At 73.6% G+C, this 44,166-nt stretch carries 39 protein-coding genes; 12 read left to right on the top strand and 27 right to left on the bottom strand.

Annotated features, from left to right (window positions below):
* Window positions 1-137 precede the first annotated feature (137 nt).
* On the bottom strand, window positions 138-7,457 hold the full coding sequence (locus Q1K26_RS08995) for a right-handed parallel beta-helix repeat-containing protein (RefSeq protein WP_300009130.1): 7,320 nt from the start codon (window positions 7,455-7,457) through the stop codon (window positions 138-140).
* A 251-nt stretch (window positions 7,458-7,708) separates the two neighbouring features.
* On the opposite strand from Q1K26_RS08995, the gene Q1K26_RS08990 reads away from it, so the two are divergent.
* Both Q1K26_RS08990 and Q1K26_RS08985 read left to right on the top strand, forming a co-directional pair.
* Window positions 7,709-8,434, top strand: a complete 726-nt coding sequence (locus Q1K26_RS08990; protein ID WP_300009129.1) for a response regulator transcription factor — start codon at window positions 7,709-7,711, stop codon at window positions 8,432-8,434.
* 3 nt (window positions 8,435-8,437) lie between these two features.
* Window positions 8,438-9,940, top strand: a complete 1,503-nt coding sequence (locus Q1K26_RS08985) for a HAMP domain-containing sensor histidine kinase (RefSeq protein WP_300009128.1) — start codon at window positions 8,438-8,440, stop codon at window positions 9,938-9,940.
* On the opposite strand, the gene Q1K26_RS08980 is transcribed toward Q1K26_RS08985, so the two are convergent.
* The 3 genes from Q1K26_RS08980 to Q1K26_RS08970 all read right to left on the bottom strand — a co-directional run bounded on the left by Q1K26_RS08980 (window position 9,862) and on the right by Q1K26_RS08970 (window position 13,121).
* Entirely contained in the window at window positions 9,862-10,269 is a 408-nt protein-coding gene (locus tag Q1K26_RS08980; protein WP_300009127.1) for a response regulator, read from the bottom strand. The genes Q1K26_RS08985 and Q1K26_RS08980 overlap by 79 nt on opposite strands.
* 81 nt (window positions 10,270-10,350) lie before the next feature.
* Window positions 10,351-10,959 carry a hypothetical protein gene (locus Q1K26_RS08975; RefSeq protein WP_300009131.1) on the bottom strand — a complete coding sequence of 203 codons (609 nt, stop codon included), beginning with the start codon at window positions 10,957-10,959 and terminating at the stop codon, window positions 10,351-10,353.
* A gap of 152 nt (window positions 10,960-11,111) precedes the next feature.
* The gene (locus Q1K26_RS08970; protein ID WP_300009126.1) at window positions 11,112-13,121 is read right to left on the bottom strand and encodes a thioredoxin domain-containing protein; all 2,010 of its coding nucleotides are present in this window, start codon (window positions 13,119-13,121) and stop codon (window positions 11,112-11,114) included.
* A 98-nt stretch (window positions 13,122-13,219) separates the two neighbouring features.
* Between Q1K26_RS08970 and Q1K26_RS08965 the strand changes: the two genes are divergently transcribed.
* The gene (locus tag Q1K26_RS08965; protein WP_300009125.1) at window positions 13,220-14,989 is read left to right on the top strand and encodes a thiamine pyrophosphate-binding protein; all 1,770 of its coding nucleotides are present in this window, start codon (window positions 13,220-13,222) and stop codon (window positions 14,987-14,989) included.
* Window positions 14,990-15,024: 35 nt separating this feature from the next.
* Here Q1K26_RS08965 and Q1K26_RS08960 read toward each other — a convergent pair whose 3' ends face one another.
* Complete coding sequence (locus tag Q1K26_RS08960) at window positions 15,025-15,291, bottom strand: hypothetical protein (RefSeq protein WP_300009124.1); 267 nt, start codon at window positions 15,289-15,291, stop codon at window positions 15,025-15,027.
* Window positions 15,292-15,315: 24 nt separating this feature from the next.
* On the bottom strand, window positions 15,316-16,215 hold the full coding sequence (mca, locus tag Q1K26_RS08955; protein ID WP_300009123.1) for a mycothiol conjugate amidase Mca: 900 nt from the start codon (window positions 16,213-16,215) through the stop codon (window positions 15,316-15,318).
* A 555-nt stretch (window positions 16,216-16,770) separates the two neighbouring features.
* On the opposite strand from mca, the gene greA reads away from it, so the two are divergent.
* The gene (gene greA / locus Q1K26_RS08950) at window positions 16,771-17,265 is read left to right on the top strand and encodes a transcription elongation factor GreA (RefSeq protein WP_300009122.1); all 495 of its coding nucleotides are present in this window, start codon (window positions 16,771-16,773) and stop codon (window positions 17,263-17,265) included.
* An 84-nt stretch (window positions 17,266-17,349) separates the two neighbouring features.
* Here greA and ilvA read toward each other — a convergent pair whose 3' ends face one another.
* A complete protein-coding gene (gene ilvA / locus Q1K26_RS08945; RefSeq protein WP_300009121.1) occupies window positions 17,350-18,600 on the bottom strand; it encodes a threonine ammonia-lyase in 1,251 nt (416 codons plus the stop codon).
* Between the two features lie 167 nt (window positions 18,601-18,767).
* On the opposite strand from ilvA, the gene Q1K26_RS08940 reads away from it, so the two are divergent.
* A complete protein-coding gene (locus tag Q1K26_RS08940; protein ID WP_300009120.1) occupies window positions 18,768-19,793 on the top strand; it encodes a sigma-70 family RNA polymerase sigma factor in 1,026 nt (341 codons plus the stop codon).
* 168 nt (window positions 19,794-19,961) lie between these two features.
* Window positions 19,962-20,183: a hypothetical protein gene (locus Q1K26_RS08935; protein ID WP_300009119.1), complete on the top strand. Its 222-nt coding sequence runs from the start codon at window positions 19,962-19,964 to the stop codon at window positions 20,181-20,183.
* Window positions 20,184-20,244: 61 nt separating this feature from the next.
* Here the strand turns inward: Q1K26_RS08935 and Q1K26_RS08930 are convergent, their stop codons facing one another.
* From Q1K26_RS08930 to Q1K26_RS08910, 5 genes are all read right to left on the bottom strand, one after another.
* Window positions 20,245-20,751, bottom strand: a complete 507-nt coding sequence (locus tag Q1K26_RS08930; RefSeq protein ID WP_300009118.1) for a hypothetical protein — start codon at window positions 20,749-20,751, stop codon at window positions 20,245-20,247.
* A gap of 8 nt (window positions 20,752-20,759) precedes the next feature.
* Window positions 20,760-21,905, bottom strand: a complete 1,146-nt coding sequence (locus Q1K26_RS08925; RefSeq protein ID WP_300009117.1) for a cystathionine gamma-synthase — start codon at window positions 21,903-21,905, stop codon at window positions 20,760-20,762.
* 10 nt (window positions 21,906-21,915) lie between these two features.
* Entirely contained in the window at window positions 21,916-23,622 is a 1,707-nt protein-coding gene (locus Q1K26_RS08920) for an SDR family oxidoreductase (protein ID WP_300009116.1), read from the bottom strand.
* A 10-nt stretch (window positions 23,623-23,632) separates the two neighbouring features.
* Entirely contained in the window at window positions 23,633-23,989 is a 357-nt protein-coding gene (locus Q1K26_RS08915) for a 2Fe-2S iron-sulfur cluster-binding protein (RefSeq protein ID WP_300009115.1), read from the bottom strand.
* 198 nt (window positions 23,990-24,187) lie between these two features.
* Window positions 24,188-25,558 (bottom strand): cystathionine beta-synthase, encoded by a 1,371-nt coding sequence (locus Q1K26_RS08910; protein WP_300009114.1) that lies wholly within the window; start codon window positions 25,556-25,558, stop codon window positions 24,188-24,190.
* Between the two features lie 328 nt (window positions 25,559-25,886).
* Between Q1K26_RS08910 and Q1K26_RS08905 the strand changes: the two genes are divergently transcribed.
* Window positions 25,887-26,492 carry a sigma-70 family RNA polymerase sigma factor gene (locus Q1K26_RS08905; RefSeq protein ID WP_300009113.1) on the top strand — a complete coding sequence of 202 codons (606 nt, stop codon included), beginning with the start codon at window positions 25,887-25,889 and terminating at the stop codon, window positions 26,490-26,492.
* A gap of 8 nt (window positions 26,493-26,500) precedes the next feature.
* Here the strand turns inward: Q1K26_RS08905 and Q1K26_RS08900 are convergent, their stop codons facing one another.
* The 10 genes from Q1K26_RS08900 to Q1K26_RS08855 form a co-directional block, all read right to left on the bottom strand.
* On the bottom strand, window positions 26,501-27,817 hold the full coding sequence (locus Q1K26_RS08900) for an RNA polymerase sigma factor (RefSeq protein ID WP_300009112.1): 1,317 nt from the start codon (window positions 27,815-27,817) through the stop codon (window positions 26,501-26,503).
* Window positions 27,814-28,170 (bottom strand): YciI family protein, encoded by a 357-nt coding sequence (locus Q1K26_RS08895; protein WP_300009111.1) that lies wholly within the window; start codon window positions 28,168-28,170, stop codon window positions 27,814-27,816. Before Q1K26_RS08895 ends, Q1K26_RS08900 begins: the two co-directional genes overlap by 4 nt.
* 116 nt (window positions 28,171-28,286) lie before the next feature.
* Window positions 28,287-28,745, bottom strand: coding sequence for a GNAT family N-acetyltransferase (locus Q1K26_RS08890; protein WP_300009110.1), 459 nt, complete (start codon window positions 28,743-28,745; stop codon window positions 28,287-28,289).
* 204 nt (window positions 28,746-28,949) lie between these two features.
* A complete protein-coding gene (locus tag Q1K26_RS08885) occupies window positions 28,950-29,825 on the bottom strand; it encodes a MurR/RpiR family transcriptional regulator (protein WP_300009109.1) in 876 nt (291 codons plus the stop codon).
* 10 nt (window positions 29,826-29,835) lie between these two features.
* The gene (phnE, locus tag Q1K26_RS08880; RefSeq protein ID WP_300009108.1) at window positions 29,836-30,678 is read right to left on the bottom strand and encodes a phosphonate ABC transporter, permease protein PhnE; all 843 of its coding nucleotides are present in this window, start codon (window positions 30,676-30,678) and stop codon (window positions 29,836-29,838) included.
* Entirely contained in the window at window positions 30,675-31,475 is an 801-nt protein-coding gene (gene phnE, locus Q1K26_RS08875; RefSeq protein WP_300009107.1) for a phosphonate ABC transporter, permease protein PhnE, read from the bottom strand. Before phnE (Q1K26_RS08875) ends, phnE (Q1K26_RS08880) begins: the two co-directional genes overlap by 4 nt.
* Window positions 31,472-32,236 (bottom strand): phosphonate ABC transporter ATP-binding protein, encoded by a 765-nt coding sequence (gene phnC, locus Q1K26_RS08870; RefSeq protein ID WP_300009106.1) that lies wholly within the window; start codon window positions 32,234-32,236, stop codon window positions 31,472-31,474. The genes phnE (Q1K26_RS08875) and phnC overlap by 4 nt, the downstream gene beginning before the upstream one ends.
* Before the next feature lie 12 nt (window positions 32,237-32,248).
* On the bottom strand, window positions 32,249-33,238 hold the full coding sequence (gene phnD, locus Q1K26_RS08865; RefSeq protein ID WP_300009105.1) for a phosphate/phosphite/phosphonate ABC transporter substrate-binding protein: 990 nt from the start codon (window positions 33,236-33,238) through the stop codon (window positions 32,249-32,251).
* 132 nt (window positions 33,239-33,370) lie between these two features.
* Window positions 33,371-34,075 carry an HAD family hydrolase gene (locus Q1K26_RS08860; RefSeq protein ID WP_300009104.1) on the bottom strand — a complete coding sequence of 235 codons (705 nt, stop codon included), beginning with the start codon at window positions 34,073-34,075 and terminating at the stop codon, window positions 33,371-33,373.
* Between the two features lie 286 nt (window positions 34,076-34,361).
* Window positions 34,362-34,817, bottom strand: a complete 456-nt coding sequence (locus Q1K26_RS08855; RefSeq protein ID WP_300009103.1) for a pyridoxamine 5'-phosphate oxidase family protein — start codon at window positions 34,815-34,817, stop codon at window positions 34,362-34,364.
* A gap of 62 nt (window positions 34,818-34,879) precedes the next feature.
* Here Q1K26_RS08855 and Q1K26_RS08850 point away from each other — a divergent pair, with 62 nt between their 5' ends.
* Together Q1K26_RS08850 and Q1K26_RS08845 are read left to right on the top strand one after the other, a co-directional pair.
* Window positions 34,880-35,785, top strand: coding sequence for an HNH endonuclease (locus Q1K26_RS08850; protein WP_300009102.1), 906 nt, complete (start codon window positions 34,880-34,882; stop codon window positions 35,783-35,785).
* 82 nt (window positions 35,786-35,867) lie between these two features.
* Window positions 35,868-37,088 (top strand): acetyl-CoA C-acetyltransferase, encoded by a 1,221-nt coding sequence (locus tag Q1K26_RS08845; RefSeq protein WP_300009101.1) that lies wholly within the window; start codon window positions 35,868-35,870, stop codon window positions 37,086-37,088.
* Between the two features lie 67 nt (window positions 37,089-37,155).
* Here Q1K26_RS08845 and Q1K26_RS08840 read toward each other — a convergent pair whose 3' ends face one another.
* Window positions 37,156-37,962 (bottom strand): Bax inhibitor-1/YccA family protein, encoded by an 807-nt coding sequence (locus Q1K26_RS08840; RefSeq protein ID WP_300009100.1) that lies wholly within the window; start codon window positions 37,960-37,962, stop codon window positions 37,156-37,158.
* 83 nt (window positions 37,963-38,045) lie between these two features.
* Window positions 38,046-38,468, bottom strand: coding sequence for a hypothetical protein (locus tag Q1K26_RS08835; RefSeq protein WP_300009099.1), 423 nt, complete (start codon window positions 38,466-38,468; stop codon window positions 38,046-38,048).
* Window positions 38,469-38,627: 159 nt separating this feature from the next.
* On the opposite strand from Q1K26_RS08835, the gene Q1K26_RS08830 reads away from it, so the two are divergent.
* From Q1K26_RS08830 to Q1K26_RS08820, 3 genes are read left to right on the top strand one after another with little or no spacing between them, the layout of a single operon-like run.
* The gene (locus Q1K26_RS08830; RefSeq protein ID WP_300009098.1) at window positions 38,628-38,882 is read left to right on the top strand and encodes a hypothetical protein; all 255 of its coding nucleotides are present in this window, start codon (window positions 38,628-38,630) and stop codon (window positions 38,880-38,882) included.
* Between the two features lie 2 nt (window positions 38,883-38,884).
* Window positions 38,885-39,580, top strand: coding sequence for an alpha/beta hydrolase (locus tag Q1K26_RS08825; RefSeq protein WP_300009097.1), 696 nt, complete (start codon window positions 38,885-38,887; stop codon window positions 39,578-39,580).
* 51 nt (window positions 39,581-39,631) lie between these two features.
* Window positions 39,632-40,546 (top strand): hypothetical protein, encoded by a 915-nt coding sequence (locus tag Q1K26_RS08820; RefSeq protein ID WP_300009096.1) that lies wholly within the window; start codon window positions 39,632-39,634, stop codon window positions 40,544-40,546.
* Between the two features lie 50 nt (window positions 40,547-40,596).
* Here the strand turns inward: Q1K26_RS08820 and pyrE are convergent, their stop codons facing one another.
* The 3 genes from pyrE to Q1K26_RS08805 all read right to left on the bottom strand — a co-directional run bounded on the left by pyrE (window position 40,597) and on the right by Q1K26_RS08805 (window position 43,886).
* Window positions 40,597-41,163: an orotate phosphoribosyltransferase gene (gene pyrE / locus Q1K26_RS08815; RefSeq protein ID WP_300009095.1), complete on the bottom strand. Its 567-nt coding sequence runs from the start codon at window positions 41,161-41,163 to the stop codon at window positions 40,597-40,599.
* Window positions 41,160-41,921 (bottom strand): SDR family oxidoreductase, encoded by a 762-nt coding sequence (locus Q1K26_RS08810; RefSeq protein ID WP_300009094.1) that lies wholly within the window; start codon window positions 41,919-41,921, stop codon window positions 41,160-41,162. Before Q1K26_RS08810 ends, pyrE begins: the two co-directional genes overlap by 4 nt.
* Window positions 41,922-42,242: 321 nt before the next feature.
* Complete coding sequence (locus tag Q1K26_RS08805) at window positions 42,243-43,886, bottom strand: molybdopterin-dependent oxidoreductase (RefSeq protein WP_300009093.1); 1,644 nt, start codon at window positions 43,884-43,886, stop codon at window positions 42,243-42,245.
* Between the last annotated feature and the right edge of the window lie 280 nt (window positions 43,887-44,166).

Raw genomic sequence — 44,166 nt, 5'->3', positions numbered from 1 at the left:
TATGAGGTCACACCGCGCGTCTGGTGAGTGCAGAACGAGCCCCGCAGCGGACCGACCGACAGATCCCGTTAAAGGCACGCAGCCAGTCAGACGTTGGGTCAGGACGACCGCTGCGGGGCTCCCCTACATACTCACTGTCAGTCGAGCAGGTCGTTCAGCAGCCGGGTGCTCACCGTGAGCGTCTGGCCACAGCTGACCGTCGCCGCGACCGGCGGCGGGCCGACCGTCCAGGTGAACGTCGCGGGCGAGGCCTCGACGTTGCCCTGCGGGTCGGTGCCGATCACCTCGAACACGTGGGTGCCCACCGACAGGCCGGAGTAGCCGGTCGGGCTGGTGCACGCCGTCAGGGCCCCGCCGTCGAGGCGGCACTGGAACGTGACGCCCTCCTCGTCGGCGGCGAAGGTGAACGTCGCGGCGGTGGAGACCGTCGTGATGTCCGGGGTACCCGTGATGGACGTGACCGGCGGGGTGAACGGGTCGGGTGCCTCGATCGTCCAGGTGTGGACGACGGGGCTGGAGTCCGCGTTGCCGGAGAAGTCGACCGCACGGATCGTCACCGAGTGCTCCCCGACCGCCAGGCCGGAGTAGGTGACCGGGCTGGTGCAGGGCGCGAACTCGCCTGCGTCCAGGCGGCACTGGAACGTCACCGAGCTGGCGTTGTCGCTACCGGTGAAGGTCAGCATCGCCGTGGTGAACGTGGTCGGGTCCGGCGGCCCCTCGATCAGGACCGTCTCCGGCGCGACCGGGTCGGTCGCCAGCGGCGCCCCGCCGTCGCAGCGGATGTTGTAGCACTGCTCGGAGGTCTGGGTGACCGGGTCGAACAGGCCGCCGCCGGTGTTGCCGAGCGCCCGGTTGCCGCCACCGTCGACGTTGACGCCCGCGACGGAGCCCTCGGCCGCGTAGATGCCCCAGCCGCCGTTGTCGTCCGCGGAGTTGCCGCGGATCATGTGGCTGACCGCGCCGATGTAGATGCCATCGGCACTGTTGCCCGACGCGGTGTTGTTCTCGATCAGGTTGCCCGAGCCCGCCGGCGCCTCGCCGCCGACCGAGATGCCCTCGGAGTCGTTGGCGCCGGCGGTGTTGCCGACGATCGCGAACCGGAAGGTGCCGTCGCCCAGGGCGATGCCCTGGCCGCCCTCACTGGCGTCGTTGCCCTCGATCCGGCCGTCGGCCGACCCGGAGACCTCCACGCCACCGCCGTTGAACCGCAGGTCGTTGCCCACGACGAGCGCACCGTTGGCGACCTCCAGGGAGATGCCGTTGTCACTGGAACCGTTGAGCACGTTGTCGCGCAGCTCGACGTCGTTCGACTCGGCGACGTTGATGCCGGCCTCGCTCTCCAGGACCGTGTTGCCCTGCGCGAGCGTGCCGTGCGACCCGGCCTCGACCACGATGGCCGCGTCCGAGTTGCCGTTGGCGGAGTTGCCGGCGAGCACCGTGTTCGGCGAGCCCTCGACGACGAAGCCGGCGTCGCTGGAGCCGGACACGTCGTTGTCCTCGACGCGGTTGCCCGCGGACCCGAGCACCGACACGCCGGGTCCGGCGCTGCCCGCGATGATGTTGCCGCTGATCGTCGAGCCCTGCGAGCCCGACTGCAGCAGCACCCCGGAGCCGTTGCCGGCGAAGGTGGACGTCCGGACGGTGTTGCCGGAGACGCCGTCGTCGGCGTTGGTCAGGGTGACGCCCGCCTGCTCGGCGAGCTGCACCGTGAGGTCGGAGACGATGTTGCGGGTGGTGCCCGGGTTGAGCGCCACGCCGTCGACGAACTCCTGCACGAAACCGTTCGTGATCGTCACCGCGTCGAAGCCGTCGTTGCGGATGCCCGCACCGACCCCAGTGCCGTCGACGGTGACGCCGCCGAGGTCGATCGTGATGGCGTCCGCCCCGACGACGATTCCGTCGCCCGCGCAGTCGACCAGGTCCTCGGTGAGCCGCGTGCTGACCGTGACGACCTGGCCACAGGTCACCGCGGCCTCGACCGGCGCATCGGTGATCGTCCACGCGAACGTGGCCGGGACGCCGTCGACGTTGCCCGCCAGGTCGACCGCCCGCACGGAGAACGTGTGCGCACCCGGGGTCAGCCCGGAGTAGGTGGCGGGCGAGGTGCACGCCGCGTAGGGGGCGGCGTCGAGGCTGCACTCGAAGACCGCGTTCTCCTCGGTCGCGGAGAACTCGAACGTCGCCACCGTGGCGACGGTCGTCGCGTCCGGGGTGGCCGAAAGGACCGTGTCCGGCGCCTCGATGTCCGGCGGCGGCTCCAGCTGCACGAACGTGTGCGTCGCCGGGGTCGGGTCGACGTTGCCCTGCGAGTCGACCGTGCGCACCTCGAACGTGTGCGGGCCGAGCGGCAGGTTGGAGTAGGTCAGCGGGCTGACGCACGCCTCCCACGGACCGCCGTCGAGGCGGCACTCGTAGGTGAGGTTCGGGCCCGGGGTGGCGTTGTCACTGCCGCGGAAGGTGAAGCGGGCGACCGCCTCGTCGCTCGGGTCGCTCGGCGCCGAGACCAGCGTGGTGCTCGGCGGCACCGCGTCCAGGCCCGGGGCCGAGGCGATGACGTCCCAGGTGAACACGGCCTGGGTGTCGTCGAACAGGTCGACGGCGTCGACCGCGCGCACCTCGAACGTGTGCGTACCCGACGGCAGGAACGGGTAGGAGACGCCGCTGGAGCACTCGGTCCAACCCTCACCGGACGGGATGTCGACCGGCTCGCCCGGTGCGGGCGGCTCCGGCTCGAACGGCGGGTCCGGCGGGGCGTCGAGCCGGCACTCGAAGCGCAGCGCCTCGGCGGGCGTCGCGTTGTCGGTGCCGGTGAAGGTGAACACCGCCGCGTCGAGGTTGCTGCTCGGGTTGGTCGGCGTCGTCACCAGCACGGTGTCGGGCCGCAGGATGTCGCTCGCACCGACGGGCGGCGGGGTGCCGATCCCGCAGACGACGCCGACGCACTGCTGCGCCTCGGCGTTGCCGGAGGCGGTGTTGCCGCCGCCGTCGATCGTGCCGTCGTCGGCGAAGATGCCGAACGCCAGGTTGTGGTACGCGGCGTTGCCGGTGAGCGTGTGGCCGCCCCCGAGCACGCTGATGCCGCTGGAGCCGTTGCCGTTGGCGGTGTTGCCCTCGATCAGGACGCCGTCGACCGGCAGCCCGTTCGCGTCGAGGTTCTCGGCCTCGACCGAGATGCCCTCGGCGCCGGTCTCGTTGGCGGTGTTGCCGATGATCCGGTGGTCCGCGCCGCCCTCGACGCCGATGCCGCTGGCGTTGGAGCCGGACACGTCGTTGTCCTGCACCAGGATGCCGGTCGAGCCGGCCAGCTCCACACCGCCGGGGTTGAACCGCAGGTCGTTGCCCACGACGGAACCGCCGGTGGCGTCGGAGATGCCGACGGCCGAGCCGCCGGAGGTGTAGACGCGGTTGTCGACGATGTCGTTGCCGTCCGAGGCCGCCACGACGATGCCGGAGTCGCTGGAGCGGGTCACCAGGTTGCCGGTGACCTCGTTGTCGTTGGATCCCTCCCGCATCGCGATCGCGGCGTCACCGGTGTCGGACAGCTCGTTGCCGGCGATCCGGTTGCGGCTGGAGGACTCCAGCTCGACGCCCCCGTCGGAGTCGAGCAGCGGGTTGCCGGTCAGGCCGCTGACCGTGTTGCCCTCGATCAAGTGCCCGGTGGCCTCGTACAGGTACATGGCCAGGCCGACGTTCCCGGTCAGCGTGTTGCCGGTGACGGACGAGTTCTCCGACCCGTTGACCACGAACACGCCGGTGCCGTTGAGCAGCATGTCGTTGTTGCGCACGATGTTGCCGTTGCGGCCGTTGTCGGCGTCGTTGAGTTCCACTCCGGCGATGACGTTGCCACGCAGGATCATCTCCTCGACGACGTTGTAGGTGGTGCCGGCCGTCAGCGCCACGCCGGCGCCGAAGTTCTCGACCGTGCCGCCGGTGATGACGACGTTGCTGTGGCCGCTGTTGCGGATTCCGGCCGGGATGCCGTCCTCCTCACCCGGCTCGATGGCCAGGCCGCTGCGGACGGTGAACCCGTTGAGGTCGAGCACGATGTCCGGCGCGCCGATCACGAGTCCCTCACCGAGGCAGCCGGTCACGTCACCGGCCAGCGTCGTGCTCTGCGTGATCACCTGGCCACAGGTGACGGTGGTCGTCCCCGCCGCCGGGAGCGGCGGGCCGGGGGCCGGGATGCCGGTCCCGTCGAAGCGCAGCACCAGCTGCGGCGGCGTCGGCGGCTCGGTGACGGCCTCGGTGGACACGAAGGTCTGCGTGGCGCCGTCGCCCTCCTCGGCCGCGTCGGAGATCAGCCAGCCGTTGTCGGGCGCGGTGCCGGCGACCATCGCCGCCACGTGCGCGCTCACGTCCCACTCCCGGTAGCCCGCACCCGAGGCCGCGGTGGCCACGGCCGCGGCGGTGACCCCGGGCTGGGTGTTCCAGGTGACCGCGCTCTCGGTCCACGGACCGGCCAGCGGCGCGGCGGTCAGGACGCGACCCGCGTCGCCCTCGCCGCTCAGGCGCAGGGTCGCGGAGGTGAGCTCACAGGCCGGGCCACCCTCGGGCAGCGCGAACTGCACCAGCGCGCGGGCATCCTGCCCGGGTGCCGACGAGCGCACGACGAGCCCCTCGGCCGCGCCGAAGTTCTCGACGACGAAGCCCTCGTCGACGTGCGCGTCCTCGGTGGCGACGAGCGTGATGTTCGCGGCGTCGCAGTCCGCGGGCACGCCGACGGTCCAGGTCCGGGTGGCCGGGGACGGGTCGATGTTGTCCCCACCGTCGGTGGCGCGCACCTCGAACGTGTGCGACCCCGGGGTCAGGTTGGAGTAGAGGGCCGGGTTGGAGCACTCCAGCCACGCGGTCGGGTCGGTGGAGTCGAGCCGGCACTCGAACTCGATGAACTGCGCCGGGGTGCGGTTGTCGGTGCCGGAGAACGTGAACGCGGCGAAGCTCACCGGGCTCACGCCGGACGGCCCGTCGAGGATCTGGGTGTCGGGCGGGGTGACGTCCACGCCGAGGGTGAACTCGTGCACGGCGGGTGACGGGTCGACGTTGCCCGCGCGGTCGATCGCGCGCACCTCGAAGCGGAACGTGCCGTCCTCGACGACCGGGATCTGCCACGGGTTGGAGCAGCCCACGAACTGCTGCTCCGCCGGCACCGGCTCGGTCGGGTCGACCGGCTCCGGCGGCTCCAGCGGGTCGAACTCGAGCAGGCGGCACTCGTAGAGCAGCTCCTCGGGCGCGGTGAACGCCGGCTCGGTGCCACTCACGTTGTCGTTGCCGGTGAAGGTGAAGATCGAGGTGTTCTCGGTGTCCTGGATCGGGCCGGACACGTACTCGGTGTCGGGCGCGACGTCGTCCGCGGGCGCGAACGGGCCCTCGGACTCCACCGCACCCATGTCGCACAGCTCGTTCTTCGGCCGGGTCACGCCGCGCTGGTCCACGACCGAGCACGGGCTGATCCCGCCGTCGACGGCGAAGCTGCCCTCCTGCGGGTGCATGGTCATCGTCGGGCCGCCGTTGTCGGCGATCGCGTCGAGACCGGCGGTCGCGGCGTTGGTCCGGTCCCGCGGGCCGCCGAGGTGGCAGCTGTCGCCGTCCTCCAGGTTGCCGCCCTGCGAGCCGAGCGCGAAGTTGCAGCTCGGCGAGAGCAGGTTGCCGGCGACGATCGAGTTGCGGAACAGCACCGACGGGCTGGGCTGCACCGGGAAGTTCACCGAGCCGATCTCCCCACCGACGCCGGACGCGGCGGGCGCGCTGTTGCCCGAGATCGTCGTCTGGGTGACGCGCACGTCGGCGTCGGCGTCGATGTAGAGACCGCCGCCGCGGACCTGCGCGTAGTTGCCGGTGATCGTGGTGTTCTCGTACGTGGCGCCGGCGTCGCCGAGGCCGTAGACGCCGCCACCGAGGCCGGCGTCGTCGCTGGGCCCGGCGATCGCGCGGTTGTCCCAGATCGTCGAGGCGACGACCTTGACCGTGCCGTCCGCCGCGTTGGCCAGGCCACCGCCGTTCTCGGCGGTGTTGCGGGCGATCGTGGAGCGGTCGAGCGTGAACGCGCCGCTGCCGTTGTTCTCGATGCCACCGCCGTCGGCGACGGCGACGTTGCCGGTGATCTCCACCGTCGTCAGCGTGACGCGGTTGGCGGCGTTCTCGATGCCGCCACCGCCGGACTCGCTGCGGTTGTCGCGCACGACGGTGTCGCTGATCTGCACCGAGCCGAGGTTGCCCAGCAGCAGGCCGCCGCCCTCGCCGACCGCGGTGTTGGCATCGAACGTCGCGTCGCGGATCGTGATCGGGCCACCGCCGGTGGCGATGCCGCCACCGCCGCCGTCGCCGGTGACCTGCGCGCCGGTCTCGTCGATCACGGTGCCGCCCGCGACGTTGTCCCGGAACTCGACGCCGTCGACGGTTGCGGCGCGCTCGCCCGCGGTGTATGCGCCGCCGCCCTCGCCGTTCGCGAGGTTCTCCGCGACCGTGCCGCCGGTGATCGAGAAGCTGCCCTTGGCCGCGCTGTGGATCGCGCCGCCGTCGGCGTGGGCGGTGTTGCCGGAGAACGTGCTGTTCAGCACGGTGAGCTGGCCCTCGCCGTCGTTCGCGACGCCACCACCGGACGCGAGCGCGGTGTTGCCGGTGACGGTCGCGCCGTCGAGGGTGACGCGGCTGGGCACGCCGGTCGCGCTGACCTCGCCCGCGTTGTAGACGCCGCCGCCGCCGCGGGCGCTGTTGCCCGACACCTCGGTGCGGGTGAGCGTGAGCGACCCGGACCCGACGTGCACGCCGCCTCCCTCCGCCTCGGTCGCGTTGCCCGCGACGACCGAGTCGACGAGTTCGAGACGACCGGGGCCGGTCTCGCCGCCCGTGGCGATGCCGCCGCCCGCCTCCGTCGCGGTGGCCGTGGTGACGGCCACGTCGGTCAGCCGGACGGTGCCGACCGAGCCGTTGAGCAGGCCACCGCCGGTCTGGCTGGTGGCGCCCGCGGTCAGCGTCAGGCCCGTGATGCTGACGTTGCCGGCGGTGCCGTGGGTCTCCAGGACGCGGTCGATGCCCGCGGCGTCGATGACGGTCGCCGCCCGCCCGGCACCACTGATGGTCACCGGGCGCAGGACGTCCAGGTCACCGGACTCGGCGAGGTTCGCCCCGGCCGGCGGGACGGACAGCACGTACGTGCCCGCGGGCACGACGACCTGGTCCGCGGCGATCGTCGCGTTGGCCTCCTGGATCGCCGCCCGCAGCGTGCACTCCCCCACCGCGGACGCGCAGATCCCGTCGCCGGGGTTCTGGTCGGGGGCATCGTTCGTGCTGTTGACCAGGTGCGAGGCCGCCAGCGCCGCGGACGTCGCGAGGAACACCGTCACCACGACCGCGACCACCACGGCGAGGCCACCCAGTACCGCCGGCCGCCAGCCGCGAGGTGGGCGTCGGCGACCCGATCCTGCTGCCGCCGGTCGGACCGCCATGGTGTCCGTCATCTCGTACCTCTGACCACTCGCAGGCATGCACGGGCGCACGCCGGTTCAGGGCAGAGGTTCGCGGAGCAACCTCAGGGCTCCGTCAGTGAAGGGTGAGGAACTCCTTATCCATCGTCCTCCCCCGCCATGAGGGGACGATGAGACGGCCGTGAGTCGTATCCTGAAGGCGCCACGACGGGGCGTAACGTGGTGCCCACTTGGGGCGAGTTCCGCTTGCCCCCGGTGTCGCATGAAGGCGGAGGGTCCACCCCATGACCAGCGTCCTGATCATCGACGACGACCCGCTCATCACCCGCTTCATCAGCCGGGGCCTGCACGCGGTCGGCTATACCACCACCGTCGCCGACGAGGCCGCAACCGGCCGCTCCCTGGCCCTCACCGACCAGTTCGACATCGTGCTGCTCGATCTCGTGCTCGGCGACGGCGACGGTTTCGCCGTCCTGCGCGACCTGCGCGGGCACCGCGCCCAGCTGCCGATCCTGGTGATGACCGGGCACCCCGCCCACCGCGACGTCGTGGCCTGTCTGGACGGCGGCGCCGACGACTACGTCGTCAAGCCGTTCCGGTTCGAGGAGCTCCTCGCCCGCCTGCGCGCCCGGTTGCGGCACGAGGACGCGCCGTCCGGTGGCGGACGCAGCCTGTCCGCGGGCGACCTCGAGCTCGACCTGCTGACCCGCCGGGCCCTCGTCGGGGACACTCCCGTCACGCTCACCAGCCGCGAGTTCGCCCTGTTGGAGACACTGCTCCGCCATCCCGACCAGGTGCTCTCGCGCGCCCAGCTGCTCTCCCGCGTCTGGGGGTACTCGTTCGACCCCACGAGCAACGTCGTCAACGTCTACATCGCGGCGCTGCGGCAGAAGATCGGGGCCGACCGCATCGAGACGGTGCGCGGGGCGGGATACCGCCTGCGCATCCCCGAGCGGCTCCCCGGCCTGCGGCACCCGATGGAACCAGCGCCCGCCGTGCATCCGGCCTGACCGGTGACCACGGCGCCCCAGCTACCCCGGCACTGGCAGGGACCGCTCGGCAGCATCCGGGTCCGGATCCTCGCGGCCGTGCTCGCCCTGCTCGCCGGCTCGTCGGCCGTGTCGGTCTTCCTGCTGCACAGCGCGCTGCACGCCCGGCTCGACGAGGAGATCACCGTGTCGCTGAGCCGGGAGATCGTGGAGTTCGAGCTCCTCATCGGCGGTCTGAACCCGCGCACCGGCACGCCGTTCGACGGGGACCTCCCGGCGATGTTCGACGTCTACTTCGCGCGAGAGGTCCCCGACGAGGGGGAGTCGCTGCTGGCCTACGTCGGCTCCGGGCTCTACCAGTCCGAGGACGCGTCCGACGCCATCCCGTCGGTGTATCTCGACGCGTTGACCGGCGACTGGCTGGCGATGCGCGAGCCCGGTTCCGGTACCCGCACCACCCCGGCGGGGGATGTGCGCTACGCCGCCCTGCCGCTGACCGGCCGAGGCGACGACGGCCTGCTGATGGTGGTCAACTACCCGGCCGCCGAACGTGCCGAGATCAACGGCGCGGTCGCCACGCAGGCCCTCATCCAGTTCGGCACGATCGTGCTGGCCTCGCTGATCGGGCTCGGCCTGGCCGGGCGGGTGCTGCGGCCGCTGGGCTCGCTGGCCGACACCGCGCAGACCATCTCGGGCACCGACCTGACCCGCCGGATCCCGGTACGCGGCAGCGACGAGGCGTCGCGGATCGCGAGCACGTTCAACGACATGCTCGGCCGCCTCGACGGGGCGTTCAGCGCGCAGCGTCGATTCCTCGACGACGCCAACCACGAGCTGCGCGCTCCCCTCACGGTGATCCGCGGGCACGTGGAGCTGCTGGAGCTGCTGCCCGACGCCGAGGACCGCAGTCAGACCATCGCGCTGATCGTCGGGGAGATCGAGCGGATGAATCGCATCGTCGACGAGCTGCTGCTGCTCGCCCGCTCCGACCGGCCCGGATTCCTGTCGCCCGACGCGGTCGACCTGGGCGACCTGACCCGCGACGTGCACCGCAACGCGATGGTCCTGTGCGACCGTCCGTGGATCCTGGAGTCCTGCGCCGACGCCGTCGTCCGGGTGGACGGGCAGCGGATCACCCAGGCGATGGTGCAGCTGGCCGAGAACGCGTGCCGGCACACCCCGAACGGCACGCCCGTACGCATCGGCTCCGCGGTGGAGGGCGGCCGTGCCCGGCTGTGGGTGCACGACAGCGGGCCCGGGATACCTCCCGCCGACGCCGAGCGGATCTTCGGGAGGTTCGTGAAGGGTGCGGAGCACACCGGGGGCAGCGGGCTGGGGCTCTCCATCGTCGCGGCGATCGCCGAGGCCCACGGCGGGCGGGCCCGTGTCGTGCCCGGCGGGTCGGGCGCCTGTCTGGAGATCGTCGTGCCGGTGGTGCCCGCAGTGGCTCAGGAGCCGGTCTCGGCCCCGGCCGCCACGCGCACCGCGGCCAGCAGCTCGCCCAGGGCGAACGGCTTGCGCAGGTAGGTCCGCACCCCGAGGGACCGGGCCTGGTCCCGGTCGGCCGGGTCGTTGCGGGCGGTGATGATGACGACCGGCAGGTCCCGACCGAACGGGTGGTCGGCGCGCAGGGCCCGCAGCAGGTCCAGGCCGTCCATGTCGGGCAGGTTCAGGTCCAGCACGGCCACCGCGACGTCTCCCGCCGCGAGCCGCTGCAGGCCCGCGCCCGCCGTGGCGACCCACTCCACGGCGAACCCGGACGCCACCAGCGCGCGGGTCACGAACGAGGCGATGAGGGGGTCGTCCTCCACCACGAGCACGGTGGGCCCGGCCTGCGTCGTCTCCGAGCGCTCCACGCAACCCCCAGCCGGTCGAGACGTTGCGCGCGACGGTACTTGCCACCGGTGACGCCCGCATCACGGCCGGGGGCGGCCTCGCTACTGGTCGGAGCCGTCCCCGGTCGGGCCCTTGGCCCGCAGCTCGTCGACCTTGGCCATGGCGTCGCGCAGCTCGCCCAGCCACTCGTCGGCGTGCTGTCCGACCAGCCTTACCGCCCAGGCCAGCGCGTCGGAGCGGGACCGCGCCACACCGGAGTCCACCAGCGTGTCCAGGACGATCCGCTCGGGCTGGCGCAGCCGGGTCATGACCGGGACCGACGCCACGGTGAACAGCTCGAGGGCCTCTCCGATCCGCGCGCCCCACGCCACCTTCCGGCCGTAGCGGTGCTCGGCCTGCCGCGCGATCTCGATGCGCTCCTCCCGGGTGCTCTCCCGGAACCGCGTGATCCGGCCCGCCACCGCCGCCGCCCGGTCCGTGCGCCCGGCCTCGGTGTCGTCGAACGCGCCCTCGACCGGCGGCAGCTCGCCGACGATCACGATCTCCTCCCGGTCCACCGTCACCTCCGGCGTGCCGGTGAACCAGCCGTCGGGCAGCCGGCCCTGCAGCCACGCCGTGGCGTCGGCGGCATCGGGGAGGTCGGCCTGCTGCCATCCCCCGCGTCCCGGACCGCGACCGCGCCCCGCACCGCCGTGCCACCCTCGATGCATCCGTCCGCTCATCACTGCTTCCTCCATCACGGTGTTGCTGTGATTACGACGTTACACCGCAGCGGACAGGCTCCGCGGCCGTTCGCCGACGGCGAAACCCGCGAGTCGGGGCCTGCGTGCGCGCGAGTCGGGGCCTGCGCGCGCGAGTCGCGTCAGGGACGCAGCACGAGGCTCGCGGTGAGCTCCTCGACCGTGGTGACCGGGCGGTCACAGACGAATCCCCGGCAGACGTAGGCCGCCGCAGCCCCGGCGACCAGGGGGCGGTCGGCGAGCAACGGGACCCCGGGGGCGTCCGGCTCGCCCGCCACGACGACGGTGCCCCCGGCGGCGACGTGCCGGGCGTGCGCGAGCAGGGTGGCCCGGGCCGGGTCGTCCGCACCGGTCACGGCCACCTGCAGCGGGCCGCGCACGGCCGCCTCCGCCGCGGTGAGCCAGTGCCCGGCGAAGCGGGGGTGCTTCTCCATCAGGGTCCCCGCGCCGCGCATCGCCGCCTCCGCGGCGTCGCGGTAGCGGCCGCCGTCCGCGACCAGCACCGAGGCCGTGACCAGCGCGTTGACCAGCGCCGAGCTGCCGCACGGGCTGGCGTTGTCGGTGATCTCCCGCGGCCGGTGCAACAGCGCCTCCGCGTCGTCGGCGGTGTCGAAGAACATGCCGTCGCCGGTGGCGAAGCGTTCCAGCGCGAGGTCGAGCAGGCCGGTCGCGGCGGTGAGCCAGCGGGCCTGCCCGGTGGCCTGGTGCAGCGCGAGCAAAGCGTCGGCCAGGCAGGCGTGGTCCTCCAGCACCGCGGCCGCGGCCCCGACGGCCCCGCCACGGCTCGACCGCCGCAACCGCCCGTCGACGACGTGCAGGTCCAGCACCAGCTCCGCGGCCCGCTCCGCCGCCGCGACCCACTCCGGCTGCCCGAGCCCCGCCCCGGCCTCGGCGAGCGCCAGTATCGCCATCCCGTTCCAGGACGAGACGACCTTGTCGTCGCACGCAGGCTGCGGGCGCCGCGCACGGGCCGCGAGCAGGTCGGCGCGGACGCGCTCCCAGCGGGCCGCGTCGTCGGGGTCGGCGAGCAGCTGCAGCGTGGACGAGCCGTGCTCGAACGTGCCCTCCGCCGTCACGCTCAACAGGGTGGCCGCCCATGCACCGTCGTCGTCGCCGAGCACCTCGCGCAGCTGCCGCGGCGTCCACGCGTAGGTGAGGCCCTCCACCCCGTCGGTGTCGGCGTCCAGCGCGGAGGCGAATCCGCCCTCGGGGGTGCGCAGGTCCCGCAGCAGGAACGCCGCGGTGTCCTGCGCCACCCGCCGCGGGAGGGCGGCCCCGCTGATCCGGGCGAGGTGGGCGTAGGCGCGCAGCAGCAGCGCGTTGTCGTAGAGCATCTTCTCGAAGTGCGGCACCACCCACCTCTCGTCGACGCTGTAGCGGGCGAACCCGCCCGCGAGCTGGTCGTACATCCCCCCGCGCGCCATCCGCTCCGCGGTGACGGAGGCGTGGCGCAACGCGTCCGGGGAGCCGGTGCGTTCGTGGTGGCGCAGCAGGAACTCCAGCGCCATCGACGGCGGGAACTTGGGCGCGCCGCCGAAACCGCCGTACCGGGAGTCGAACCCGGCGCCGAGCGTGCCGGCCGCACGGTCGAGCACGTGCATGTCGACGGCCGCGGCCGGCAGCGACGCCGCGGCGCCGTCGGCGAGCCGGCCCGCGATCTCGCCCGCCGCGGTGCGCACGCGCTCGCCGTCCTGTGTCCAGGCCGTCATGACAGCGTCGAGGAGCTGGCGGAACGCGGGCATCCCGTGCCGCGGCGTGGGCGGGTAGTAGGTGCCGCAGTGGAACGGCTCCCCGACCGGGGTGAGGAAGCACGTCATCGGCCACCCGCCCTGCCCGGTCATGGCCTGCGTCGCCGCCATGTAGACGGCGTCGATGTCGGGGCGCTCCTCGCGGTCCACCTTGATCGCGACGAACCCCGCGTTGACCTGCGCGGCGGTGTCGGCGTCGGAGAAGGACTCGTGGGCCATCACGTGGCACCAGTGGCACGCGGCGTAGCCGATGGACAGCAGGATCGGCACGTCCCGACGGGCGGCCTCGGCGAACGCCTCGGGCGACCACGGGTACCAGTCGATCGGGTTCTCGGCGTGCTGGAGCAGGTACGGGCTGGTGGCGGCGGCGAGCCGGTTGGACATGACCCCCACCCTGTCAAACTCCGACCGGGTCTGCGCCCGGGTGAGGTGACGAGGTTGCACATGCCGGACGCGGTCGGCGATCGTGTTCCCGAGCATGCATGCCGCCGATCGGCCCGACCGGGGCGGTGGCGCGAGACGAGGGGGCGCAGGTGCACGGAGGGGACGCGGTCGCGGAGGTGCTGGCCGCGCAGGGTGTGCGGCAGCTGTTCACGCTGTGCGGCGGGCACATCTCGCCGATCCTCGTCGGCGCGAAGGCGCGCGGCATCCGGGTCGTCGACACCCGTCACGAGGCCACCGCCGTGTTCGCCGCCGACGCCGTCGCACGCCTGACCGGGTACCCCGGCGTCGCGGCCGTCACCGCGGGACCCGGGCTGACGAACACGATCACCGCGGTGAAGAACGCGCAGCTCGCGCAGTCGCCGGTGGTGCTGCTCGGCGGCGCCGCACCCACCGTGCTGCAGGGCAGGGCGGCGCTGCAGGACATCGACCAGGCGGCGCTGATGCGGCCGCACGTCAAGCAGGTGCGCCGGGTGCGGCGCGTCCGCGACGCCGGGCCGGCCGTGGAGGAGGCGTTCCGGACCAGCGTCGACGGCGTTCCCGGGCCGGTCTTCGTCGAGCTGCCGATCGACCTGCTCTACGACGAGCCGGTGGTGCGCGGATGGTACGGCGCCGCGCGGACCGGGCGCACCCCCCAGGAGCGCGCCGTGCAGGCCTACCTGCGGCTGCGGGTCGCGATGCTGTTCCGCGGGGCCCGCCCCGGACCGGGCCCCGCGGTGCAGCCGCTGCCGCCCCGCCCGCCCGCCCCGCGGGTCGCCGAGGCCGCGGGGCGGTTCGCGCAGGCGCAGCGTCCCGTCGTGCTCGTCGGCAGCCAGGCGATGGTGAGCCCGGGCAGTGCGCAGCGGCTGGTGCCGGCGCTGGAGCGGATCGGCGCGCCCGTCTTCCTGTCCGGCACCGCCCGCGGGCTGCTCGGTGCCGAGCACCCGCTGCAGGCGCGGCACAAGCGCCGGGACGCGTTGCGCGCCGCCGACCTCGTGCTGCTCGCGGGCGTGCCCGCCGACTTCCGGCTCGACTACGGCAACCACGTCCGGCGCAGCGCCTGCCTGGTCTCGGCCAACCGCAGCCGGGCCGACCTGCGCCGCAACCGCAGGCCCGACGTCGGCATCCTGGGTGACGCCGCGCTGGCCGTGGCCGGCATCGCCGACGCGCTGACCCCCGACGCCGGGCGCTGGACGGAGTGGCGGGCGCAGATCGGCGGGCGGGACGCCGCGCGCGAGATCGAGATCGTCGAGCAGGCCGCCGCACCTGCCGACGGCGTGAACCCGGTACGGCTGTGCCGGGAGATCGCCGCGGCGCTGCCACCGGGTGCGATCGTCGTCGGCGACGGGGGCGACATCGTGGCCACCGCGTCCTACGTCCTGCGTCCCGACGGCCCGCTGCGCTGGCTCGACCCCGGCGCCTTCGGCACGCTCGGCGCCGGTGCGGGGTTCGCCCTGGGTGCCGCGATGGTGCACCCGGACGCCCCGGTCTGGATCGTCTTCGGCGACGGCTCGGTCGGCTACTCGCTCAGCGAGTTCGACACCTTCGTCCGCCACGGCGTACCGGTCGTGGCGGTCGTCGGCAACGACGCGTCGTGGTCGCAGATCGCCCGCGAGCAGGTGGAGATGCTGCACGACGACGTCGGGACCGTGCTGGCTCCCACCCGCTACGACCACGTGGTGGCGGGCTTCGGGGCGCTCGGCCTGCACACCGCGGACGCGGACGAGCTCCCCGCCGTGCTCGCGAAGGCCCGTGACCACGGCGCGGGCCCGGCGCTGGTGGACGTGCGGATCGGGCGCACCGACTTCCGCAAGGGATCGATCTCGATGTGAGCCCGGGCCCGCCGCGGCCCACGGACCGGTGGCGGCTACCGACCCCGCTCGGGGGCCTCCGGCGACACCTCGCCCGCGTCCGGCTCCGGGTCGAACGAGGCAGGCACCTTCTTCAGGTGCCGGGTCATGGAGATGATGAGCAGCACCGTGGCCAGCCCCAGCAGGAGGATGACGACGAGCGCGACCGGTGAGGCCTTGCCGAACTCCGGGCCCTCCCCCGGCGGCGGCTCGACGTTCTGCACCGGTACGGACGCGACCGCCGTGCCCGGTGTCGCCCCGAGGTCGACCAGTACGAGTCCCACACCCCAGACCCTACGCGGCGCGCCTCAGCCCGCGCGCCGCACCGCCACCTGCGCGTCCGCCTGCGCGTCGAGGCCGGCGAACAGGTCGTCCTCGGGCGTGGGTGCGTCGACGAGCGAGCGGACGAGTTCGTAGTCCTCGGTGGGCCACACCTCCCGCTGGATCTCCGGTGGCACGAGGAACCAGCGGCTGGTGGGGTCGATCTGGGTGGCGTGCGCGATCAGTGCCTGGTCGCGCACGCCGAACCACTCGGCGCACTCGACGCGAGTGGTGACGCGCAGGCCGGGGTCGGGCCGGTCGGCCCAGTTCGCCAGCCACTCCTTGTACGGCGATTCGATCCCGCGGGCCTCCAACGCGTCCTGGAAGGCCAGCAGCCGGGCCTTGGAGAACCCGTGCGAGTAGTACAGCTTGAGCGGCTGCCACGGGTCGCCGGTGCCCGGGAAGCGGTCCGGGTCACCCGCCGCGTCGAACGCGGCCATCGAGACCTCGTGGGTCTTGATGTGGTCGGGGTGTGGGTAGCCGCCGTTCTCGTCGTAGGTGACCAGGACGTGCGGGCGGAACTCGCGGATCAGTGCCACCAGCGGCGCCGTGGCGACGTCGAGGTCCTCCAGCGCGAAGCAGCCCTCGGGCAGCGGTGGCAGCGGGTCACCCTCCGGCAGCCCGGAGTCGACGAAGCCGAGCCAGCGGTGCTGCACGCCGAGGATCTCCGCGGCCCTGGCCATCTCGGCGCGCCGGACGGCGGGCAGGTCGGCGATCACCTCGGGGCGGTCCATCGCGGGGTTCAGGATGCTGCCCCGCTCCCCTCCCGTGCAGGTCACGACCATGACCTCGTGACCCTCGGAGATGTAGCGGGCCGAGCTGGCGGCACCTTTGCTCGACTCGTCGTCGGGATGGGCGTGCACCGACAGGAGGCGGAGAGCGGACATGAGGTGGGCCGTGGTCCTTCCGGATGGTGTCGCCCGGCGGGGTGCCGGGCGAGGTGACGCTGGGTGGGACCGATCGTGGCAGAGCCCCCCGACAACCATGTCGACGACACCGCCACTGCTGGACAACGCACGGACCCTCCCGCACCTTCCCCGTCACCGACAGCCACGGCCGGAGAGGCGCGGTGCCGTGCACGAGCACGGTCGGTCGCAGCGTTCGCGGAGCGGTGATCCGGGAGCACGGGCGCCGCTCACCGGCTGGTCCGGACGGCACCCCGCTTGCCGTAACCTGGTCGCCCGAATGCCCTGACCTGCATTGATACGTCGTCCGGGAACTTCCACATGGCAGCGACCGTTCGTCGAAAGGCTGCGACGAGCGGCTGACACCGTGTTACCGTGAGCTGCACACGGCCCGCAGGCGGGTCGTGTTTTTCCTTACTCAGGGGCACCCGGCGCCACATCCGGGCCGCTCCTGGGATCGGGACGACCCGGATCGGGTGGGTCCCGTCCGCGGGCACACGGTCCGTGGTGGTGGACCCTGTACAGGCTGGAGGAGTGATGACCGTGACGGACACGCAGGTGACCTGGTTGACCCAGGAGGCCTACGACCGGCTCAAGCACGAGCTCGACGAGCTGATCGACAACCGCCCCGTCATCGCTGCCGAGATCAACGCCCGCCGCGAGGAGGGCGATCTGAAGGAGAACGGCGGCTACCACGCCGCCCGCGAGGAGCAGGGCCAGCAGGAGGCCCGCATCCGCCAGCTCCAGGAGCTGCTGCGCACCGCCCAGGTCGGCACCTCCCCGACCGAGTCGGACACCGCCGCGCCCGGCATGGTCCTCAAGCTGCGCTACGACGGTGACGAGGACACCGAGACCGTGCTGCTGGGTTCGCGCGAGGAGGGCAGGCACGGCGATCTCGAGGTCGTCTCACCGAACTCGCCCCTCGGCGCGGCGCTGCTGGGCGCGCACGTCGGTGACACCCGCGAGTACCCGCTGCCCGACGGTGGCTCCATGAAGGTCACGCTCGTCGCCGCGGAGCCCTTCCGCGCCTGACCGGGCCACGATCGCCGGAATCGGGGCATGAGCTGCGGATGTGCAGCTCATGCCCCGTTCTCCGCGATCACCGCCGATCGGCCGCTACCCGTGCCCGTCGACGTCCACCACGGCGTGCCCGGCGGCCTGCAGGGCCGCCACCAGCTCCGTGCAGTGCTCCGGGCCACGGGTCTCCAGCGTGAGAGCCACCTCGACGTCGCCGAGGGAGAGCGCACCGGCGATGCGGGTGTGGGCGACGTCGAGGACGTTGGCGCCGTGGGTGGCCATGAGACCCAGCACCCCGGCGAGCGCGCCGGGCCGGTCGGCCATGCGCACCCGCAGCGACAGGTAGCGCGCCGCGGCGGCCATGCCGTGCTGGATGACGTGCAGCAGCACCAGCGGGTCGACGTTGCCGCCCGAGAGCACCGCCACCGCGGGCGTCCCGAACCGGTCCGGGTGCTCCATCAGCGCGGCCACACCGGCCACACCGGCCGGCTCCACCAGCATCTTGGCCCGTTCCAGGCACAGCAGCAGCGCGCGGGCGAGCGCGTCCTCGTCGACGGTGAGGATCTCGTCCACGAGCGCGGCGACCTGCGGGAACGTGAGGTCGCCGGGCCGGCCGACCGCGATGCCGTCGGCGACGGTCCGCATCGAGGCCAGCGTGGTGGGGCCACCGGCCGCCATCGAGGGGGGCCAGGCCGCGGCACCCTCGGCCTGGACCCCGACCACCTGCACGTCGGGTCGTCGCGCCTTCACCGCAGCGGCCACCCCGCCGAGCAGGCCGCCGCCCCCGGTGCAGACCAGCACGGTGCGCACGTCGGGCACCTGCTCCAGGACCTCCATCCCGACGGTGCCCTGCCCTGCGATGATGTCGACGTGGTCGAAGGGGTGCACGAACACCGCGCCGGTGCGCTGCCCGAACTCCGTGGCCGCGGCGATGCTGCCCTCGATCGTCTCCCCCACCAGGTGCACCTGCGCCCCGTAGCCGCGCGTGGCCCCGACCTTGGGGATCGCCGCCCGCTCCGGCATGTACACCGTCGCCTCGATCCCGAGCATCTGCGCCGCGAGCGCCACGCCCTGGGCGTGGTTGCCCGCGCTGGCCGCCACCACCCCGGCCGCCCGCTGTCCGTCGTCGAGCCGGGCCAGCCGCGTGTACGCCCCGCGGAACTTGAACGACCCGGTGCGCTGCAGGTTCTCGCACTTGAGCCAGACATCACCGCCGCAGCGCTCGCTCAGGGCGCGGGAACGCGCGACGGGCGTGGTGGTCACGATGCCGGCCAGCAGCTCCCGGGCGGCACGGATGTCGTCCGCGTCGACGGGGGGCACCGGCCGGGCACTCGGGTGGGCGACGGCCATGCGGGCATCCTCCCACCGCCCGCCTTCCTGCCACGGCTCGCACACAGGTTGCCGGGCCGGCACACAGGGCCGGAGCCGTGTGGGGCCCACCGGACCTGTGTGCGGGCCAGCGAGTCCGGGAATGTCGGACCCTCGTTCTACTCTCGGCGGCGGAGAGGGGTGGCATCGTGACCACGACCGAGAAGCCCGCGCAGGACGAGTTCCTCGCGCTGGCCCAGCCGTACCGCCGCGAGCTCATGGCGCACTGCTACCGGATGCTCGGCTCGGTGCACGACGCCGAGGACGTGTTCCAGGAGACGATGGTGCGCGCCTGGCGCGGGTACGACCGTTTCGAGGGTCGCTCGTCGCTGCGCACCTGGCTGCACCGGATCGCCACCAGCACGTGCCTCACCGCGCTGGAGGGCCGCAAGCGCCGTCCCATGCCGGCCGGGCTGAACGGCACGGGGTCCGACCCGGACGATCCGCTGCGCGACAACGCCGAGGTCGCCTGGCTGGAACCGGTGCCCGACCACGCGGTCGGCGCCGATCCGGCCGCGGTCGTCAGCTCCCGCTCCACGATCCGGCTCGCGTTCGTGGCCGCCCTGCAGCACCTGCCGGCCCGCCAGCGCGCGGTGCTGCTGCTGCGCGAGGTCCTGCAGTGGAAGGCGTCCGAGGTCGCCGAGCTGCTGGGCACCTCCGTGGCGGCGGTCAACAGCGCGCTGCAGCGGGCGCGGGCACAGATGGCGCAGGTCGCGCCCGCCGAGGACGACGTCGCGTACCCCCTGTCCGAGCACCAGCGGGACCTGCTCGAGCGCTACGTCGCGGCGTTCGAGATCAAGGACGTGGCCGGCATCGTCGCGCTCCTCGCGGCCGACGTCGTGTGGGAGATGCCGCCGTACGAGGCGTGGTACCGGGGTCGCGAACACGTCGCGCAGCACCTGCGCACCCGCTGCCCCGCCGGCCCCGGCGACCTGCGACTGGTGCCGATCTCCGCGAACGGGCAGCCCGGGTTCGCCCAGTACCTGCGCGGGCCGGACGGGGTGTTCCGCCCCTTCAACCTGCAGGTGCTCACGTTCACCGGCACCACCGTCGCCCACGTCGCCACGTTCCTCGACCCGAGCCTGTTCGACGTGTTCGACCTGCCTCCCGAGATCCGCGCCCGCCCATCGACATCCGGGGGATCCGGCGGGGACGGCGACGCCGCTGGAGCGTGACGCGGCGTCGGGTGGGGGTGCACCGCCGGACGAGCACCGCGGCGACGGCGGTCGGGTGACCGGTACATCCGGCGGACGGCCCCGCCGAACCGGTAGCCTCGGCCGCGTCGAACACTGACGGCGCCGTGGCGGGGACCGGCGCGGCGCGCCACGGGGGAGGACATACCGATGACACGGCTGCGGCTGCTCGCGCCGCTGCTGGCGGCGGGGGCGCTGGCCGCGATGGCCGTGGCCACCGTCCGCGGGGCCGGTTGCGACGACCCGGGGTACTACGCGCCGATCGACGGCGGGTACGAGCTGGTCGGGGGCTGCGTGGCCGCGGGCGACCTGCTGGTGCCGAGCTCCCCGACCGAACCTCCCACCGACGTCGGCGCGCCGGACCGGGGCTGACGCCGCCGCGGGGTGACCACCGCGGTGCGGGCGGCGGGGATCCGGGCCCGTGCGGGCCGCGTCACCCCGTCTCGGCTGCCCCGGTCCCGCCCGACCCCTTGCGCCGCGCACGGCGCAGCTCGATCGCCAGGTGCGGCCGCCGGACCCGGCCGCCGCCCCACGCCAGCCACCCACCCGCGCTGATCTGCACGAACCGGTAGTTGACGATCTCGCAGGCGGCGAACAGCGCGAGACCGAACCCGATGATCGGCACCAGCAGGGCGCCGGTGCGGAGATCGAGCGCGGACAGCCCGGTGGCGACAGCCGCGAGCAGTGCCGCGACCGCGAGGCCCGCCTCGCAGACCCGGCACCACCGCAGCGACACCCGCCCGCGCAGTCGCCGGAACCAGAACAGGGAGCCCGCGGCGAGTGCCACCGACACCGCCGCGGCGCCGGCGACGACCCCGGTGGTCAGCGGACCGCGGGAGCCGACCGCGGTGAGGACGGCTGCCGGGAGCAGCACGACGTTGACACCCTCCACGAACGCCAACGACCGCAGCCGCTTCCGCAGCCGGGCGCGGCTGGGCACCGTCGACCCTAGTGGGCGTCGAGCGCGGCGCTCAGGTCCTCGGCCAGGTCCTCGACGTCCTCGATGCCCACCGAGAGCCGCACCAGGTTGTCGGGTACCTCGAGCGCCGATCCCGCCGTCGACGCGTGGGTCATGGCACCGGGGTGCTCGATCAGCGACTCGACCCCGCCGAGCGACTCGGCGAGCGTGAACAGCCGCGTGGCCCCACACACCCGCAGCGCCGCCTCGCGCCCGCCGGCGACGGTGAAGGACACCATCCCGCCGAAGCGGCGCATCTGCTTGGCCGCCACCTCGTGGTTCGGGTGCGACGGCAGTCCCGGATAGAGCACCGCGGAGACGGCGGGGTGCGCGGAGAGCAGCTCCACGATCCGCTCGGCGTTGTCGCAGTGGCGATCCATCCGCACGGCGAGCGTCTTGACCCCGCGCAGGGTGAGCCACGCGTCGAACGGGCCGGGCACGGAGCCCACCGAGTTCTGCGTGAAGAGGATCCTCTCGGCGAGCTCGTCGTCGCCGGTCACGAGCGCCCCGCCGACCACGTCGGAGTGCCCGCCCACGTACTTGGTGGTGGAGTGCAGCACCACGTCGGCGCCCAGCGCGAGCGGGTTCTGCAGGTAGGGCGAGGCGAAGGTGTTGTCGACGACGAGCCGCGCGCCCGCCCCACGCGCCACCTCGGCGACGGCGGCGATGTCGGCGATCCCGAGCAGCGGGTTGGTGGGCGTCTCGCACCAGATCAGCCGGGTGGTCGGCCGCACGGCGGCGCGCAGCGCGTCGAGGTCACCCAGGTCGACGGGGGTGTACTCGATCCCCCAGCCGGCCAGGACCTTGTCGACGAGCCGGAACGTGCCCCCGTAGGCGTCGTGCGGGATGACGAGGTGCTCACCCGGCGTGAGCGCCACCCGCAACAGCACGTCGGTGGCGCCCATCCCGGAGCCGAACGCGATCCCGTGCCGCCCGCCCTCCAGCGCCGCGAGGCATTCCTGCAGCGCGGTGCGGGTCGGGTTGGCCGAGCGCGAGTACTCGTACCCGCCCGTCCGGAGCCCGCCGACGCCGTCCTGGGCGAACGTCGACGACGGGTGGATCGGCGTGATCACCGCACCGGTCGTGGGGTCGGGCTCCTGGCCCGCGTGGATGGCGTTCGTCGAGAAGCCGGGCATGGGCGCCAAACTACGCGCCCGACCGGTCCAACCCTCCCGCGGCCACCATCCGCACGGCGGCCGGCGAGAGGCGCGCGAGCAGCCGCACGGCCTTGGCCTCCGGGGTCACGGCCACCACGGCCGACGAGCGCCGCACCGCGTCCACGATCTCGCGGGCCACGCCCTCGGGCGGGAAGTTGCGGCGCCCGTACACCGCCGCCGCATGCTCCCGCCGCGCCTGCTGCCCGGCGTCGTCGAGGCCGGAGAACGTGCTCGTCCGGGTGATGTTCGTGTCGATCAGGCCGGGGCAGATCGTGGACACGCCGACCCCGTGCGCGGCCACCTCGGGGCGCAGGCAGTCCGACAGCATCGCCACACCCGCCTTGCTGGTGGAGTACGCGGCCAGGTCCTTCGCCGGCAGCCAGGCGGCCGCCGACGCCACGTTGACGATGTGCCCGCCCTCGCCGCGTTCCACCATCCGGGACCCGAACTCGCGGCAACCGTGGATCACGCCCCAGAGGTTGACGTCGAGCACGCGGCGCCACTCCTCCACGGTGGTCGCCAGGAACGTCCCGGAGTGCCCGATCCCGGCGTTGTTGACGACGACGTCGGGCACGCCGTGCGCCGCGGCCACCTCGTCGGCGAGCTTGCGCATGGCCGCCTCGTCGGAGACGTCGACGGTGAACGGGTGCCCGCCGACGGCCCGCGCGGTGCGGGCGGCCGCGTCGGCGTCGATGTCGACGGCCACGACCTCGGCCCCGAGCGCGGCGAACGCGTGCGCCGTGGCCCGCCCTATCCCGCTGCCCGCGCCCGTGACCAGCACGAGCCTGCCGCCGAACTCACCCGGCCTGGCGAGCCGGTCCAGCGCGGGCACCGGGGCGCCGCGCACGTGGTCGGCCAGCTCGGTGATCATCCGCGCCAGCGCCGGACCGTGTGTGAGGGGCGCCCAGTGTGTCGCGGCGAGGGAACGATGCCACAGTCGCGGCGCCCACCGCCGCGCGTCCGAGGCCATGTCCGGGCCGACGAAGTGGTCACCGGTGGCGTGCACGACCTGTACCGGGACGTCGGTCCGCCGCTCGCCGGGGTGGCGCAGGCGGCGGACCACGTTGGCGCGGTAGAGCCGCACGCCGATCTCGCCGTCGGCGCCGCGGCTGCGCACCCGCTCCCGGCGCGAGACCCCCTCGACGCGGGCGAGCAGCACGTCCCAGCCGTCACCCAGCCCGAGCCGCCACGGCAGCGTCCCCAGCCCGGGCACCTGGAACGCGGCGACGTACCAGGACCTCAGCAGCTGGGCCGCCGACGCCCGCGGGTGCGACGTCCAGCCGCGCATCCAGTGCCCGATGTGGTCCAGGCACGGCCCCGCGATCGAGGTGAACGAGGCGATCCGGTCGACGGCGGCCGGGTCGGTGACCAGCTCCCAGGCCAGGATCGAGCCCCAGTCGTGCCCGGCCAGGTGCACCGGCCGCTCCGGCGACACCGCGTCGATCACCGCGCGCAGGTCGGCGGCCAGCTGCTCGATGCGGTACGGCTCGATCCCGACCGGGCAGTCCGAGGCCCCCGCGCCGCGGTTGTCGAAGGTGACGACGCGGAACGTGTCGGCGAGCGCGGCCACCACGTCGTCCCACACCACGTGGGTGTCGGGATAGCCGTGCACGAGCACGAGGGGCGGGTTCGCCGGGTCGCCGGCCGTCCACACGGCGAGGCGGACGTCGCCGGAACGCACGATCTGCTTGGGCATCGAGGGTTCCCTACAGGTCGAGCACGAGCCGGTCGCCGGCCGCGCGGTCGGTACAGATCAGGGTGTCGCCGACGCGGCAGGTGCCGCAGAAGCCCTGGCGGCAGGAGTAGGCGACGTCCGGCCGCACCTCCCGGACGACGTCGAGCGCGGTCCGGTCGGCCGGCACGTCCAGGGTGACGCCGCTGCGGGCCAGCACCAGCCGGAACGGCCGCCCGCCGACGACCGGGGGCGGGCTGAACCGTTCGACATGCAGCGCGGTGGCCCGGCTGCGCGGGAGCTCGGCCACCACCGCGTCGAGCATCGGCGGCGGGCCGCAGGCGTAGACGGCGGCACCGGCGGGTGCGCTGCGCAGCAGCCCGGTCGGCACCCCGGGTCGTCGATGACCTGGCTCATCAGCGGCCTCCCTGCCGATGGTGTAACCGTCGGTTACACCATCGCAGCCGCAGTCCCCGGAAGGCAACCCCCACCCGCGGGCTCGCGCGCCGAACAGTGTCCCGCGCGCTGCCGGCTGCGCGCGAGGGCCGGTTCAGCGCGCGAGCCCGTACCCGTCACCCGGTGAGCCGGCTCAGCCTCCGGACCCGAGGAACGCGAGCACGTCCGAGCGCGTGACGACCCCCGCCGGCTTCCCGTCGACCAGCACGAGCGCCGCGTCGGCCGAGGCGAACGCGCCCATCGCGTTGTCCAGCGCCTCCCCCGCACCGATCGTGGGCAGCGCGGGCGACATGTGCCGCTCGAGGCGGTCCGCGAGCTGCGCGCGGCCGGTGAACAGGGCGTCGAGCAGGTCGCGCTCCACGACCGCGCCCGCGACCTCGGCGGCCATCACCGGCGGCTCGGCCCGCACGACCGGCATCTGCGACACGTGGAACTCCCGCAGGTAGTGCACCGCGTCGGCGACGGTCTCGTTGGGGTGCGCGTGCACGAGGTCGGGCATCGTGCCGTCCTTGCGGCGCAGCACGTCTCCCACGGTGGCGCCCTGGGCAGGGGGCAGGAAACCGTAGCCGGCCATCCAGGCGTCGTTGAAGACCTTGCCGAGGTAGCCGCGGCCGCCGTCGGGCAGCAGCACCACCACCACGGCGTCGGCGGGCAGGTCGGCGGCGACCCGCAGGGCCGCGACCGTCGCCATCCCGCACGAGCCACCGACCAGCAGCGCCTCCTCCCGCGCGAGCCGCCGGGTCATCTCGAACGAGTCGCCGTCGCTGACGGCCACGATCTCGTCGCAGATGTCCTTGTCGTACGTGCTGGGCCAGAAGTCCTCGCCGACGCCCTCGACCAGGTAGGGCCGCCCGCCCCCGCCGGAGTAGACCGAACCCTCCGGGTCGGCGCCGATGATCCGGACGCGGCCGTCGGACACCTCCTTCAGGTAGCGCCCGGTGCCGCTGATCGTGCCGCCGGTGCCGATGCCGGCCACGAAGTGCGTGATGCGGCCCTCGGTCTGCTCCCAGATCTCCGGGCCGGTGCCGAGATAGTGCGACTCGGGGTTGGCCTGATTGGCGTACTGGTTGGGCTTCCAGCCGCCCTCGGTCTCGGCCGCGAGCCGGTCGGACACGGTGTAGTAGGAGTCCGGGTGGTCGGGCTCCACGGCCGTCGGGCACACCACGACCTCGGCGCCGTAGGCGCGCAGGACGTTGCGCTTGTCCTCGCTGACCTTGTCCGGGCAGACGAAGACGCAGCTGTAACCCTTGCGCTGCGCGACCATCGCGAGCCCCACCCCGGTGTTGCCCGACGTCGGCTCGACGATGGTGCCGCCCGGCCGCAGCTCGCCGGAGGCCTCGGCCGCCTCGACCATGCGCAGCGCGATGCGGTCCTTCACGCTGCCGCCCGGGTTGAAGTACTCCACCTTGGCCAGCACCGGGGCGCTGATTCCCCTGGCCACGGATCCGAGCCGGACGAGGGGGGTGTTGCCGACCAGATCGGCGACGTGCTCGACGAAGCGCATGGTGTCATCGTCCCCCAACCGGCCGGCACCGGTGCCGCAGGGCGCGGTCCGGCGCACGCAGGACGTCAACTGGACGAAAAACGAACACCAGGCGTACGGACTCGGACGGGATACGCCGCCGACACCCCGATCGGTACTGCGGAGCGTCGTACGCGCACTACTGTGTGCCACCGCGCGAGCCCCACCCGGGCCGACGGGCACATCGACCGGGTGACTCGGGTCCCGCGCACGCTCCCCACACCTCGGGCACGCCCGGGCACACCCATCTCCCTGCACGGTCCGTGGTGGTGGGAGCTGCACGGCACGGTCATCAGGAGGGGACATTGGGGTGCACGACCCAGACGGGTCCGGGGACGAACACGGCCCGGACCACCACGACGGAGCTCTCGAACGGCTGGCGCGGCTGGCCGCCACGGGCGACACCGCGGCACTCCGGACGTTCTTGTCGGAGATCCACCCGCCCGTGGTGAGGTTCTGCCGCGGCAAGCTCGCCGGGTCCACCGGCATCCTCACCGCCGACGACGTCGTGCAGGACGTCATGCTGGCCGTCTGCGACGCGCTGCCGCGGTTCCGGCCGGAGGGCGCCATCATGGCCTTCGTGATCGGCATCGCCCGGTTCAAGATCGTCGACGCGTTCCGCGCGAGCGGCCGGGACCAGTCGACACCGAGCGAGTCGATGCCCGAACGACCCGACACCGACCCCGGCCCCGAGCTCGCGGCCGTCCTCGCGACGGAGGTGGTGCGCCTCAAGGCCGCGCTGGCGCTCCTGCCCGACCACCACCGGGAGGTGATCGTGCTGCGGGTCGCCCTGCGCTACACGGCCGACGAGGTGGCCGGGATGCTCGACACCACGGCCGGAGCCGTGCGCGTCACCCAGCACCGCGCGCTGGCCCGCCTGCGCACCCTCCTCTCCGACCCCGTCCCGGATGCCTGACCCGCTGTTCAGGGCGCCGGCGTCGCGTCCGACGATCGACCGCCCACGTCGGCGCCCTGATCGACGGGCCGGCCGTCGAGCTCCGCCAGCCGCCGCAGCAGGAACCGGCGCTCCGGCTCGTTGCCCACCAACTCCAGGGCGGTGCGGTAGGCCCGCCCGGCCTCGGAGCGACGGCCCAGCCGCCGCAGCAGGTCGGCGCGGGCGGCGGGCAGCAGGTGGTAGCCGCGCAGCCGGTCGTCGGCGGCCAGCTCGTCGAGGAGCGCGAGCCCGACGGCCGGGCCGTCGCGCATCGCCACCGCGACGGCCCGGTTCAGCGACACCAGCGGCGACGGCGCCACCCGTGCCAGGACGTCGTAGAGCGCCACGATCTGGGGCCAGTCGGTCGTGGCCACGTTCGCGGCCTCGACGTGCACCGCCGCGATCGCCGCCTGCAGCCCGTACGCGCCGGGCGGCCCCCCGGTCAGCGCGCGGACGACGAGAGCGCGGCCCTCGACGATCGCCCCGGCGTCCCAGAGCCCACGGTCCTGGTCGTCGAGCAGCACGAGCGACCCGTCCGGCGCGGTCCGCGCGGCGCGGCGGGCGTCGACCAGCAGCATCAGCGCGAGCAGCCCGGCGACCTCCCGCTCGGCGGGCAGCAGCCGCAGCAGGATCCGGGCCAGTCGGATCGCCTCCGCGGACAGGTCGGCCCGCACGAGCTCGTCGCCCGCGCTCGCCGCGTAGCCCTCGGTGCAGATGAGGTAGAGGACGCGGAGCACGCCGGGCAGCCGGTCCGGCAGCTCGTGCGCCTCGGGCACCCGGAATGGGATGCGCGCGGCGCGGATCTTCCGCTTCGCGCGCACGATGCGCTGGGCCATCGTGGCCGGGGGCGTCAGGAACGCCCGGGCCACCTCCGGGGTGGACAGGCCCGCCAGGCAGCGCAGCGTCAACGCGGTCTGCGCGTCGAGGGGCAGCGCGGGGTGGCAGCAGGTGAAGAACAGCCGCAGCCGCTCGTCGGGGACGTCCTCGTCCGCCTCGGACACCTCGGGGCCGGCCCGGTCGGTCTCCGCCTGCAGCACCGCGAGGCGGGTCGCGTAGGTGCGGTCGCGGCGCAGGACGTCGACGGCCCGCCTGCGCGCGGTCGTCAGCAACCACGCGGCGGGCCGGGACGGCACGCCGTCGACGGGCCAGCGCTCCAGGGCCACCGCGACGGCGTCGGAGGCGACCTCCTCGGCCAGGTCGAGATCGCCGAACTGCCGGACGAGCGTGGCGAGCAGCCGGCCCCGCTCCTCGCGGAAGACCGCCTCGACCGACGAGGCGGCTGCGGAGCCGGCCGCCCCCCGCGTCACGGCTCCTCGAACTCCAGCACCGGCCGCACCTCGATGCGGTTGCCGTTGTGGCTGCCCGGGCAGCGCGCCGCCCAGTCGAGAGCGGCATCGAGGTCGGGGACGTCGAGCAGGTAGTAGCCGCCGAGCACCTCGCGCGCCTCGGCGAACGGCCCGTCGGTGACGACCCGCTCGCCGTCGGCGCGCACCGCGACCGTCGTCGCCGTGGAGACGGGCTGCAACGCCTCGCTCCCCAGCTTGACGCCCGCGTCGGCGACCGCCTTCTCGTAGGCCCAGTAGGCGTTCATCTCGGCCTGGACCGCCTCCTCGGACCAGTCGCCCTCCGCCGGTCCGTAGATCAACAACATGTACTTCATGTCCGGTTCTCCCTGTCTCGGGTCGCACGGCCGGGGTGCCGCACAGCATGACGACGAACGGGAACCGGCGGAATCGACAGCCCGGCCCGGATCGGCGAGTGGCTCCCGGTCCGGCGTCACCCTCCGGACGGCCTGCGGTACGTGGTGACCCACAGACCCGGCTCCACCTCGACGTGCCGCTGCACCAGGAACCCGCAGCGGTGATACAGCGCCCGGGCCGGGGTGTTGGCCCGGCCGGTCGACACCGTGACGTCGCCGTCGGCGAGTGCGATCGCGTGCCGCACGAGCGCGGTCCCGACGCCCTGCCGGAACGCCCGGGGGGCCACCACGAGCCGGTCGATGTCCAGGACACCGGCCTGCCGCGTGACCCCGACGGCCCCGAGCAGCCCGGACCCGTCCCGCACGCCGAACCAGTCCAGGCGAGCGGCCGCGAGCGTGGGGAGCGTGTCGTGCAGCCCGGGGATGGCGTCGGACCCGATCAGCGCGGCCTCGACGAGGTACGCCGCGCGCTGCACCGCGAGCAACTCACCGTCGGGCTCCACGGGAACCACGACGTGCTGCGACGAGTGGGACATCCGTACGAACCTAGTGTCCCCCGCCGGAAGTTCACCACGTCTCTCGGCGGCCCAGCTCCCCGCTGACCAAGCCGTCGGACGGCCCGAGTACGCCCGGTACGAGGGCCATCCGACGACCCGGCCAGCGGAAACCTGCATCCACCGATATACGCAACGAACTTCCGGCGGGGGACACTAGTGTCCCGTCGTCCGACGTCGCGCCGCTCAGTCGCGGCGCGGTCGCGTCCCGTCCACCAGCGCGTCCCCGATGATCTCCAGCAGCCGGGTCTGGGTGTCGGCGGCGTCGTCGGGGGCGCGGGCGGCGAGCGCCTGCACCAGCGCGTTGACCAGCAGCGTCTGCGGCACCCGCACCGACTTGGTGATCTCGTCGGTGAACGAGGTCTGCCGCATCCCGCTGACCAGCGTGACGGTCGCCAGCTCGGCCAGCGGCGAGCGCGCGAACGACGTCAGCGCCACGATCGGCGCACCCGCGGCCCGCGCGGCCTCGGCGACGCGCAGCGAGGTACCGGTCGACCCGGTGCCGCTGACGATCAGGCAGGCGTCGTCGGCGCCCAGCAGCCGGGCGCGGATCTGCTGGGTGAGGTGGTCGGGCGGGGCGTCGGCGGGACGGCCGACCGCGGTGAGGCGCATCGCGGCCTCGGCGGCGACCGGCGCGGACAACCCGTTGCCCGCGACGAGGATCTGCCGGGCCCCGACGAGCACCTGCACCGCCCGGTCCACCGACTCCTCGTCGAGCAGCGCCGTCATCACGTCCAGGGACTCGGCGACGGTGCGGTAGAACTCCCGGAACGCCCCGATGGGCGGCCCGCCCGTGGGGTCGCCCCCGCGGTCCATGCCCAGGTCGCGCGCCAGCAGCACCCGCAGCTGGGGGTAGCCGGTGAACCCGAGGCGCTGGCACGCCCGCACGACCGTGGCCCGCGAGACGTCCGCCGCCGTGCCGACGTCCTGCGAGGACGCCTCGATCGTCCACTCCGGGCGGGCGAGGAAGACCTCGGCGACGCGCCGCTCGCTGGGCTGCAGCGTGGGCAGCAGCGACTGGATGCGGGCGACGACCCCGCCCGGGCCCGGCGCGGAACTCACGGAACGGCGCTCACAGAACCGCTTCGGCGGGCTGCCGCGTGGCGCGGGGGTCACCGGAGATGATCCGTTGCCGCACCACGGCGGAGATCTGGTCGACCAGCACCGTGACCACGATGATCACCACGAGGGTGATCCCGATGCGGTCCCAGATGCGGCGCTCGAACAGCTGCGCCAGCAACGACCCGATCCCGCCCGCACCCAGCACCCCCAGCACCGCGCTCGCCCTGATGTTGATTTCGAAACGGTACAGCCAGAACGCCACGACCTCGGGCAGCACCTGCGGCACGACTCCCCAACGCAGCACCTGCAGCGGCCGGGCCCCGCTCGACCGGGCGGCCTCGACCGGACCGGGGTCGATGCCCTCGATCGCCTCGCTGGTGAGCTTGCCCAGCGTGCCGACCGACCCGATCCCGATGGCCAGCGCCCCGGCGAGGGGCCCGAGGCCGAAGATCGGGAGCATCAGCGCGATCGCGAAGATCAGCTCCGGGACCGCACGGATCAGGTTGAGCACCTGCCGGACCCCGAACACCACCGCGGGCGGTGACACGTTGGCCGCGGCGAGGAACCCGAGCGGGAACGACAACAACGCCCCGATCACCGTGCCGATCCACGCCATCTGCAGCGACTCGACCATCAGCTCGAACGACACGGCCCAGTACTCGGGGTACGGGCCGTCGAACGGGTTGCGGGCCACCCCGCCCGCCATCAGCCCGCCGTAGTCCCACAGCGCGCCGGGCGCCTCCAGCACGCGTCCCCACCGGGCGTCGACGACGACGATGCAGGCCAGCAGCAGCGCCGTGCCCAGCAGCCAGCCCAGCCTCGACCGGACCCGGCTCGGGGCCGCGGGCCTCACACGAGCCTCCGTCGGACCGCCCGGGAGAGCTGGTCGATCGCGAACACCACCACGAACAGGGCGACGACGAGCGCCGCGAGGTTGTCGTAGCGGAAGCGCGCCAGCTCCACGGAGATGACGTTGCCGATCCCCCCGCCCCCGACGAGCCCGATCACGACCGACGCGCGGATGTTCAGCTCGAACACGTAGAGGCAGTACGAGAGGTAGTTCGGCGCGATCTGCGGCAGTACCGCGCGGGCCGCCCGCTGGATCCGGTTGCCGCCCGAGGCGTCGGCCGCCTCCAGCGGCCCGAGGTCGACGGCGTCGATCGTCTCGGCGGTGAGCTTGGCCGCGATGCCGAGGTTGAAGAACACCAGGGCCATGATCCCGCCGAGGGCACCGGTGCCGACCGCGGCGACGAACAGCAGGCCGTAGGCGATGTCGGGCAGCGACCGCACGACCGAGAGGGCCGCCTTGGCCGCCTGGTAGACGGCGTTGCCCGGGGCCGTCACCTTGCTCGCCAGCAGCGCGGCTCCCAGGGCCAGCGCGCAGCCGACCACGGAGGCGATCACGGCGATCGACAGGGTCTCCACCCAGGCGGGCCACACCCGGACGATGTAGTCCCAGTTCGGCGGGAAGAACTGGGCGATGATCCGCCTGCCCCGCAGGGTGTCGGTGAACAGCGGCGCCAGCGTGAACTCGATGCCGATCGCCGCCCAGACCGTGATGACGGCGGTCGCGGCGAGCCCGGCCCACAGCGACCACCGGGGCCGGGGTCGCGGGGGTCGGGCCGTGACCTTCTCCAGGACCGTGGTCACCGGAGCAGCACGTCGTCCGCGGTGAGCGAGCGGCCGTAGATCTGCTCGAACACGGCGTCGTCGGCCTCCTCCGCCGAACCGTCGAACACGACCCTGCCCGCGCGCATGCCGATGATCCGGTCCGCGTAGCGGCGGGCCATGTCGAGGAAGTGCAGGTTGACGACGGTCGTATGGCCGAGCTCGCCGCCGATCCGCTTGAGGTCGCGCAGCACCTGGTTGGCCGTGGGCGGGTCCAGCGACGCGACCGGCTCGTCGGCGAGCACGACGCTCGCCTGCTGGGCGATCACCCGGGCGATCGCGACCCGCTGCTGCTGGCCCCCCGACAGCTCGGACGCCCGCGTGTACGCCTTCTCGACGATCCCGACCCGCTCCAACGCCTCGAACGCCAGCTCCCGGTCGGCCGCGCGCGGCATCCCGAGCACCGACCGCCAGGTCGGGGTGGCGTGCAGCCGCCCCATGAGGACGTTGTTGAGCACCGAGGTGCGCTTCACCAGGTTGAACGACTGGAAGATCATCCCGACGCCGGCGCGGAGCTCGCGGAGCCGGCGGCGGCTCGCCCCGTCGACCCGGCGGCCGTCGACCTCCAGGCGCCCGGCCGTCACCGGCACCAGGCCGTTGACGGTGCGCACCAGGCTGGACTTGCCCGCCCCCGACAGCCCCACGACCACCACGAACTGGCCGTGCGCGATGGTCAGGTCGACGCCGTCGAGGCCGCGCACCCCGTTGGGGTACACGACCTCGACGCCGCTGAACTCAATCATCGAGGACGTCGGTCATCCGCCGAAGTTGGCGGCCACCTGGCGCGCCACGTCGAGCTGCTCGAGGTCGGCGGGAACCAGGCCCTCGATCGAGTAGACCGCGTCGAACGCCTCGGCGCCCTCCGGGGTGGCGATCACCGCGGTCATGGCGTCGGCGATCGCGGTGCGGGTCTCCTCCGACAGCTCGCCGCGGACCGAGACGCCGTCGTTGGGGATCTCCTCGGACCACGCGAACACGGTGACCTTCGAGCCGATCTCCGGATCCTCCTCGAGCACCTCGTTGCGTGCGTCGTCGAAGCTGACGCCCACCTCGACGTCCCCGCGTGCGACGGCCAGCACCGAGTTGGGGTGCCCGCCCGCGAACTGGGCGTCGATCCCGGTGAGCGGGTCGATGCCGGTGACGGTCTGGATCTGGGTGGCCGGGTAGTAGTAGCCCGACGCCGAGCTCTCGTCGACGAACATCACCGTGTCGCCCTCGGCGATGTTGCCGATCGCGTCCACGCCGACCGGACCCGCCTCGGCGGTGTCGGTGCCGTTGCAGTAGTTGAACTGGTTGCCCTCCGGGTTGGCCGCCTGGACGACCGGGGTCGTGCAGTACTTCTCGGGGTTGTTGGTCATCCACTGCGTGTGGTAGCTCGACGAGTCCCGGCGCACGGACTGCAGGATCGGCACCGCACCCGCCTGGTCGATGGACTGCACCAGTGCGATCGGGCCGAACAGCCCGATGTCGGCCTGCCCGGTCTGCATCGCGACGACCAGCGCCGCGTAGCTGTCGGTCACCGTGGTCTCGACCGGGATGCCCAGCTCGGCGGAGAGCAGCTCGCCGAGCGCCTCGCCGTCGAGCACGAGCTGGTCGACCTCCGCCGACGGCACCAGCCCCAGCACGAGCGACTCCGGTGGGCCCTCCGACCCGGCCGGTGCCGCGGCGTCGCCCCCGCCGCCACAGGCCGTCAGCAACAACCCGGCAGCCAGCGCGCTGGCCCATCGACCGGTCCGCATTCCCATCGTGGTGCTCCTCGCTTCGGAACGAAGTTTCCGCCGCACACCACCGGTGCAACGATGTTTCCGAACGGTAGCGAGCCGGTCGGCCGCCGACAATGTCCGATATCGAACCTCGACCCGCACGTCACGCACTGTTCATCGGAAGCCGTTCAACGGAAGCCGGGCACCGGACGCCCAGGCCCGGATCGCCGGGTAGAGCCCCTCGACGGTGGCCGCCGCAGCCCCGGCCGGCCCCTGCCGGAGGCCGAACCGGTCGACGTAGGCCGTCGCGCAGCCCCGCTCGGCGGGCCCGGCCAGGTCGTTCTCCCACACGTCACCGACGCTGAGCAGCCGCCACGGCTCGCCCTCGATCCGGAACCGGCCGAGCAGCTCGTCGAGCACGGCCGCCATCCCGCCGGGCTTGCCCGCGTCCCCGATCGTCTCGTCGACGACGTCGTCGAGACCGAGCCGAGCCAGCAGCACCTCCAGGCCGAAGGCCGGGGCGTTGGTCAACAGGACGACGTGCACGGCGGGTCGCAGTTCCGCCAGCAGCGCGACCAGCCCGCACGGTGCCTCGACCTCGACCTCACCGGCCAGCAGCGCGTCGCGGCTGGCGAGGTAGGCGCCGGAGACCTCGGCCGCGGCGAGGCCGCACCGGGCGGCGTGGGCCTGGACGAGCTGATAGGCATCCTGCGCCCGGCCGCGCACCTCGCCGGCCAGGAAGGCGGCGAGGTCGGCCGCCAGGTCGTCGCGGTGCGGTGCGGCCAGCCGGGCCCCGACCTCCGTGGCGTAGCGCCTGGCCGGCCCGTCGCCGAGGCAGACGGTGCCGTCGAGGTCGAGCAGCAGGACACGACCGGACACGGGGCCTCCAGGTAACAGACGTACACCGTCGTTCTCATCAAAGCGCGTCTGTTACCGTCCGGGCAAGACGGCCGGCGGCGATCGGCCCGTCCGGGGAGCACCCCCTCCCCGGACGACCTCCCGGGCCCGCGATCACCCTCGCCTCGCCCCGGCCTGCGCCCACGACGGCGCGGGTGGCCGGTCGCCCCGGCCGCCTGCACCCCCGTCCCGGCTCGCACACCCTCCGGGGCCCGCACCCGGGTTCGGAGCGGTGTGCCGGCCCCGGGACCTGCGTGCGAGCCGGGCGCTACTCCCGCTCCACCCGTCGCAGCCCGCGGCCGGGCGTCCAGGACTCGATCACCAGCATCGTGGCCTCCGCGTTCAGGCCGGTGAGCACCACCTCGGCGAGATCGGCGCGGAACAGCTCGCCGTCGGGCGCACCCTCCCCCGACACCACGGCGTGCACGGCCCGGCCCGCCACCTTCGCGTCCCCCGGCCAGCCCGCCCCGCCCTCCGGCGGGTCGACCGACGCGCTGTGCAGCGCGAACCGGGGGTCCCGATGCAGGTCGCGACCCTTGCGTGCCCCGGGCATCGACCCGAACGTCAGCTCACCGTCGGTGAACTGCACCTCGATGCCGGAGATCCGCGGCGAGCCGTCGGCCCGCAGGGTGGCGATCGTCTGGTGCTTGTGCGCGTCGAACAGGGCGCGGACGCGGGCGGCGAACTCGGGCTCGGCGGACTCGACGTCCTTCCAGGTGGCCATGGGTGCACCATGCCCCGCAACCCTGACAGGACGCGTCAGCCGGAGCCGGCTACCGTCCGAGGGTGGATCCCTCGCTGGACGGACGGCTGCGGCTCGAGGCCGACCGGTGGCTCACCGTCCGCACCCACGACGGCACCCTGCCGATCAGCTGGAGCGAGCTGGAGGAGTTCGAGTTCGACGGGGCGCCGTTCAAGCTCAAGGACCGCCAGCGCGGCATCCGCAAGCCACGGGAGCTGACGGCCGCTCTGTCGATCACCACGGCATACCCGGCCCCGAATCGGCCGCGTCGCTATGCCGACGAGCTCGGCCCGGACGGGCTGATCCGCTACAAGTGGCGCGACGACGGCCAGGAGTCCGACAACCAGGCCCTGCGCGAAGCCATCCGCCTAGAGGTCCCGCTGATCTGGTTCTTCGGCATCGCGCCGGGCGTGTACAAGCCGATCTATCCGGTCTTCGTGGTCGCCGAGGAGCCCGAGCTGCACCAGTTCGTGATCGCCCCGGACTCGGTGCGCGGGATCGTGGTCCCCGGACAGCCGATCGACGAGCATCTGCGCCGCTACGCGCTGCGGCAGACGAGGCAACGGCTCCACCAGCCGGTGTTCCGGGCGTCCGTGCTGCACGCCTACGAGACCCGCTGCGCCGTGTGCGCCCTGCGCCATCCGGAGTTGCTCGATGCGGCGCACATCGTCGCGGACCGCGAGGAGGGCGGAATCGCCGCGGTCCGCAACGGCCTCGCCCTGTGCAAGATCCACCACACCGCGTACGACGTGTCGGTGCTCGGCATCCGCCCCGACCTCGTCGTCGAGATCCGTTCCGACATCCTGGCCGAGATCGACGGGCCGATGCTGGAGCACGGGCTGAAGCGGCGGCACGGCGAGCCGTTGATGGCGGTGCCCCGATCGCGCACCGACCGGCCCGCCGTGGAGTTGCTGGAACAGCGCTACGCCGCGTTCCGCTCGGCGGGCTGAGGCGCGGCGCACGTCACGTTCGGTACCGGTTACCCGCGAGTACTCTCGCGATGACCACTTCCCGCGACCAAGGAGACCGACGATGCCCGAAGCAGTGATCGTCGCAGCGGCCCGATCCCCGATCGGCCGGGCGTTCAAGGGGTCGCTCGCGAGCATCCGCCCCGACGACCTGACCGCCCAGATGGTGCGGGCCGCGCTGGACCAGGTGCCCGCGCTCGACCCGACCGACATCGACGACCTGATGCTCGGCTGCGGGCTGCCCGGTGGCGAGCAGGGCTTCAACATGGCCCGCATCGTCGCGGTGCTGCTGGGTTACGACACGCTGCCCGGCACCACCGTCACCCGCTACTGCTCGTCGTCGCTGCAGACCACGCGGATGGCGCTGCACGCGATCAAGGCGGGCGAGGGTGACGTGTTCGTCTCCGCGGGCGTCGAGACCGTGTCCCGGTTCAAGGCGGGCAACTCCGACTCGCTGCCCGACACCCACAACCCGTTCTTCGCCGACGCCGAGGCCCGCACGGCCGCGTTGGCGGCCGGTGGCGCCGAGGGCTGGACCGACCCCCGCGAGTCCGGTGTCGTCCCCGACGCCTACATCGCGATGGGGCAGACCGCGGAGAACCTGGCGCGCGCCAAGGGGATCACCCGCGAGGACATGGACCACTTCGGCGTCCGCTCGCAGAACCTGGCCGAGAAGGCCATCGCGAACGGCTTCTTCGCCCGCGAGATCACCCCGGTCACGCTCGCCGACGGCACGGTCGTGTCCACCGACGACGGCCCGCGCGCCGGCACCACCTACGAGGGCATCTCCGCACTCAAGCCGGTGTTCCGGCCCGACGGCCTGATCACCGCGGGCAACGCCTGCCCCCTCAACGACGGGGCCGCCGCACTGATCATCATGTCCGACACCCGGGCCGCCGAGCTGGGCCTCACCCCGCTCGCGCGGATCGTCTCCACCGGCGTGTCCGGGCTCTCGCCGGAGATCATGGGGCTGGGCCCGGTGGAGGCCTCGAAGCAGGCACTGGCCCGCGCCGGGATGAGCATCGACGACATCGACCTCGTCGAGATCAACGAGGCGTTCGCCGCGCAGGTCATCCCTTCGGCCCGGGACCTGGGCGTCGACGAGGACAAGCTCAACGTCAACGGCGGCGCCATCGCGGTCGGCCACCCGTTCGGCATGACCGGCGCCCGCATCACCACCACCCTGCTCAACGGTCTGCGCAGCCACGACAAGACCATCGGCCTGGAGACCATGTGCGTCGGCGGCGGTCAGGGCATGGCCATGGTGCTCGAACGCCTCAGCTGACACCGGACCGAGAACGAACGCGGCCGGCGCCCCGAGGGGTGCCGGCCGCGGTGTCGTGCGGGAGGAGCTATTCGCCGCGCAGGTAGCTCAGCAGGCGCAGGATCTCGATGTAGAGCCACACCATGGTGACCATCAGGCCGAACGCGATGTACCAGGCGAACTTGGCCGGGGCGCCGCCCTTGATGGCCTGGTCGGCCATGTCGAAGTCGAGCAGCAGGCTGAACGCCGCGACGCCGATCACCAGCAGGCTGAAGCCGATGGCCAGCGGGCCGCCGTCACGCAGCCCGGTGTTGACGCCGAACAGGCTCATCACCAGGTTGAAGATCATCAGCACGACGACGCCGACCATGGCGCCGATCAGCCACTTGGTGAACTTCGGTGTGACACGCACCGCTCCGGTCTTGTAGACGACCAGCATCCCGGCGAACACGCCCGCGGTGCCGACGATCGCCTGCAGCGCGATGCCCGGGTAGACGTTCTCGAACAGGCCGCTGATGCCACCCAGCGCCACGCCCATGGCGCCCGAGTACAGCAGCACCAGTGGAGCACCGCTCCAGGCCGGCTTGAAGATCAGGACGAGGGAGACGATGAGTCCGACGATGAACGCCGGGATCGCGAGTGCGTAGAGCCCGGACACGGCGGTGAGGGTGCCGAGTACCAACGCGGTGCCCGCGCTGAGCCCGGTCTTCATCACGACGTCGTCGATGGTCAGGGGGCGCTCACCGCTGCCGGCGCGCCCGTGGTCGACCTGTGCGGCCCGGGAGTCGGCGTAGGCCGTCGCGCCGCCCATGCCGCCCTGGCGGTCGAACGAGGCGTAACCGCCGCCCCGCCCGCCGGGCAGGTTGCGGAACGCCGGATTGCTGCTGGTGCGCACCTGAGTCCTCCCTCGTGAAGTGCTGTGCATCCTGTCCAACGCGGAAGCGCTTGTCGACGTTCCCGGCGCGGGTAAAACAGATTTTACGCGGCGGCGGCGCCGCCTCGCGGCGGGTCCAGCGCGATCCCCGCGTCCTCCAGGGCGGCCTCGGTCAGCAGCCTCGCGAACGCGCGGTCGCGGTCGGCGGCCGCGCCGAGCGGCGGGTCGGGCACCCCGGCCACGCGGCAGGCGTCGAGCAGCGCGTCGTCGTAGGCGGCGAGCAGGGCGACCCGCCGCAGCTGGGTGTGCTGGGGGCGGGTGCGGATCTCGAGGCGCAGCCTGCGCACGTCGGACACCACGGTCTGCAGCGAGGGCCCCAGCGGCATCCGGTTCCGCCTGCGTCGCTCGTCGAACCGCGCCCAGGCAGCCGGCAGCAGCCGCAGCGCGATCCAGAACACGACGGTCGGTGCCGCTGCGACGACGAGAAAGAAGAGCAACCCGGTGAGTGCCGAGCGGTCACCCGCCACGCCCGCCATCCTACTCCCGGCCACACCCCTGCCGACGGCGATCGCGCCCGCGTCGTCCGTCCCTCCCGGCACATCCGGAACACCACGCCCATCGACCCCACCGCGCCGGCCACGGCATAAGCTCGGACGATCAGCGGGCGGAGCCGCCCGCGGTGAGGGGTGTGGACAACCATGTGGGCGTTCTTCTCGCGACGGTTGCGGATGTGGCTGATCCTGGCCGTCGGCGCGCCGATCCTGGGCCTGCTGCTGGGCAAGGTCGGCGACCTGGTCGAGGCCCGGCGGGGCCCGAACAACGTCAGCAAGGTGCTGCACACGGGCCGTCGCTGGCTGCAGCGCAACGCGAAGGGTCCGCTCGCGGCGCGCACGGCGGCCGACCCCGCCGGCCCCCGCGACGCCGGAACGCCTGCGCGCTGACGGTGACCACCTTCGTCCTCGTGCACGGCGCGTGGGGCGGCTCCTACGGGTTCCGCACCCTGCGCAGGCTGCTGGCCGCGGCCGGGCACGAGGCGCTGGCGCCGAGCCTCACCGGGCTCGGCGAGCGCAGCCACCTCACGGGCCCGCACGTGGACCTGTCGCTGCACGTGCGCGACGTCGTCAACGCCGTGCGCTACGAGGACCTCGACGGCATCGTGCTGCTCGGCTTCTCCTACGGCGGCATGGTCGTCACCGGCGCGCTGGAGCAGATCGGCGTCCGGGTGCGCGAGCTGGTGTACCTCGACGCGTTCGTCCCCGACGACGGCGACAGCGTCGCGTCCCTGACCGGCGGCGCGCTCGGGGGCGGGAGCGACGAGCTCGGCGCGCCCTGGTCGGTGCCCGCGCTGCCGCGCGAGTTCGACGACCCCGCAGTGGCCGCGTGGTCCAACCCGCGCCGCCACGCCCAGCCGCTGCGCACCCTCACCGAGCCCGTGCGCGTCAGCGTGCCGGTCGAGCAGCGCGCGCTGGGCCGCACGTACATCCGGGCCACGGCCGACCTCAACGGCGCCCTGTTCGACGCCTCCGCGGCCCGCGCCCGGACCTCCCCGGCGTGGCGCTACCACGAGATCGCGACCGGTCACATGGTTCCGGAGAACCGGCCGGCCGAGCTGGCGGAGCTGCTGCTCGCCCGCTCGTAACGGGTCCACCACGGACGGCGATCAGGTAACGGTCGTCACGTAGGGGGATCCATGGAGAACTCGGCACGCGGGCTCACCATGCTCGAGCCGGACCACAAGGTCGTCGTCACCGGCGAGGAGCACCACCAGCCCGCGCTCACCCGGTACGCGCCGCGCACCGACGGCCGCGCGCGCCGTGTCGCCGTCGAGCTCGGCTTCGCCACAGCCCCGCGCGGCGGTCAGGTGATCGAGGTCCGGCTCGACGGCCGCCCCGTGGGCTGGCTGACGCCGCTCATGTCGCAGCGCTACGGCCCCCTCGTCGACGAGGTCCGGCGCCGCGGCGACCGCCCGGGCGCCGTCGCTCTCGTGATCGACGGCCGTCGCGGCGTCGAGGTCGAACTGCGCCTCCCGGACGCACCGGTCGGAGCGTCCGCGCCCCGGCCGCCCGGGCACCCACCGGTCCCGGGCCCCGACGCGGGCCGCCCGGAAGGGCGCCGTCGCGGTCGCCTGCCGCTGCTGGTCGGCGGCGGCGTCCTCACGGTGCTGCTGGCCGTCGGCGCCGCGGTCGGCGGGGGCGCGGACGAGTCGGCGACGACCGCCTCGGCGAGCCGGGCGACGGTCGACGCGGTGTCCCCCACGACGACCCGGCCGACGACCGCGCCACCGTCGAGCAGCCCGCCGACGACACCACCGACGGACAGGGCCACGGCCTCCGCCACGGGGGTCGGTCCCGACCCCGTCGACGCTCCCGTCCGGCCGCCGACCCGCACCGCCCAGCCGCGGGTGGCCACGGCCGAGCCGGAACCCGCGCCCGCACCGCAGCCCCTCGCGGCCCCGGCGCCGTCCGGGTGCCACCCGAGCTACACGCCGTGCGTGCCGGACGGCCCCGACCTCAACTGCGGCGACCTCGACGGGCCGTACACGGTGACCGGCCCGGACACGTTCCGGCTCGACAGCAACGACGACGGGATCGGCTGCGAGGGCTGAGCGCCGTCGCCGAGGGGACCCGGCGGCCGAACGGGTCGCCGGTGAGCGGCCTACAACCCGAGGTCCGCCAACCCGAGCAACGCCCGGTACGGCACCCCTTCGGCCTCGATCGCCTCGCGGGCGCCGGTGTCGCGGTCGACCACGGTGGCCACCCCGACCACGACCGCCCCGGCGTCGCGGACCGCCCGCAGCGCGGTGAGCACCGAGCCACCGGTGGTCGAGGTGTCCTCGACGACCAGCACCCGGCGGCCCGCGATGTCCGGGCCCTCGATCAGCCGCTGCAGCCCGTGCTGCTTGGTCGCCTTGCGGACGACGAACGCGTCCACCGGCGCGGCGTCGGGCTCGGCGGCTGCGGCGTGCAGCACGGCGTCGGCGATCGGGTCGGCCCCGAGGGTGAGCCCGCCGACGGCCTCGTAGGCCCAGTCGGCGGTGAGGACGCGGACCAGCCGCCCCACCAGCGGGGCTGCGCGGTGCTGCAGCGTGACGCGCCGCAGGTCGACGTAGTAGTCGGCCTCCCTGCCCGAGGACAGGGTGACGCGCTCGTGCACCACGCCCAGCTCCCGCACCAGCGCGGCCAGCTCCGCGAGCTCGGTGCTCGCCTGCGCCGCGGACGTCATGTGCGGTCCCGGTCGAAGGTGGCGGTGACGCGGCGCACGAGCGCGCGCGGCAGCACGTCCACCAACCCCACGATCGCCTTGTACTGCGGGCTCGGCACGGACACGGTCTTCCCCCTCGCGAGATCGGCCAGTCCGGCGTCGACGACCCGGTCGGCGTCGAGCCACAGCGGGCCCGACCGCGAGCCGACGTCGATGCCGGCCCGCTCGTGGAACTCGGTGCGCACGAACCCGGGACACAGCGCCATCGCCCGCACCCCGGTGCCCTGCAGCGACGCGGCCACCCCCTCGGTGAACGAGGTGACCCACGCCTTGTCCGCGGTGTAGGTCGAGCCCCGCCCGGCCAGGAACCCGGCCACGCTGGAGACGTTGACGACCCCGCCCCGCCCGCGCGCGATCATGCCCGGCAGCGCGGCCCGGGTCAGCGCCAGCACGGCGGTGACGTTGACGTCGAGCTGGCGCGCCAGGTCGGCGGGCGAGCTCTCGACGAACGTGCCGCTCATCGCGAACCCGGCGCAGTTGACGAGCAGGTCGACGGGGTCGGCGAGCCGCGCGGCCACCCGGTCCCGCCCGTCCGCGGTGGACAGATCGGCCGGGAGGACCTCGACGCCCACCCCCGCAGCGCGGGCCCGCTCCGCGGTGGTGCGCAGGCGGTCGACGTCCCGGGCGACGAGCACGAGATCGCGGCCCTCGCGGGCCAGCCGGGTGACGAACGCGGCGCCGATGCCCGCCGTGGCACCGGTGATCAGGGCGATGGGCACGCCCCGACCCTACGCCCGCGCCAGGACAGGACCGGCACCGAACTCGGCGGCCCGGGCGCGCCCGCGGGCCGCGCTCCCTGGCGACCTCGCCGACGCGGGCGCCGCGCCCGCCCATGATCGGCGCACCGGAACGGGGAAGCGCGGATTTCGCCGTCGCGGGTTCCGAGGCGCCGATCGACGCGGCCGACGCGCACCGCCCGGTTCCGAACCGGCGATCACCGGCCGCCCCTCTCCCGGCCCCACGACCGTCGGACGAGTGGGACTCTCGGCCGGTGGGTTCGTACGACCGTCCCACTCGTCCGGCGGCCCGGGCGGCCCGGGTCAGAGCACCGTCACCGGGACGCGGTGCAGGCCCGTTGCGCCGGTCGGGACGATGCCGCGATCCGTCACGATCTGCGACCCACCGGCGCCGTCGGTGGCCCGGACCAGCACCGCGCTCGCGCCCGCCGTCGCGGGGCGCCAGTCGAAGCCCCACAGCGCCCAGGACAGCCGGGTTCCGGGGTAGGTGATCGTGGCGTCGGTCCAGGTGCGGCCGTCGTCGGTGCTCACCTCGACACGGGACACGCCGCGGTCGCCGCCGAACGCGGTGCCGCGCAGCCCGACCACGCTGCCCCGGCTCACCTGGGCGGGCGGCGGTTCGGTGATCGTCGAGCGGGTGGGGATCACGAAGTCCGGGCCCCAGCCCTGCGTCTCGTAGAACCCCTCGGCGTCGTAGGTCACCACGTCGACCCTGGTGATCCACTTCAGGTTCTTCTCCCCGTAGAGCCCGGGGACGACCAGGCGCACCGGAAACCCGTGACGCTGCGGCAGCTCGTCGCCGTTCATCCGGTAGGCGAGCATCGTGGTCGGGTCGAGCGCCTTCTCGATCGAGAACGTGTCGGTGTAGCCGTCGACGGCGGTGAGCACCACCTCCACCGCGTCGTCGACCGGGCCCGCCGCGGTGAGCAGGTCGGCCAGCGGCACGCCGGTCCACAGCGCGTTGCTCATCAGCCCGTCGCCGACGCCGTTGGAGATGCACATCAACGTGGTCTCCTGCGTGGTCTCCGGCATCCGGGTCAGCGCGGCGAGGTCGTAGGTCGCGGGCGTGCGCACCGCCCCGCCGACACCGAAGCTCCAGCGTCCGGCGTCGACGCGCGGGTCGACCACGTTCTTGGTCACGGTGTAGAACGCGTCGTTCGGGGTGATCGGGGTGATGCCCGGCCCGGTCACGCGCAGACCGTCGTAGGGGAACGTGGAGCGGTCGTAGAGCGCCGTGCCCAGCGCGCCGGTGGAGGCCGCGAGCCCCACACCGACGACCCCGACCCCGACGCCGCCGAGCAGTGCACGCCTACCCACGGCCGGGGCGCCGGACCCGTCGCGCGCGCCGCGCTCGTCACCCCCACCCGGCTCGGCGGATCCGCCGGATGCCGGGGGTGTGCCGCCACCGGCGGTGACCATCTCCCGCTCGGGCACGGCGGCGGGGCCCGCCACCCCACCCAGCACCCGCAACCCGACACCGACGGCCACCCCGAACAGCCCGAACCCGACGGCCATCGCGGCCAGCGAGACCACCCGTCCGGTGCCCGGGGCGAAGCCGGTGTGGTTCGTGCCCAGGATCGGCCACAGCACGGCGACCGCAGCGGCGTAGAACGCGACGGTGAGGATCGCGAGCAGCCGGTACCCGCGCCGCGCGGAGCGCCGGATCACCAGCGCCACCGCCACCGCGATGACGACGCCGACGGCCAGCTGGCCGCCCGTGCCGCGGAGGATCCCGGCCTGCTTGAGGCCGTTGTAGCCGCCGAACACGCCGAACAGGCCGAAGAACTGGTCGATGGTCAGCAGCGGGGCGATGCGGTCGCCGAGCAGCTCGGCGGGCGGGGCCACCCCGAGCCACAGGCGGGCGATGCCCTGCACGGTCGTCAGGAGCAGCCCGGCGACGAGACCGGCCAGCAGGCCGCGGCCGAGCGTGGCGTAAGGGAAGCGCATGTGATCGACCGTAGGTCCCGGACCTGCGGAAACCGGGTCGTGAACGTGGATCGTCACCGGTACGTCAGCGGTCGGTAAGACCTCCTCGACCCGAGCAGCCGTGCAGATCCGCCGGGCCCGGCCGGGAGCCACCTCGACGGGCTCAGACCCGGTTCCGCAGGTAGTTCATGGGATGATCTCCAGTGGTGACCGTTGATCTTCGTGGGCGGTTGAGGAGTCGGCGCGCAGGTCGAGGGCCCGGATGTCGCGTCCGGGTGGGCGGAGTTCCAGGGCTCGGGGG

This window comes from Pseudonocardia sp., from assembly GCF_029263155.1.
GTDB lineage: Bacteria > Actinomycetota > Actinomycetes > Mycobacteriales > Pseudonocardiaceae > Pseudonocardia.
The sequence above is the reverse complement of the archived record's forward strand: the minus strand, read 5'-3'. Positions and strand labels throughout refer to the sequence as shown.

Coding starts and splice junctions, on each gene's coding strand:
- Q1K26_RS08995 (WP_300009130.1), bottom strand. CDS start 7,457: ATGACGGACACCATGGCGGTCCGACCGGCGGCAGCAGGATCGGGTCGC.
- Q1K26_RS08990 (WP_300009129.1), top strand. CDS start 7,709: ATGACCAGCGTCCTGATCATCGACGACGACCCGCTCATCACCCGCTTC.
- Q1K26_RS08975 (WP_300009131.1), bottom strand. CDS start 10,959: ATGCATCGAGGGTGGCACGGCGGTGCGGGGCGCGGTCGCGGTCCGGGA.
- Q1K26_RS08970 (WP_300009126.1), bottom strand. CDS start 13,121: ATGTCCAACCGGCTCGCCGCCGCCACCAGCCCGTACCTGCTCCAGCAC.
- Q1K26_RS08965 (WP_300009125.1), top strand. CDS start 13,220: ATGCCGCCGATCGGCCCGACCGGGGCGGTGGCGCGAGACGAGGGGGCG.
- mca (WP_300009123.1), bottom strand. CDS start 16,215: ATGTCCGCTCTCCGCCTCCTGTCGGTGCACGCCCATCCCGACGACGAG.
- greA (WP_300009122.1), top strand. CDS start 16,771: ATGACCGTGACGGACACGCAGGTGACCTGGTTGACCCAGGAGGCCTAC.
- ilvA (WP_300009121.1), bottom strand. CDS start 18,600: ATGGCCGTCGCCCACCCGAGTGCCCGGCCGGTGCCCCCCGTCGACGCG.
- Q1K26_RS08935 (WP_300009119.1), top strand. CDS start 19,962: ATGACACGGCTGCGGCTGCTCGCGCCGCTGCTGGCGGCGGGGGCGCTG.
- Q1K26_RS08925 (WP_300009117.1), bottom strand. CDS start 21,905: ATGCCCGGCTTCTCGACGAACGCCATCCACGCGGGCCAGGAGCCCGAC.
- Q1K26_RS08920 (WP_300009116.1), bottom strand. CDS start 23,622: ATGCCCAAGCAGATCGTGCGTTCCGGCGACGTCCGCCTCGCCGTGTGG.
- Q1K26_RS08910 (WP_300009114.1), bottom strand. CDS start 25,558: ATGCGCTTCGTCGAGCACGTCGCCGATCTGGTCGGCAACACCCCCCTC.
- Q1K26_RS08895 (WP_300009111.1), bottom strand. CDS start 28,170: ATGAAGTACATGTTGTTGATCTACGGACCGGCGGAGGGCGACTGGTCC.
- Q1K26_RS08890 (WP_300009110.1), bottom strand. CDS start 28,745: ATGTCCCACTCGTCGCAGCACGTCGTGGTTCCCGTGGAGCCCGACGGT.
- phnC (WP_300009106.1), bottom strand. CDS start 32,236: ATGATTGAGTTCAGCGGCGTCGAGGTCGTGTACCCCAACGGGGTGCGC.
- phnD (WP_300009105.1), bottom strand. CDS start 33,238: ATGGGAATGCGGACCGGTCGATGGGCCAGCGCGCTGGCTGCCGGGTTG.
- Q1K26_RS08855 (WP_300009103.1), bottom strand. CDS start 34,817: ATGGCCACCTGGAAGGACGTCGAGTCCGCCGAGCCCGAGTTCGCCGCC.
- Q1K26_RS08845 (WP_300009101.1), top strand. CDS start 35,868: ATGCCCGAAGCAGTGATCGTCGCAGCGGCCCGATCCCCGATCGGCCGG.
- Q1K26_RS08820 (WP_300009096.1), top strand. CDS start 39,632: ATGGAGAACTCGGCACGCGGGCTCACCATGCTCGAGCCGGACCACAAG.
- pyrE (WP_300009095.1), bottom strand. CDS start 41,163: ATGACGTCCGCGGCGCAGGCGAGCACCGAGCTCGCGGAGCTGGCCGCG.
- Q1K26_RS08805 (WP_300009093.1), bottom strand. CDS start 43,886: ATGCGCTTCCCTTACGCCACGCTCGGCCGCGGCCTGCTGGCCGGTCTC.